The 51,873-nt window shown below is 35.3% G+C and carries 45 protein-coding genes and 1 pseudogene; 25 read left to right on the top strand and 21 right to left on the bottom strand.

Annotated elements, in window-relative coordinates:
• From HNR32_RS09250 to HNR32_RS09220, 7 genes and pseudogenes are all read left to right on the top strand, one after another.
• Nucleotides 1–327 (top strand): RNA-guided endonuclease TnpB family protein (locus HNR32_RS09250; RefSeq protein WP_183861935.1); only part of this gene is annotated, 327 nt, incomplete at its 5' end.
• 119 nt (nucleotides 328–446) lie between these two features.
• Nucleotides 447–770, top strand: a pseudogene (locus HNR32_RS09245) (DNA repair protein RecN); the annotation flags it as partial.
• A 23-nt stretch (nucleotides 771–793) separates the two neighbouring features.
• A complete protein-coding gene (locus HNR32_RS09240) occupies nucleotides 794–1,345 on the top strand; it encodes an NUDIX domain-containing protein (protein WP_183861931.1) in 552 nt (183 codons plus the stop codon).
• 23 nt (nucleotides 1,346–1,368) lie between these two features.
• Nucleotides 1,369–2,007, top strand: a complete 639-nt coding sequence (locus HNR32_RS09235) for a site-2 protease family protein (protein WP_183861929.1) — start codon at nucleotides 1,369–1,371, stop codon at nucleotides 2,005–2,007.
• A gap of 123 nt (nucleotides 2,008–2,130) precedes the next feature.
• Nucleotides 2,131–2,859, top strand: a complete 729-nt coding sequence (locus tag HNR32_RS09230) for a segregation and condensation protein A (protein WP_183861927.1) — start codon at nucleotides 2,131–2,133, stop codon at nucleotides 2,857–2,859.
• Nucleotides 2,860–3,366, top strand: a complete 507-nt coding sequence (gene scpB / locus HNR32_RS09225; RefSeq protein WP_183861925.1) for an SMC-Scp complex subunit ScpB — start codon at nucleotides 2,860–2,862, stop codon at nucleotides 3,364–3,366.
• A gap of 278 nt (nucleotides 3,367–3,644) precedes the next feature.
• The gene (locus tag HNR32_RS09220; protein WP_183861923.1) at nucleotides 3,645–5,672 is read left to right on the top strand and encodes a methyl-accepting chemotaxis protein; all 2,028 of its coding nucleotides are present in this window, start codon (nucleotides 3,645–3,647) and stop codon (nucleotides 5,670–5,672) included.
• A 124-nt stretch (nucleotides 5,673–5,796) separates the two neighbouring features.
• Here HNR32_RS09220 and HNR32_RS09215 read toward each other — a convergent pair whose 3' ends face one another.
• Nucleotides 5,797–6,186: a bacteriohemerythrin gene (locus HNR32_RS09215; RefSeq protein ID WP_183861921.1), complete on the bottom strand. Its 390-nt coding sequence runs from the start codon at nucleotides 6,184–6,186 to the stop codon at nucleotides 5,797–5,799.
• A gap of 133 nt (nucleotides 6,187–6,319) precedes the next feature.
• Here HNR32_RS09215 and HNR32_RS09210 point away from each other — a divergent pair, with 133 nt between their 5' ends.
• Nucleotides 6,320–7,036, top strand: coding sequence for a metallophosphoesterase family protein (locus HNR32_RS09210; RefSeq protein ID WP_183861919.1), 717 nt, complete (start codon nucleotides 6,320–6,322; stop codon nucleotides 7,034–7,036).
• Between the two features lie 60 nt (nucleotides 7,037–7,096).
• Here the strand turns inward: HNR32_RS09210 and HNR32_RS09205 are convergent, their stop codons facing one another.
• A complete protein-coding gene (locus HNR32_RS09205; RefSeq protein WP_183861917.1) occupies nucleotides 7,097–7,510 on the bottom strand; it encodes a peptide deformylase in 414 nt (137 codons plus the stop codon).
• A 188-nt stretch (nucleotides 7,511–7,698) separates the two neighbouring features.
• On the opposite strand from HNR32_RS09205, the gene HNR32_RS09200 reads away from it, so the two are divergent.
• From HNR32_RS09200 to HNR32_RS09180, 5 genes are all read left to right on the top strand, one after another.
• The gene (locus HNR32_RS09200; RefSeq protein WP_183861915.1) at nucleotides 7,699–8,037 is read left to right on the top strand and encodes a GrlR family regulatory protein; all 339 of its coding nucleotides are present in this window, start codon (nucleotides 7,699–7,701) and stop codon (nucleotides 8,035–8,037) included.
• A gap of 162 nt (nucleotides 8,038–8,199) precedes the next feature.
• On the top strand, nucleotides 8,200–9,075 hold the full coding sequence (locus tag HNR32_RS09195; RefSeq protein ID WP_183861913.1) for a LysR family transcriptional regulator: 876 nt from the start codon (nucleotides 8,200–8,202) through the stop codon (nucleotides 9,073–9,075).
• A gap of 124 nt (nucleotides 9,076–9,199) precedes the next feature.
• Nucleotides 9,200–10,201, top strand: coding sequence for an HlyD family secretion protein (locus tag HNR32_RS09190; RefSeq protein ID WP_183861911.1), 1,002 nt, complete (start codon nucleotides 9,200–9,202; stop codon nucleotides 10,199–10,201).
• An 8-nt stretch (nucleotides 10,202–10,209) separates the two neighbouring features.
• Complete coding sequence (locus tag HNR32_RS09185; RefSeq protein WP_183861909.1) at nucleotides 10,210–11,331, top strand: ABC transporter permease; 1,122 nt, start codon at nucleotides 10,210–10,212, stop codon at nucleotides 11,329–11,331.
• Complete coding sequence (locus HNR32_RS09180; RefSeq protein ID WP_183861907.1) at nucleotides 11,318–12,457, top strand: ABC transporter permease; 1,140 nt, start codon at nucleotides 11,318–11,320, stop codon at nucleotides 12,455–12,457. Before HNR32_RS09185 ends, HNR32_RS09180 begins: the two co-directional genes overlap by 14 nt.
• 43 nt (nucleotides 12,458–12,500) lie before the next feature.
• Here HNR32_RS09180 and HNR32_RS09175 read toward each other — a convergent pair whose 3' ends face one another.
• The 6 genes from HNR32_RS09175 to hisC form a co-directional block, all read right to left on the bottom strand.
• Nucleotides 12,501–13,421: an AEC family transporter gene (locus HNR32_RS09175; RefSeq protein ID WP_183861905.1), complete on the bottom strand. Its 921-nt coding sequence runs from the start codon at nucleotides 13,419–13,421 to the stop codon at nucleotides 12,501–12,503.
• Nucleotides 13,422–13,426: 5 nt separating this feature from the next.
• A complete protein-coding gene (locus tag HNR32_RS09170) occupies nucleotides 13,427–14,260 on the bottom strand; it encodes a dimethylarginine dimethylaminohydrolase family protein (protein WP_183861903.1) in 834 nt (277 codons plus the stop codon).
• 14 nt (nucleotides 14,261–14,274) lie between these two features.
• Nucleotides 14,275–15,915, bottom strand: a complete 1,641-nt coding sequence (locus tag HNR32_RS09165) for a M20/M25/M40 family metallo-hydrolase (protein WP_196611187.1) — start codon at nucleotides 15,913–15,915, stop codon at nucleotides 14,275–14,277.
• A gap of 10 nt (nucleotides 15,916–15,925) precedes the next feature.
• Nucleotides 15,926–17,281 carry a YjiH family protein gene (locus HNR32_RS09160; protein ID WP_183861901.1) on the bottom strand — a complete coding sequence of 452 codons (1,356 nt, stop codon included), beginning with the start codon at nucleotides 17,279–17,281 and terminating at the stop codon, nucleotides 15,926–15,928.
• Between the two features lie 79 nt (nucleotides 17,282–17,360).
• Nucleotides 17,361–18,323 carry a 2-hydroxyacid dehydrogenase gene (locus HNR32_RS09155; RefSeq protein WP_183861899.1) on the bottom strand — a complete coding sequence of 321 codons (963 nt, stop codon included), beginning with the start codon at nucleotides 18,321–18,323 and terminating at the stop codon, nucleotides 17,361–17,363.
• A 9-nt stretch (nucleotides 18,324–18,332) separates the two neighbouring features.
• Nucleotides 18,333–19,403 (bottom strand): histidinol-phosphate transaminase, encoded by a 1,071-nt coding sequence (gene hisC / locus HNR32_RS09150; RefSeq protein ID WP_183861897.1) that lies wholly within the window; start codon nucleotides 19,401–19,403, stop codon nucleotides 18,333–18,335.
• A gap of 241 nt (nucleotides 19,404–19,644) precedes the next feature.
• On the opposite strand from hisC, the gene HNR32_RS09145 reads away from it, so the two are divergent.
• The 6 genes from HNR32_RS09145 to HNR32_RS09120 all read left to right on the top strand — a co-directional run bounded on the left by HNR32_RS09145 (nucleotide 19,645) and on the right by HNR32_RS09120 (nucleotide 28,487).
• Nucleotides 19,645–20,136, top strand: coding sequence for a PucR family transcriptional regulator ligand-binding domain-containing protein (locus tag HNR32_RS09145; RefSeq protein WP_183861895.1), 492 nt, complete (start codon nucleotides 19,645–19,647; stop codon nucleotides 20,134–20,136).
• Nucleotides 20,105–20,371 carry a PucR family transcriptional regulator gene (locus HNR32_RS14475; RefSeq protein WP_375782635.1) on the top strand — a complete coding sequence of 89 codons (267 nt, stop codon included), beginning with the start codon at nucleotides 20,105–20,107 and terminating at the stop codon, nucleotides 20,369–20,371. Before HNR32_RS09145 ends, HNR32_RS14475 begins: the two co-directional genes overlap by 32 nt.
• 274 nt (nucleotides 20,372–20,645) lie before the next feature.
• The gene (locus HNR32_RS09135) at nucleotides 20,646–22,391 is read left to right on the top strand and encodes a B12-binding domain-containing radical SAM protein (protein WP_183861891.1); all 1,746 of its coding nucleotides are present in this window, start codon (nucleotides 20,646–20,648) and stop codon (nucleotides 22,389–22,391) included.
• Complete coding sequence (gene mnmL / locus HNR32_RS09130) at nucleotides 22,388–23,332, top strand: tRNA modification radical SAM protein MnmL/YtqA (protein ID WP_183861889.1); 945 nt, start codon at nucleotides 22,388–22,390, stop codon at nucleotides 23,330–23,332. Before HNR32_RS09135 ends, mnmL begins: the two co-directional genes overlap by 4 nt.
• Nucleotides 23,333–23,428: 96 nt before the next feature.
• The gene (gene nifJ, locus HNR32_RS09125) at nucleotides 23,429–26,953 is read left to right on the top strand and encodes a pyruvate:ferredoxin (flavodoxin) oxidoreductase (protein WP_183861887.1); all 3,525 of its coding nucleotides are present in this window, start codon (nucleotides 23,429–23,431) and stop codon (nucleotides 26,951–26,953) included.
• A gap of 190 nt (nucleotides 26,954–27,143) precedes the next feature.
• A complete protein-coding gene (locus HNR32_RS09120) occupies nucleotides 27,144–28,487 on the top strand; it encodes a sensor domain-containing protein (protein ID WP_183861885.1) in 1,344 nt (447 codons plus the stop codon).
• A gap of 196 nt (nucleotides 28,488–28,683) precedes the next feature.
• Here the strand turns inward: HNR32_RS09120 and HNR32_RS09115 are convergent, their stop codons facing one another.
• The 3 genes from HNR32_RS09115 to clpB form a co-directional block, all read right to left on the bottom strand.
• The gene (locus HNR32_RS09115; protein ID WP_183861877.1) at nucleotides 28,684–30,405 is read right to left on the bottom strand and encodes a methyl-accepting chemotaxis protein; all 1,722 of its coding nucleotides are present in this window, start codon (nucleotides 30,403–30,405) and stop codon (nucleotides 28,684–28,686) included.
• A gap of 182 nt (nucleotides 30,406–30,587) precedes the next feature.
• Nucleotides 30,588–30,800 carry a hypothetical protein gene (locus HNR32_RS09110; protein ID WP_183861875.1) on the bottom strand — a complete coding sequence of 71 codons (213 nt, stop codon included), beginning with the start codon at nucleotides 30,798–30,800 and terminating at the stop codon, nucleotides 30,588–30,590.
• 89 nt (nucleotides 30,801–30,889) lie between these two features.
• Nucleotides 30,890–33,463: an ATP-dependent chaperone ClpB gene (gene clpB, locus HNR32_RS09105; protein WP_183861873.1), complete on the bottom strand. Its 2,574-nt coding sequence runs from the start codon at nucleotides 33,461–33,463 to the stop codon at nucleotides 30,890–30,892.
• A gap of 165 nt (nucleotides 33,464–33,628) precedes the next feature.
• Here clpB and HNR32_RS09100 point away from each other — a divergent pair, with 165 nt between their 5' ends.
• Entirely contained in the window at nucleotides 33,629–34,123 is a 495-nt protein-coding gene (locus HNR32_RS09100) for a DNA-deoxyinosine glycosylase (RefSeq protein ID WP_183861871.1), read from the top strand.
• Here HNR32_RS09100 and HNR32_RS09095 read toward each other — a convergent pair.
• From HNR32_RS09095 to HNR32_RS09065, 7 genes are all read right to left on the bottom strand, one after another.
• Nucleotides 34,120–35,910 (bottom strand): ATP-binding protein, encoded by a 1,791-nt coding sequence (locus HNR32_RS09095; protein WP_183861869.1) that lies wholly within the window; start codon nucleotides 35,908–35,910, stop codon nucleotides 34,120–34,122. The genes HNR32_RS09100 and HNR32_RS09095 overlap by 4 nt on opposite strands.
• Before the next feature lie 134 nt (nucleotides 35,911–36,044).
• Nucleotides 36,045–36,707: a phosphate signaling complex protein PhoU gene (phoU, locus tag HNR32_RS09090; protein ID WP_183861867.1), complete on the bottom strand. Its 663-nt coding sequence runs from the start codon at nucleotides 36,705–36,707 to the stop codon at nucleotides 36,045–36,047.
• Between the two features lie 17 nt (nucleotides 36,708–36,724).
• Nucleotides 36,725–37,480 carry a phosphate ABC transporter ATP-binding protein PstB gene (gene pstB, locus HNR32_RS09085; RefSeq protein ID WP_183861865.1) on the bottom strand — a complete coding sequence of 252 codons (756 nt, stop codon included), beginning with the start codon at nucleotides 37,478–37,480 and terminating at the stop codon, nucleotides 36,725–36,727.
• Nucleotides 37,481–37,645: 165 nt separating this feature from the next.
• Nucleotides 37,646–38,770 (bottom strand): RNA-guided endonuclease InsQ/TnpB family protein, encoded by a 1,125-nt coding sequence (locus tag HNR32_RS09080; RefSeq protein ID WP_183861863.1) that lies wholly within the window; start codon nucleotides 38,768–38,770, stop codon nucleotides 37,646–37,648.
• 137 nt (nucleotides 38,771–38,907) lie between these two features.
• Nucleotides 38,908–40,983 carry a polyphosphate kinase 1 gene (ppk1, locus tag HNR32_RS09075; protein WP_183861861.1) on the bottom strand — a complete coding sequence of 692 codons (2,076 nt, stop codon included), beginning with the start codon at nucleotides 40,981–40,983 and terminating at the stop codon, nucleotides 38,908–38,910.
• Between the two features lie 6 nt (nucleotides 40,984–40,989).
• Nucleotides 40,990–41,925, bottom strand: a complete 936-nt coding sequence (locus HNR32_RS09070; protein WP_183861859.1) for a Ppx/GppA phosphatase family protein — start codon at nucleotides 41,923–41,925, stop codon at nucleotides 40,990–40,992.
• Between the two features lie 23 nt (nucleotides 41,926–41,948).
• The gene (locus tag HNR32_RS09065) at nucleotides 41,949–42,638 is read right to left on the bottom strand and encodes a response regulator transcription factor (protein WP_196611191.1); all 690 of its coding nucleotides are present in this window, start codon (nucleotides 42,636–42,638) and stop codon (nucleotides 41,949–41,951) included.
• A gap of 297 nt (nucleotides 42,639–42,935) precedes the next feature.
• On the opposite strand from HNR32_RS09065, the gene HNR32_RS09060 reads away from it, so the two are divergent.
• From HNR32_RS09060 to pstA, 3 genes are read left to right on the top strand one after another with little or no spacing between them, the layout of a single operon-like run.
• The gene (locus tag HNR32_RS09060) at nucleotides 42,936–43,805 is read left to right on the top strand and encodes a phosphate ABC transporter substrate-binding protein (protein ID WP_183861856.1); all 870 of its coding nucleotides are present in this window, start codon (nucleotides 42,936–42,938) and stop codon (nucleotides 43,803–43,805) included.
• Nucleotides 43,806–43,821: 16 nt separating this feature from the next.
• Nucleotides 43,822–44,706 (top strand): phosphate ABC transporter permease subunit PstC, encoded by an 885-nt coding sequence (gene pstC, locus HNR32_RS09055; protein WP_183861854.1) that lies wholly within the window; start codon nucleotides 43,822–43,824, stop codon nucleotides 44,704–44,706.
• A 1-nt stretch (nucleotide 44,707) separates the two neighbouring features.
• Nucleotides 44,708–45,568, top strand: a complete 861-nt coding sequence (pstA, locus tag HNR32_RS09050; protein WP_183861852.1) for a phosphate ABC transporter permease PstA — start codon at nucleotides 44,708–44,710, stop codon at nucleotides 45,566–45,568.
• 54 nt (nucleotides 45,569–45,622) lie between these two features.
• Here the strand turns inward: pstA and HNR32_RS09045 are convergent, their stop codons facing one another.
• The 3 genes from HNR32_RS09045 to HNR32_RS09035 form a co-directional block, all read right to left on the bottom strand.
• The gene (locus HNR32_RS09045) at nucleotides 45,623–46,789 is read right to left on the bottom strand and encodes an FprA family A-type flavoprotein (RefSeq protein WP_183861850.1); all 1,167 of its coding nucleotides are present in this window, start codon (nucleotides 46,787–46,789) and stop codon (nucleotides 45,623–45,625) included.
• 159 nt (nucleotides 46,790–46,948) lie between these two features.
• On the bottom strand, nucleotides 46,949–48,331 hold the full coding sequence (locus tag HNR32_RS09040; RefSeq protein ID WP_183861848.1) for an SGNH/GDSL hydrolase family protein: 1,383 nt from the start codon (nucleotides 48,329–48,331) through the stop codon (nucleotides 46,949–46,951).
• Between the two features lie 16 nt (nucleotides 48,332–48,347).
• A complete protein-coding gene (locus tag HNR32_RS09035) occupies nucleotides 48,348–49,172 on the bottom strand; it encodes a Cof-type HAD-IIB family hydrolase (protein WP_183861846.1) in 825 nt (274 codons plus the stop codon).
• Nucleotides 49,173–49,392: 220 nt separating this feature from the next.
• Here HNR32_RS09035 and HNR32_RS09030 point away from each other — a divergent pair, with 220 nt between their 5' ends.
• The gene (locus HNR32_RS09030) at nucleotides 49,393–50,718 is read left to right on the top strand and encodes an LCP family protein (protein WP_311636695.1); all 1,326 of its coding nucleotides are present in this window, start codon (nucleotides 49,393–49,395) and stop codon (nucleotides 50,716–50,718) included.
• Nucleotides 50,719–50,975: 257 nt separating this feature from the next.
• Nucleotides 50,976–51,692: an ATP-binding cassette domain-containing protein gene (locus HNR32_RS09025; protein ID WP_183861844.1), complete on the top strand. Its 717-nt coding sequence runs from the start codon at nucleotides 50,976–50,978 to the stop codon at nucleotides 51,690–51,692.
• Nucleotides 51,693–51,873: the final 181 nt, after the last annotated feature.

Below are 51,873 nucleotides of genomic sequence, written 5' to 3'. Positions count from 1 at the left end.
GATGTTATCTGCTTAGAAGATTTACAAGTAAATAACATGCTGAAAAACCACAAACTTGCCCGTAGCATTATAGATGCCAGCTGGTCAGAATTTACCCGTCAGCTAAAATATAAAGCTCAGTGGTATGGCAAAGAAATAATGCAAATAGATAAATTCTATCCATCAAGCCAGCTTTGTCATAATTGTGGTTATCAAAACAAAGAAATAAAAGACCTTACTATAAGACAATGGGAATGTCCTGAATGCAACTCACATCATGACAGAGACATAAATGCCGCTATAAACATTTGCAATGAAGGATTAAGAATTTTAAACACAGCAGTGTAATGACATATATAAGAACCGTAGGAACTACGGGGATAGCCTGTGGAGATAATGTAAGACGTGAATTTTGCGCAACTATCTGTGAAGCAGGAACTCCGCGACTTTAGTCGTGGGAGGTTCAGGAAATTGACACAGGTATTGGCGGCAAGACAGCTCAGATGGTAGCAGAACGAATAGCCAGAATAGGTCTTTTTAAACAGGTATTATGCATTACACATTTACCGCAGATAGCCTGCATGGCTGATACCCAATTTTATATTGATAAATATACAGAAGATGAACATACAGTCACTAGAATTAAAAAATTAGTTGCCGGTGAACAGCTTAATGAAATTGCAAGAATGGCCTCAGGCAGTGATATAAGTGCAGCGTCATTGGAAAATGCAATGGAAATGCTGAATAATGCTAAGATGAAAAAAGGCAAATTAAAAAGGGAATTAACGTAAAAAATTGTAAGGGAGAATTGATTATGTACGAAGATCTTATCGAAAAAAAAATACACTCGACAGATGTATTTGATGGAAATTTGCTGCATGTAAAAAAAGATACCGTGGAATTGCCAAATGGACATAAAACATACCGCGAATGGATAAAACACCCCGGAGCTTCAGCCGTTATCCCCTATACAGCTGAAGGTGACATTGTAATGGTGCGCCAATATCGTTATCCAATTGAACAGGTAACACTGGAGATACCTGCAGGAAAACTCGATTTTAAAGGGGAAGATCCATTGGATTGTGCTAAGCGTGAATTGAGTGAAGAGACTGGTTATGCAGCACAAAATTATACTAAACTAATGACAATAGCAACTACTGTGGGATTTTCTGATGAATATATCCATATTTATCTAGCAGAAGAACTTACGGTGGGAAATATGCATCCCGATGATGATGAATTCATTAATTTAGTAAAATTACCTTTGGCAAAAGCAGTTGACATGGTATATAATGGTGAAATAATAGATGCTAAATCTGTTTCGGCTATTTTGATGGTTGATAGAATAAAAAATAATAAAAGCTAAATGTTTAGCGATAGGAGGATTTTATGCTAGGTTTTGGTCCCGAGATGATTTTTGGAATTCCGGGTCTTATTATTGCTTTGACAATACATGAATATGCACATGCCCGAGTAGCTACATATTGTGGCGATTTTACGCCGCGCATGCAAGGAAGACTTACCCTTAATCCATTGACACATATTGACCCGTGGGGCTTAATTATGCTGTTTCTTTTTCGCTTTGGCTGGGCACGACCAGTAATGGTGAATCCGCGTAATTTTCGTAATATGCGTCGTGATGATATTTTGGTTTCTGTAGCAGGACCTGTATCGAATATTCTTATGGCACTTATTGCGGGAATATTAGGAGCGTTAATTTATAAGATGGGTTATATGGAAAGTTGGCTGTATCAAATTATATGGATGACGATAATCTATAATGTAAATTTTGCGATATTTAATATGATTCCAATTCCGCCGCTTGATGGTTCGCGCATACTTATAAATATTCTGCCATATGAGATGGCTAGGCAATATGCCCAGATTGAACGGTATAGTATGGCGATATTTATTGGTTTTATATTACTGGCAAATACCCATATATTAGGAAGTATTTTAACTTTTTTCACAATGCCGATAATAGGTTTGATAAGAATTATAATGATGATGATTATCGGTGTGGGCTAAGTATCATCTAATAAAATAGTTATAAAAATAGTAGAAAATGATTTTTCTACTATTTTTATATAGAATATTAAGGATGAAGGGGCAGGGAAAAATTTTTAATAAAATTTATTCCTGGATTTAATTATGTCAGAAGAATATAAAGTGCGCTTAAAGGCTTTTGAAGGGCCATTGGATTTATTGCTGCACTTAATTGAAAAAAATAAGATAGATATTTATGATATTCCGATAGCAGTTCTCACTGAACAGTATTTGGATTATTTAAAACAGTTTAGGGAGTTTAACATTGAAGTTGCCAGTGAGTTTTTAATAATGGCAGCGACCTTACTGCAGATAAAATCGCGCATTTTATTGCCGGCAGAGGAAAAAGCAGAAGATGATGAAATAGACTTAGAAGATCCACGCCAGGAACTTGTTGACAGACTTATAGAATATCGTCGTTTTAAAGAGGTCAGCAATATTTTAAATGAACTTGAGGAAAGTCAGGCTCATTTGTTTTATCGGGAATCAATATTGCCGCCAGTGCAGCATTTACCTCCGCAGGGACTTGATATCAAAGTTTTGTGGGAAGCTTTTCAAAATGTGTTGGAAGGACAGCTTTCACAAAAAGTAATTCAGAAAGTCAGCAAAGACAAGTTTAGTGTGCAGGATAAGATGCTGGTAATTCTATCTTTACTGCAAAATAGTGTGGATTATATGATTTTATTTTCTGAAGTATTTTCAAATATAAACAATCGTCCAGAGCTTATAGCTTCTTTTTTAGCACTGTTGGAATTGATAAAGCTAAATAGAATAGATATAAAACAAAACTATTCTTTTTCACCAATATATATATATTTGAGAAATGAGGAATAAATGTTTTACGAAAAACTAAAGGCACCATTAGAAGCGATGTTATTTGTAAATGGCAATCCGTTACCGATAAATCAAATTATTGAGATATTGGGCATCGACAAAGAGAATGTAGAAATGCTTGTCAATGAACTGCAGGATGATATGATTAAGGCCAATCGCGGACTAATGATAAAAAAAATAGCTGATTCCTACCAGATGTGTACTAAGCCGCAGGTGTCAGGGTATTTGGAAAGACTGACGGAAATAACTGATAAAAAATTATCCGCACCGGCATTGGAAACATTATCTATTATTGCTTTTAAGCAGCCTATAACCAAGCAGGAGATTGAAAATATTCGCGGTGTTCGTGCCGACAGCATCATCAATAAATTATTAGAGCGTAATTTAATACAAGAAGTTGGACGGAAAAAAGTAGTAGGACGACCAATTCTTTATGGCACTACTAATATTTTTTTACAGTGTTTTGGGTTAAGTGATTTAAGTGATTTGCCGGCACTGCCGTTGTAAAAAAAGTCAATGGATTTTGTCCCGACCTACCATTTATTAGAGAAAAGTCTAGCAAATGGTAGGTCGTTTTTTATATTATAAATAGTATGAACTAATAAAAAATAATATCATATATCATATATTAGTATAACTATTAATATTGACTTTACAATAAATAATATGTTAATGTAAGACATTGCTTAATAAATACAATTTATGTTAACTGCTATATTTATTAAGCAGGATATTTGTTTGGGAGACAATAATTAGGGATGATAAGTAAAGGAAGGAAGTTGTAAATGATTCAGCAGCAAAATATTAAGTTTAGGGTATTAAAAATATTGATCCCTATGTTTGTTGTTTTTTTAGCGGTATTATCAATTTCAGGATATTATTTTGCTAAAAGTTCATTGCAGGATAGTATTAATGAAGCGGCAGAGGCTATCTGCAATGATTATGCTAAAAGAACTGAAGGTGATATGCAGGGGTTGATACTTAAATTATCGGGAATCGCCGAGCATCCAATAATTTTAAGTGACAATCTTGATGATATTGGCCCATTTTTGCAAAAACAAATACAGGAAAAAAAGAGTTTTGATGTCATTTCTTATATATCTTTAAATGGACAAGGCATTATGAGCAGCGGCAAACGAGGCAATTATACTGATAGAGATTATTTTAAAAAATGCGTACAGACACAAAAAGCCGTTGTTTCTAACCCCCTTGTTTCTAAATCAACTGGTAAATTATCAGTAGTAGTAGCTGCGCCAGTAAGAAAAGACGGACAATTTAATGGCGTTATTGTAGGCACGGTAGCTTTAGATCGCTTAAGTGATATGATGAAAAAGCTGAAGTTTTTACAGACGGGTTATGGGCAGATAGCTGATAATGCCGGTGTTGTTATTGCCCATCCAACTAGTCCTAATTTGGTGGGGAAATTAAACCTCAGCAGCACAACAATAAGCCCAGATTTAAAATTAGCTGATAAAGAGCTTGATAAAAATTTAGTGGATTTATTTATGCAGGCGCGTGATAATCATCAAGTGGCAGGAAAATATACTTTTGCCGGTAAAAAACGTTTAGCAGTAATGGCTCCAATAAATCTGCCAGGGGGGCAGCGCTGGGTAATATCAGTAGTTGCACCAGAAAGTGAAGTATACCAAAAGGTAACTCATTTAGGCTGGATGATGTTAGGGATATCGATACTATGCTTAATTATTGCAATAGGTCTGATAACTGTTTTAGCTAAGAAATTTTCTGAACCATTGGTAAAATTAAGCCAGGAAAGTCTATATTTGGCTGATGGGGACTTACGCGAACGTTCTCTGGATATAAATTCTAAAGATGAGATAGGCGAGCTTGCTAATGGTTTTAAAACCATGCAGAAAAATCTGCGTGAGCTTGTAACTAAAGTCAGCGGCCAGTCGGAAAATTTAGCGGCATCAAGTGAACAATTAACGGCACAGGCACAGCAATCGGCGCAGGCTGTTAATCAGGTAGCCGATTCAATTACTAAAGTTGCTGAAGGAGCTAACAATCAGCTGAAAGCTGCTAATGATACATCTAATGTTATGCGTGAAGTTTCACGACAGATAGACTCTACAGCTGACGCCAGCAATAAGATAGCACAGCATTCCAGTCAGGCTTCACTAAAGGCTGAAGAAGGCAGCAAAGCTATTAGAAAAGCAGTAGAACAGATGCAGCAGATACAAACTACGGTAGGAAAATCAGCACAGGTTATTGATGATTTAGGCGAAAGCTCCAAGGCTATTGGTCAAATTATTGAAACGATTTCTGATATTGCTGGACAAACAAACCTATTGGCATTAAATGCGGCTATTGAAGCTGCTCGTGCCGGTGAAAATGGTAAAGGGTTTGCAGTTGTAGCAGAAGAAGTAAGAAAATTAGCTGAACAATCACAAGAAGCCACAGAAAAAATTACCGATCTAATAAATAAAATACAAAATGAAACACAAAGTGCCGTCACCGCTATGAATTCAGGCACACAGGAAGTAGAACTTGGCACGAAAGTTATTCAAAATGCTGGTGATTCATTTAATGAAATTGTAGAGTTGGTAGAAAATATTTCTCAGCAGGTAAAAACTAATTCGCAAGCTATCCAAAATATGGCGGGTAACAGTAAAAAAGCAGCAGCCAGTGTAGTAACAATTGATGAACTCAGCAAAAAAGCGGCTGATGAAACACAGATGGTATCAGCTTCTACACAGGAACAATCGGCAATAATGGAGGAAATAGCATCTTCCAGCCAAAATTTGGCCAATCTTGCTACGGAATTACAAGCAGCAATCGCCCAGTTTAAATTATAATAAATAAGAACTTACTTAAAAAACATCTATTAAATAAAAAGCACCAATTCGTTCAGCTGCTAATAACCGGCTTTATTATTGCCCGGTTATTAGCTTGAACGACGGTGCTTTTTTTATGCCTATATTATTTAAGATAGGTTTCATGCTTTTTATCAATATTGCAAATATGGGTGATGACCCAATTCCTTAAAATAGTCATTAATTGATTGGTATGTAATAAGTTTTGTTGGTGTAACTTTTTATATTCGACAATTTTTAAAGAAAATTGATCATGTGCTCTTTTATGTTCTTCATAAAATGGATATCTTTTTAAAGTCATTAGTTTTTCTTCGGCACTAAAATGCTTTAAGGCATATTTTGTCAATTCGCTAAGCAGTTCAGGTATCTTTTCATTTCCTTTACCACTTTTCCTGCTCATGTGCAGGTTATTGACAAGTTCTATTAATTGTTTATGTTCGTTATCAAATTGTTCGATACCAACGCTGAAATTATCATTCCATTCGATTAATGACAAATTAATCAACTCCTTTTTATTTCCCTAAATAATTTAAACAGTGATGATTTTATTATAAAAATAATATTTATATAGATGAAAAGTATTATTTATAAATACGCTTATTTGATGGTATAATGAATATATAATAGAGATGGAAGCTGGTGAGGCTATGATTTACATAACAGGAGATATTCATGGAAAGGCAAAAGAGCGTTTTGAAAATTATATGTTTACTAAAAACGATATTGTCTTAATATGTGGAGATTTTGGTTTGCCATGGCATAATCCTGTTTCTGTCAGTGATATGTATCAGCTGGATTGGCTGGAGAAACAGAAAGCTGTTTTTGCCTATATTGATGGAAATCATGAGAATTTTTCTGTTCTTAATAGTTTGCCAGTTACTCAGTGGAATAATGGTAGGGTTCATCAGATTAGGTCCAATATTATTCACCTTATGCGCGGTGAAATATTTACAATAAATAATTATAGCTTTTTTTGTTTTGGCGGGGCTAACTCTATCGATAAGATGTATCGAGCCAGGAATATCTCATGGTGGGAAGAGGAGATATATAATGAAGCTGAATATAATAATGCAATTGGCAATTTAAAAAGATATGAGTATAAAGTAGATGTAGTGCTTACTCATACGGCACCTAAACAATTATTTTTGGATAATCCATATTTTATAAAGTATGCTCCGGCAATTAATCCAGAATTAACAAAAGATAAAACGAGTGATATGCTTACTATTCTATATCCATTTATTTCTTATAAAAAATGGTATTTCGGGCATTTTCATATGGAGTTTTTAAATAAGCAAAAAAAATGTCATTGCCTATATAAAGAGGTTGAAATTTTTCATTTATAATATATTGATACTATAAAAAACCTCTGTAGAGAAAAGTACAGAGGTTTTTCTAATGGAATTTTAAATTAAAACCCCATTGCAATGGTCAATTTCATGTTGGATAATTTGGGCAGTAAGTCCAGTAAATGTCTGTTTGTGTTTTTTGAAATTACTATCAAGATATGATACTACTATCGATTGATAACGAGTAGTATTTTTGCTGCCGGTAAGTGAAAGACAATTTTCTTCAGCTTTATAGGGTTTACTGGCTTTTTCAATAATGGGATTTATTAAAGGTATTATAATTTTGTCATCGATATTAACAGCAATGATGCGCTTATTAATGCCAATCATATTGGCAGCCATACCAATACAGGTTTTGTTGTATGAATTTAAGGTGTCAATAAGGTCAACTACAATTGGTAAATCTGACTTTATTGCCGGCTGGGATTTTTTTTGGAGAAAATGAATATCTTTACATATTGGTTTAATCATAAGAATCTCCTATAAAATAATTTTATGCTTATTGTTTATGTTAGATAAAGTTTCGTTGTTAAAAGAGAGAACTCCTCTAAAAATGGAACTATTACTTAAAATATCATAGATTTGCCACACTTTGATTTTGTGATGATGATATTATAAATATGTGAAAAATATATTTAATTAATTTTTAGATAAAAGAGGTGGTACACATCGAAAAATCACTATGGGCGGTAGAATTTTTATCGAATGTCGGAAAACTGGGGACAGGAATTGTTACTATTGATGGCAATGCCATATTTGGCGGGAATTCATTATATTATTATATAGGCGAATATAAATTAGAAAACGAAAATACATCTTCAATAATAGCAGTGACTAAATATGCAGCTGGTGAATCAGTATTTGGTGCAATTGCTTCTTTTAATTTATTATTAAAAGGTGTTTTTAGTACTGATAATATGTCATTAGTTGGGGAAATGATAGAAAACCCCCAATTTACGGTAAATGTTAATTTAAAAAAATTGCGGGATTTAATTTAAAAAGGCCGCGGGGTTATTCCCTGGCGGCTAATTTTTTTACTGTTTTTATAGCGTTACCTAGTCATTATATACTATAATAAAAAAAGATAAGTTTTATTATCATAAATGATATTATATCTAGAAAAAGTAATATCAATAAGAATATGAATGCGAGGATTAATCTTGCTGGACTTAAAAAAATTACATTATTTTATTACTGTAGCTAATGAGGCAAGTGTAACAAATGCCGCTAAAAAACTTAATATGACACAGCCACCGCTAAGTCATCAAATAAAAGTTTTGGAAAAAGAGCTTGGCGTAGAACTTATGCATAAGGTGGGGAGAAATATTGAGCTTACAAGTGCAGGGGCTATACTGCATGAACAAGGAAAAGAAATTTTAGAATCAATAAATATACTTGAGAAAAAATTACAGGATGTTCATAATGGGACAGCGGGAATATTAAGTATTGGCTCGGCAACATCATGGGGAGCACCATTTTTATCAGAGCAGGTATCTATATTTAATGAACGTTATCCGCAGGTACAATTTCGCTTTTATGATGATATGCAGCATAGTATTCTTTCTTTATTAGAAAAAAGAGTAGTAGACTTAAGTATAGTGTTCCCTCCTTTTAATCATAAATTATATAATTATATAGCAATGCCTAAAGAACCGCTTATTGCAGTTATGCGCAAAAAATGGGATACAGCCCCATTGAAAAAGACAACTACATTTGAAGAACTGGCTGATAGACCATTGATTATCAATATGAAAGCAGAGGAACATCTTACAGCTTATTATAAAAATAGTGAAATTAAGCCCAATATTGTTTGTGTTCATGATGATGTACGTTCGATGTTATTATTAGCAAAAACAGGACTGGGAATAGCACTAATTCCCAAAGCGGCAAATTGGGTTAAATATGAAGAAAATGATATGGTTTATAAAATAGTTGATCGTCCTACATCTCAAATAAATCCGCATATTATATGGCTAAAGAAATATAAATTATCTAATGTTGCGGATAAATTTTTAAAACTAATAATGGCTGAATAAAAAAACGAGAATGATTGATACATAAATTGTATTATTTCATTCTCGTTTTTGTATTATACATGTTTATTCTTATTTGGTATGATATGAATTATGTTCTTTAATTAAGCGGGAGGCATTATTATACATGCAAGGATACAGAAATTATATTTTAGCGGCTATTGTTTTTTTGTTTTTAGCGGCTGTCGTGCTTTCTGCAGGCTGTGGTTCTAATAATAAAGATAAAGTTATTTGGGGACGTTCAGATGCAACGGAAGTGGATATTAATACTAAGGTAGCTGGAAGATTAGTAAAACTTTTAGTAAAGGAAGGCGATCAGGTCAAGAAAGGACAAGTATTAGCATACATTGATAAGCGTGATATTGAGGCGCAAATCAATGAAGCTAAAGCCAAAATTAAAGCATTACAGGCGCAAAAAAAACAGGCGTCATTAACTACATTATTGCAAGGACAAACGACGAGTTTAGCGGTACAGGCATCTAATGCACAATTAGAAAAAGCGGAGTCTGACTTAAAGCTTGCTAGAAGTAATTATAATAGATATAATTCATTATTGTCGTCAGGTGCAGTATCAGAGGCAACAGTAGATACTTATCGTAATACATTGGAAGCAGCAGAATCTGCTTATAATCAGGCTCAAGCTAATTTAGCCAGTACAAATGCTGATTTATTGCAGAAAAATGTTGACGAAGCGAGCGAAGACAATGTTGATAAACAAATAGAACAAGCTCAGGCATCATTGCAGCAGATAGAGGTTTCTTTAGATGAAACGACAATTCGTGCGCCATTTGATGGAGTAATAAGTGCTAAATATGTAGATGAAGGAACGATGCTGTCAACATCTACACCAATTGTTTGTGTACAAAATCCGTTAGATAACTGGGTCAATATTAAGGTACCAGAGACAAATTTGTCTAAATACCCAGTAGGAACAGAAGTTACTTTAGCAGCTCGTAATGGTGATTTGAAACTTAAAGGTAAAATTGTTGATGTCAGCAAAAAAGCAGAGTTTGCTACCTATCGTTCGACAAGTGAACGAGGCGGGCAGGATATTATCACCTTTAATGTAAAAATACAGATAAATTCGCCTAAAATCAGACCAGGTATGCAATTTCATATTGAGGATTAGAAATTAATATGAAAATACCAATTATTTTTATGCGAGAACTATCATATTTGTTTTTTCAAAATAAATTTGGCTGTGTACTATTGTATGCACCTATTTTTTATGCGCTGTTTTTTGGTTCAATGTTTTCAGCCCAAACATTAAAGCATATTCCCATAGTGATTTATGATCAGGACCAAACCGCCAGCAGCAGAATGCTCAGCCAGGAATTTTATGATTCGGAACGATTTAAGATTGTCGGTATGGTAAATACACAAGACGATATGAAGCGATATATTGATAATGATGAAGCGTATTTGGCAGTGGAAATTCCTAATGATTTCTCCAAGAATATAAAAAAACATAAGGAAAATCATGTATTATTGGAAATAAATGCGAAAAATATGATGTATTCCAATACCATACAGACATATGCTACAGAAATAATTTCTACATATAATTCGCAGATCAGGCTGCCGGGTGTATCTTCACCGATAAGCTTTACTATGCGTATGTTGTATAATCCTACAGCAGCTTATACACCTTTTTTAGCGCCGGGTTTAGTTGCACATAGTATACAGATTGCGATTTTGTTGACAGCGTGTCTGGCATTTGTACGGGAATATGATGCCAGAAGATTTTTGAAAAAATTTTCTATTACTGCTATTGTAATAGGTAAATTAGCTGTATATTGGCCATTGTCAATTTTATCGGGTCTCATTGGTATGGGGATTTGTGTGGAGTTTTTTAATATAGTGATGCGTGGCAGCATAATAGATTTACTGCTTATTTATAGTGCGTTTACTTTTGCTATTTGCAGTTTTGGCTTTTTGCTTTCGGCAGCAGCTAAGAATCACCAGCAGCCAATATCACCACTTGTCCTGATGTATATTATGCCATCATTTATATATTCAGGATACACCTGGCCGGCTATTGCCCAGACTATGCCTGTACGTATATATTCATATTTTTTGCCAATGACATATATTTCCAATGTTGCACGTGATATTTTACTTGTGGGCTATTCTGGCGATTTATATATAAATAGCACGATTCTTTATGGTGCAGGAATGATTATGCTGCTGGCAACTATGTTTATTTGTAAGCGGCGTATTAATCAGTCCATAGAGGAGAATGCAAATGTCAGTAATTAAGAAAATTGTTATTGCGGAATTTAAATGGATGCTGACTAAGGCACCAAGAATAGCTTATATTCCCTTTGTCATTCCATTGGCATATTTTTTAATATTTAATACGTTGTTTTTAAAACATTCAGTGGATAATATTCCTATTATTATATATGATGAAAGTCAGTCGCACATCAGTCGTGAAATAGCACACTGCTTCGAAGACTCGGAATACTTTAAAGTTATTGGTTATGCTAATTCACAAGAAGACATGCAGGAATATTTACGACAGCGAAAAGCAGATGCGGCTATTTATATTCCGATAGATTTAATGAAAAGAATAAATACCCACTTATCAAGTCCTGTTTTGTTTGAAGCTGATGGAACGAATATGCTTGTTGCTAGTACAGCCATAACCAATGCCCAGAATATAATAAGTGATATTTCACAAAATATCGGGGTTAATTTATTATTGGAAAAAAATTATATGCCGGAGCAGGCGAATAATATGGTTACGCCTGTTCAAAAGGAATTTAGAATATTATATAACCCTTATTTAAGTTATACAAATTACTTTGTATATGCACTTTTAATGATATCTTTTCATATGGCGCTGTTTTTTTGTGCATCAGGTTCAATGCTCATGGAATATAATTTGGGTAAATATAAGGAATATAGTGCTAAGCAGGTTATGCTTGGTAAATTAATTCCATTTTGGCTGCTGGGAATTGTATATTATATAATTTTAGCAGCAATTGCTATATTAGTACACGGGACGCCATTTTCCGGCAGTTTATTAGAACTGCTTGCAATGGGAATAGTATTTGTTTTTGCGGTGACATCACTGGGGGCTTTTTTGATTTCTTTTTTCAGGGTAATGTTTTATTTTTACCAGCTGGGGATCATTATTGTCGTTCCAATTTTTTTGTCGTCAGGGGCAACTTTTCCAGTAACGTATATGCCATTTATTAATAAGATTTTTTCAGCGCTTATGCCGCTGAGTTATATGGCACCAGCTATGCGCAGTATGATACTTTCAGGTCATTCGCCGCATTTTATAACTAATGTTTCATCTTTATTGATCTATGGAATGATTGCGTTGTTTTTGGCGATAAGAAGATTGAAAAAAGTGCGTCTGCAGCGTCAGTATTAAAAAAAGCCGGCTCATCAAGAGTCGGCTTCTTTCGTGTAAAGATTTATTTTATAAGCATGCTTAGTAAGGGGATAGTTACAAGAGCAGCTGCAGTTGTAAGTGATACAGATTTAGCAGCCAGTTCAATATTATTGTCAAATTCATTAGCCAGCATTACAATCATTGAGCCAACCGGCATACCAAAGGCGATTGTGGCGATGCCGATGAGTATTTTATCAAAATGAGTAAAATTGATTAATAAAACATAAATAATTAAAGGCAGAATTATGAGCCTTATTACCGACATTATATAAAGACGTTGCTCGCGGAAAATGTCAGTTATACGAACTTCACGCAGTGAAGCACCGATAATCAGCATGGAAATCGGTGTAGTGATATTGCCCATTGTATAGGTGGCATCGACAATAAGTTTTGGCAGCTGTAATTGGGCAAGATAAATGATTAGAGCAAAAATGGTAAGAATAAGCCCGGCATTACATAGACTATGACAGCTGAAATTGTTTTGTTCATCACCCTGATGCATAAGGTAGATGCCATAAGAATATACTAAAATATCAAAAGGCATATGTAAAATAGCCGTATAAAATACAGCATCATTGCCAAAAAGTGCCTGAACGATAGGAAAACCTAACAGTGAGGTATTAGAAAATATAAACATAAATTGATAGGCACCGCCTTCGCTTTTTTGTACATGAAGAATGGCAGTACAAATACGGGCTAAAAAAGGAAGAAAGGCGTAAATGATAGTTCCTACACCTAAAAAAAGTAGTACGATTGACATGTCAGCTGTTTTCATACGGCAGACGGAAGCAATTACCAGCAACGGGCAGGTAATGTTGACGGCTAATGAAGATAATTCTTTAACGCCAGTATGCGTGAGCAGTTGTTTCCAGCGTAATATATAGCCGAGCAGAACAAAAAGCAGCAGTTTTTGCATGGCATTAATTAATACCGCAAGTTCCATAATGATTAAATCCTTTCCAAGGGGAAGGACATACAATGTGGACCACCGCCAGCTTTAAGTATTTCGGTTATCGGCAGCTCAATAACTTTCATGCCGCGTTTGGTCAGTTCTTCATTTACATAGAGGTTTTGCTGCAAAGAGAGAACACGGTGGTCACCGATTGATTGTAAATTACAGCCGTGCTCAAATATGGCTGATTCCTCTACCGGAATAATATCAATTTCCATTTTTTTGAGGCGGTCTAAAAATTCCTGAGGCATGCCATCTTTATAGGCAACAGCTAAATGATCATCGACAAGGTTAAAACACATGTCAAGATGAAGGTATTCAGGTTTTCCCGGTACGGGAATGACTTCATAACCATAAGGGGTAAGACCTTGCTGTATTTCTTCATAGCCTTTTTCATTAGTACGGGCAAACATGCCAAGGGCAATGGTATGTTCATTTAAAAACATAAAATCACCGCCTTCAAAAAGTCCTTCTCTACATTCGACGATGACAGGAATACCTAATTCCTCCATTTTAGCTTTATAATCAACATGTTCTTTATCGCGCAGATGTTCACGGAAACGTCCAAGAATAAAACCTTCTTGGACACAGCCGCCAAAATCACGGGCGAAAACAGAGTTGGGACGTACTTTATCAGCTGGAAGAAATTCTGTATCAACACCATTTTCTAAATAAGCTTCTACCAATAAGTTATGCTCGTGCATCATTTTATTGATATCAAGCTGTAAATCCCATTTTTTGGCAATTTCATTTATCGGGGCGGCTTGAAGATATTCAGGACGGGATAATAAGACTTTTTTTAAGGTACTGGTACCATTTTTTACAAACATAATGAACACTCCTATTATAAAAATTCATAGATTGTTTTTAAGATTAATTCGGGCAGTACAGAAAAAGAATATGGCTTATAGACACGTTCGGACCATTTGTGGGCATCTTTGCCATAACAGCCAAAATTTAATGCCGGAATATTCAAACTTTTTATTGAAGTAAGCGGCAGGGGATATAATTCACTCATTGCCGGCATATTTTCCTGCAGGCAACGCAGCGATTCATCGTCATCATTGATTTTTAAATAACTGCCGTCGGACAGACTGGGGAAAAATTGTTTGATTTGATAGTTTTCGTTATGAGATTGACCAAATTCAATTACAATTTTTGTTATTCTGTCAATAAGTGTTTTTTCGGTAGGTAATTCCTGACGCAATGTATTATAAGGACAATATGGTGCGGCAAAAAAGATTATAGCTAATGGTTCATGTTCATCCAAAAGATTAACGAGCTGTCGCACGAGGGCAAGACTGATTTCCCGTTTGTCTTCGCCTTGGGTATTTCGTTTTTGGGCATCAGCAAGAATCGCATCAGATAATTGTTTATTGGATTTTGCTTCGGCTTTTTTAAGTAATTCAGTAAAGGTCAGTACTTGTGGTATATGCATGGCTGGAATATCTTTTTGACTGCTGAGCTGAGCATAAGCCTGGCTCCCAGCAGCAATTTTAGCGGCAGTGTTTTGCATCGCTCTTTTTGTTTTTTGTTTCAATTTATCAAGAATAGCTGTTGTTGGTTTGGCATGAACAAAGTAGTTAAAATAAACAAAGGCTTCCTGGGCAGTTTGGACATTATAATGGTTTTTTAAATCTTTTAATTTCAGTACGGATGGCGGCAGAGTATATTCTCCATTATAATTATCACAAAAATCAGTGTTATAATTTATTTGTGTTACGAGCTGGGCAGCAGCTACAGAGGCATCAAAACCTTCAAAACACTGACCAACATGCGTTTCACAGCCTTTAATATAGATGCAGGGCAGCAATTTGCCGACAGCTCCCATATAAACATATTTATTAGTATCTCCTTCATATAATGGGCAGATATAATCATTGTTAATGGCAAAAAGATAATCAAAATTATGTTCTTTTTGCAGCTGTTTAAGTATTTTGATACCTTCGATAATGCCGGTATGCTGGTTTTCTTCTACAGGATTTATGGAAAGCAGTATATTGCCGGAAAATGTATCAAGGCGTGTGCTGAGATATTCCATTAAACCGATAAAAACGGCTACACCGCTTTTCATATCGCAGGCACCACGGCCAACCAGCCAGTCACCACTGCGAATTTCCTCATATATATTAGCAGGGAGCTCGATTTTTAATAATTCTTTAGCTAATCGCTCGCAATTCGTAGCGTAAGGCTCCAGTCGGCCGTAATCTTCAGTGCCGACAGTATCCATATGACCATGCCACAATATGGTTTTATTACTTGGGGACTTTAATCCGTGCAGATAGGCAAAAATATTGCTGCGCTGTAAAGCGTCATGGGCAAGAGGTTGGCGGATTACCTGGTCAGCGTGATCGGTAAAATAAGGTATTTGGAGCAGCCGGCCTTCTAAGTAATCGGCTGCGTCTTTTTCTCCTGATGTGGAATTAACACTTTTTACGGCAACAAAATCTTTGGTTATTTGTTCAATATTCTCAGCTATTTCCATGATTTTCTCCTTAGAGTAATTTGGCAACGAGAGCCAATAATGGTAATGCGATAATAGTACGTTCTAAAAATATAATAAATAATTTCTTTAAATTTAAGCCGACATTACTTTTGACAATTATACTGCCGACTTCTGTTAAATAGACAATTTGTACCAATGATAAACCGGCAATGATAAAACGGGTTTTTTCCGGAGTAGCAGCATTAGTGATTAGGGCAGGAATGAACATATCAATAAAGCCAACAAGTGCTGCCGGAGCAATATTAAAGGCATCAGAGATACCTAGTAAATTCATATAAGCTCCCATCGGATAAGATATCCAGTGAAAGATAGGCGTTTCGTTGACTAACAGGCTGCCGATTGTTCCCCAGGCAATAACAATAGGAATGAGATCCATTAGAATACCAATTGTCATCTTTATGCCATCGTACATGGCTTTTTTCAAGCTGAATTGGTCAGCACGCTGCAGTGCTTCCAGCATTGCCCAACGAAATAGCGAGGAATCTTTCGGTACTTCTTCATTGATTTTTTTCTCACCACGGTAGCTGTCGGGCAAATTTCCCAAAGGATATAGGCGGGCACCAATTACTGCCAGTAGTAAGCCGATAATAGTTACGGAGCTATACAGAAGTAAAAAATGTGCGGTAATATTTAATGTTTGTGCAACTACCATACAAAATGGAATGGATACAAGTGAAAAATTAGTCATGATAGTTGCGGCTTCGCGTTTACTGTAAAAGCCGCTGTTATATTGTCCGGCGGTAATCAGGACTGCCGTATTAGAAGAGGCCAGCCATGAGGCTATTAAATCAACAGAGGCACGACCGGGTACACGAAATAAAGGTCTGATTAATGGTTTTAAAAGAATACCGGTAAATTCCATAATACCGCAGTCGGTTAAAAACGGCAGAATAAAACTTAGGACAACAGCAATAGCAATAAGGGTTTGTGATAAAGAAATCATACCGGCACCTGTGGAATCTGACTGCAAAATGACAGGTCCCATTTTAAATACAACACAAATAGTTATGATAAGGGCAATGATGCGGGTGAGAAGATAAGTTTTGGAAACGACGATGAGTTCATAAAGCCATTTATATTTTTTTAATATTTTTGGTTTGTTAAATAAAGCAATTACAGCACTTAGGGCGGAAATGGCGACAATAGCTGTAAGTAGCCCAGGAATATTTTGCTGTAAGAATTTATCCAGCATATCGGTTAATAAGCTTAATCCGGTAGTAAAGCCTTCCTGCGTTCCGTTTAACGGGCATAAAAACATAAAAATACCAAAGCCGGAACAGCATAAAAATTTGCTTACAGCCGTAAAATTATTTTTTTTCTCGGTTAAATCTAGTGTTTTTTCCATAAAATACCTCTTTTTCGTAAAATATAAAATGCTTTTGGTTAGCTAGTAACTCTCCCCAAAAGCATCATTGCTTAATTTGTCAGATTATATAATTTTTTTGTTCATCCGTAAAAAAAGAAATAATATTTTCACAGGATCTTCGTGATAAATCTTGTAAAGATTCTTGGGAATAAAACGCAGCATGCGGCGTAATAATAACATTATTCATTTTTGTTAGTGGATTATTTATTAAGTCTGGGGTTTCTGAAGCCAAAACGTCAAGACCGGCACCGGCAATCTTCTTTGATTGCAGTGCACTTATTAGCGCGGACTCATCTACCGTACTGCCACGGCCGGTATTTAAAAATAATGGACAGTAATTCATTTTATTAAATATCTGAGCAGAAAAATAATTATGATTATCTATATTTGGCTGCATATGATTGGATATGATATCAGCTTGAGCCAAAGCTGTATCAGCATTAGCACATTCAACATGCTGTAATGCGGCTTGTTCTTCGGTAAGGTGCTGCGAAACTACAAGTGTTTTTATACCAAAGGCAGCAGCTCTTTTAGCGACAGCCTGGCTGATTTTCCCCCAGCCGAAAAGTGCCATCGTTTTTCCATAGAGACGGTAAATATCCGTCTGGGTCTGGAATTGCCAAATATGCTCAGTTGATATCTGCTGGTCATAGGTCTTAAGATGACGGGCAAGTGAGAGCATTAAAGCCATAGTATGCTCGGCAACTTCATTAGTACAGTAATCAGGAACATTCATTATATGTACGTTATGCTTCTTTGCGGCAGCAAGGTCTATTGTATCATAACCGGCGGCATTGACGGAAATAAATTTAAGCTTACTGGCAGCAAAAACATCATTGTTTACAGGAATAAAGGCGGTACGCAGTACATCAATGTTGTGTAAATCATTGATTAACTGCTGCTGGTTGTAATAAGGCCGGCATATTATGTTGGCAGCGGGTAAATGTTTTTTTAAATATTCTTTTTCATAGGTAAAATCTTGCTGCATTTCGCTAGGATAATCACAAAACAAAATATTCATAGTATCACCTTAGGCAGCAATTTTTAGCAGGATTTTTTTGGTTGCGGCAATAACGGCGGCCATTTCTTCTTTCGTTCCAATAGTGATACGCAGGAAATTTTTTATGCGTTCAGGGGAATTATAATGGCGGGCTAATATTCCCAAATTACGCAGCTGGGCATTATATTCAGCGGCACTCAGCCAAGGATGAGAAACAAAAATAAAATTAGTATGTGAGCTTAAAACATAAAAATCTAATTTTCTTAGAGCTTCTGTGGTATAGTCGCGGGTTTCTATAATTGCGTCAATTGAAGATTTCAGATAATCTTTGTCGTATATAGCGGCTGTACCAACAGCCATATTGATATCACTGAGATTAAATGGATTGAGTACGCCACGCATATTTTCTAAATCTTTTATTAAGGTTTTATGTCCAAGACAGTAGCCAATATGCGCTCCGGCTAAATTGCGTGATTTAGACATTGTATGGATAACCAATAGATTATCGTATTTATTAATTAATGGGATACAGCTTTCATTGCCATAGTCAATATATGCTTCGTCAATTACGACAAGACGGTCGGGCTTGGCGGCAACAATTTTTTCTATTTGACTTACTGGCAAAACATAGCCGGTTGGTGCATTGGGATTGGCTAATATTATGTGGCGGTCTGACTTTATATAAGCATTGATATCAACATGAAAATCCTGCTTTAAGGGGATTTCCTGTTGGTCTATGGCAAAAGCATCAGCCAAGGTTTTATAAAAGCCATAAGTTATATCAGGATAACAAATACGGGATCGTTCAAAAAAAGTTAGAAAAATATAACCAAGTAATTCATCGGAGCCGTTGCCGGTTATAATTTGGTCAGTTTTCAAATTATAATTTTGGGCAATTGCTTTTTTTAGCTCCATTGAAGATGGATCTGTATAACGGCCTAAATTATTCATGCGGGAGCTGGCTAAAACTTCCAAGACCTTTGGTGATGGCGGACAGGCTGTTTCATTGGCATTGAGCTTAATAAAATGGGAATCTTTGGGTTGTTCTCCCGGAATATATGGCGCCATATTAACATAGCGTTCACTGATAAATCTGCTCATGATAAATCTCCTTTTTGCAATAAAAAGAGCCGTCCAATAATTTACTTTATAAAAGTAAGCTATTGAGCGACTTTGCTCGTATTTATTTAATTTCTTGTATCGGTCTTGATGTGTCTAGTATAATAGATGAATATGAACAATACTATTTACATTTGACCAAAAATAAACCATTATTTTTTAATAAAGTAAAAATCGGATATGATTATAATAGAGATATATTTTATTATCAGGAGCTGATATAGTGCTGTATTTGAACGAACTGCTAGAGCTGCCAATATTTAACCATTTTTGTATCATAGCTGGTCAAAAAGGTTTGCACAGAGAGATACGCAATGTTGATATTTTAGAGTATGAATGGTACAACAAGAATTTTAATGTATTTAATAAAGATGATTTTGTACTGACATCATTATTTTTTGCTAAAGATGAGCCACAGATTATATATGAAAGTTTTAAAAAATTGATTAAAAGAGAAGTGTCGGCAATTGCCATAAAAACAGTATTTTATACGGAACTGCCGCCGGAAGTAATCAAGCTTGCTGATACATATGATATTCCGCTGTTTTTATTTGCCGATGCTTATATGGAAGATATTATTATTAATTTTAATGATTTATTAAAGACGAAACAGCAATTTTTATTTTTGGAAGAAAAAATTACCGAGCTTATTGCCCCCAAAAAAGATTTGTATAATATCGAAAATGCCGCACGGGAGATTAATAATTCATTTTAAATATACTTCTAATCTGCAGGAAACCTTGTTATGCTATGTGCGCTGTAATGGCGAGATATCAAAAACAGCCGCGGAACTTTTTCAGCATCCCAATACTATCCGGTATCGTTTACAAAAGGCCAAAAAAATTTTACGGCCATTTTTAGGAAATGAAAATTTTTATGAGCAGCTGTTCATATTAATAACGCTGTATCTATTACAAGGAAAAATTAATAGATATAATTTTCAGCAGTAACTGTTAATAAAAAAACACCCGCAGATGCGGGTGCTGATAGTTTATTATATAAGTACACAAATAAAAAAGAATAAGATAGAAAATCCCTATACTTATTCTTTATTACTATGCAATTTTCTTATTCGATATTATCATAAATATACCGGATAAGAAAATAAATATTGGGGATAACTCATTTATTATTATAAACAATACTTAAAAATATTTCAAGAAAAAAATATATAATTTCGAAAGAAAGAATATTTATTTTATAAAAAAACATAGGAGAGATTAAGTGAAATTACTTCTTACAGCTATAAATGCTAAATATATTCATTCATCATTAGCAATACGTTATTTGCAAAAATATTGTCAGGATTTATCCTATAATATTGAACTGGCCGAGTATACAATAAATAACCATTTACTGGATATTGCTGACCAGATTTTTGATAAAAAGCCGGATATTATTGGCTTCGACTGTTATATATGGAATATTGAGCTAATAAAACAATTAATACCGCTTCTGCATAAGATGCTGCCAAATGCTAAAATAATATGCGGAGGACCGGAGATATCATATTCTACTGCCGAATTTATGCAGGACTTCCCTATGGTTGATTATGTAATACGAGGTGAAGGCGAGCAGGTATTATATGATTTATTATTGGCTTTGGCTCAGGGAAAGCCTACAACTGATATTGCAGGACTGGCACAATATGATGCTAAAAGACAATTGCAGGAAAATCAGGCGGTGGTTTTGGAAAATATGGATGATATATCATTTCCTTATACTGATGAAGATATAAAAAATCTTGATAACCATATTATTTATTATGAAAGCTCGCGTGGCTGCCCATTTTCTTGTAAATACTGCTTGTCCTGTGCTACAAAAGGCGTTCGCTATCGCAGTCTTGATAAAGTATTAGCGGAACTGGCATTTTTTGTAAAACATAATGTCAAGCAGGTAAAATTTGTTGATAGAACCTTTAATGCCAATAAAAAGCATTTTATCCCTATTTTAAAATTTCTGGCAGAGCAAAAGTGCTGTACTAATTTTCATTTTGAAGCCAGTGTTGATTTATTGGATGACGAAGCCCTGGTAATTTTAAGAACAATGCCGGTGGGAAGAGTGCAGTTGGAAATAGGCATACAGTCGACTAATGATAAAACGCTAAAACAGATAAACCGCCATAATAATTGGGATAAAATTGTTTCTAATATAAATGCGATTGCTTCATTTAATAATATTCATATTCATACAGATTTGATAATTGGTCTGCCCAATGAAGATATGCAGTCACTGGAAAAATCATTTAATGAGGTTTATGTTTTATATCCGAATATGCTGCAGGTTGGCTTCTTAAAATTGTTAAAAGGGGCGGCAATGAAAGAGCTTGTTGAACCGCATAAATACCAGTTTATGGATACGGCGCCCTATGAAGTTTTGTCCAATGCCTATATGACTGTTGAGGAAATACGCAAATTACGCATATTTGTAGATGTATTTGAGCTTTATTATAATTCAGGACGTTTTGTGAATTCATTAAAGTATATTATAAAAAATTATGAGAATAATGCTTTTGCTTTTTTTAGAAGTTTTGCTGATTATTGGCATAAAAATGAATTGCATACCTTATCACATTCGCCCAAGGCTTTATATAAATATTTAGCAGATTTTATTGTGGAAAATAAAATTGCTATAAAAGATGTACTTGAAGATTTGTTGCGCTATGATGCTTTATCTGTGGAACATGGCCGGTTTAAGGCAGAGTTCCTTGACTGGTCAGAAAAAAAATATCATAAAAATATCGAAACATTTTGGAAAAATACCGAAATGGTGCGAAAATACATTCCTGATTACGAATTTATTAATTGGCGTACAGTAAAAAATAACTATCATATTGAGTATTTTGCCAATGATGTTTTGCATTTTTCGCCAACGACTGCTATAATCAGTAAACCTGTAATAATATTATTTATTTATACGGATGATATAGCTGCAAAAATATTGATGGATCCAGGTGATTTAAGATTATGACATATTATGCTTTTTCTGATTATTTAAAAGAACGTTATGGCGAGAAGGTTTATAAACTGCCTATTGCATTGCCTGTTACCTGTCCTAATCGCGATGGGACATGCGGCAATAATGGCTGCACCTTTTGTGGTGCTATTGGTACTGGCTATGAGAATTTACCAGCTTCGATGTCGGTGACAGAACAAATCAATAAAAATAAAGCTCATATCATACCAAAATACAAGGCTAAAAAATTTATTCCTTATCTGCAGAATTTTAGTAATACATATCTGCCAATTGAGAAATTGGAACAATATGTACATGAGGCAGCAGCTGCTGAAGATGTTGTTGCCATTTATATTGCAACAAGGCCTGACTGTATAAGTGAGTACTATTTATCTCGTTTATACAGTATCAAAGAAGAATATAATATTGATATTTGCATTGAGCTGGGGTTGCAGACGGTAAACTATAAATCGCTGCAGAAGATAAATCGTGGTCATACTTTGGCTGAATTTATTGATGCCGTTTTAAAGATAAAGCAATATGATATGCAGGTATGTGCCCATATTATTTTAAATCTGCCCTGGGATGATATGGCTGATGTTATTGAAAATGCCAAGATGATGTCGGCACTGAAAATTGATCAGGTAAAACTGCATGCTTTATATATTGTGAAAGGCACCAAAATGGCACAGCAGTATTTAAATAATGAAATTAAGCTCATTTCATTAGAAGAATATAAAGAAAGAGTAATAACATTTTTGGAATATTTGTCACCAGAAATTGTGCTGCAGCGCCTGATTGGTCGGGCACCGGCAGAAAATACGTTGTTTTCCAACTGGCATACCGGCTGGTGGAAAATTCGTGACGAGATAACAACTTATATGCAGGATAATAATATAACGCAGGGAATACGCTGTGACTACTTGAATGGTAAGGCTTTGAAAAAATTTAAATGATATAATTGATAATAATTTTAAAAAGGTGTATTATAATTATATGTTATTCTTATTCGCAGTGTATCATAAAATTATAAGTACAAGGGAGAGAATACGATGAGTAAAAAAATGAAGACCATGGATGGAAATACAGCTGCAGCTTATGTGTCATATGCATTTACAGATGTTGCTGCTATTTATCCTATTACACCATCTTCCCCAATGGCGGAAGTCGTTGACGAAATGGCTGCAAAAGGTACTAAAAACCTTTTTGGACAGAAAGTTAACGTTGTTGAGATGCAATCTGAAGCAGGTGCAGCAGGTACCGTTCATGGTTCTTTGCAGGCTGGTGCATTAACCACCACATATACAGCATCACAAGGGCTATTGTTGATGATTCCTAATATGTATAAAATTTCCGGTGAACTTTTACCAGGTGTTTTTCATGTTAGTGCCCGTGCTTTAGCGACATCTTCATTAAATATTTTTGGAGATCATCAAGATGTTATGGCCGTTCGCCAAACTGGCTGCGCAATGCTGGCTGAAAGCAGTGTACAGCAGGTTATGGATTTAAGTGCTGTAGCTCATCTCGTTGCAATAAAAGGGAAGATTCCTTTCGTCAATTTCTTTGATGGTTTTAGAACATCACATGAAATTCAAAAGATTGAAGTTATAGATTATAATGATTTGGGAAAAATGCTTGACTGGAAAGCAGTAAATGAATTCCGTCACAATGCACTAAATCCAGATCATCCTGTTACCCGCGGTACTAACCAGAACCCTGATATCTATTTCCAGGAAAGAGAAGCAGTAAATACTTATTATGATGCTATTCCTGATATGGTAGAAGAATGTATGCAGGATATTACAAAAATAACTGGTCGCGAATATCATTTATTCAATTATTATGGTGCAGCTGATGCCGACCGTGTAATTATTGCTATGGGATCTATTTGTGATACAGCAGCCCAGGCTGTGGATTATTTAAATGCCCAGGGTGAAAAAACCGGTATTTTAACCGTTCATTTATATCGTCCATTCTCCATCAAACATTTATTACAGGCACTTCCTAAGTCTGTTAAGAAAATTGCTGTACTTGACCGCACTAAAGAACCTGGTGCTCAGGGCGAACCTTTATATATGGATGTAAAAACGGCACTATATGACAGGGATATAAATCCTGTTATTGTTGGTGGTCGTTATGGTCTTGGTGGTAAAGATGTAACACCTGACCATGTTCTTGCTGTTTATGAAGAACTTAAAAAAGCTGCTCCGAAGAATAGCTTTACACTTAGCATCGAAGATGATGTTACCCATACATCACTTGCTAAATATCCAAAAGATCTTGACTTTACACCAGAAGGAACTACAACCTGTAAATTCTGGGGCTTAGGCTCAGATGGTACAGTCGGGGCTAATAAGAGCGCTGTAAAAATCATCGGTGATAAGACTGATATGTATGCTCAGGCCTATTTTGCTTATGATTCCAAAAAATCCGGTGGTATTACCATGTCCCATTTACGTTTTGGTAAATTGCCGATAACCTCACCATATCTTATTAATAAAGCTAATTTTATTTCCTGTTCACAGGAATCTTATGTGCATAAATATGATTTATTGGCAGGCCTTAAATCAGGCGGTACTTTCCTGCTCAACACTCATTGGACAGAAGCTGATCTTGCCAATGAACTGCCGGCATATATGAAACGATACTTAGCTAAAAATAATATTAATTTCTATGTTGTTAATGCTGTTAAGATTGCGCAGGAACTTGGTCTTGGCGGACGTTTCAATATGGTTATGCAGTCAGCTTTCTTTAAACTTACCAATATTATTCCAATTGATGAAGCTGTTAAATACTTAAAAGATGCGATTGTTTCATCTTATGGCAAAAAAGGCCAGAATATCGTTGACATGAATAATGGTGCAGTAGATAAAGGTATTGAAGCTGTTGTAAAAATCAATGTACCAGCTGATTGGGCAAATGCTGTTGATGAAGTCAAAGAAGAAAAGCAAGTACCAGCATTTGTCAAAGATATTTTAGTTCCTATGAATCGTCAAGAAGGCGATAAACTGCCTGTAAGTGCATTTAATAAAGGCATGGAAGATGGTACATTCCCAGTGGGAACAGCAGCATATGAAAAACGCGGTATAGCTATTAATGTACCGGAATGGCTGCCAGACAACTGTATCCAATGTAATCAGTGTGCGTTTGTTTGTCCGCATGCTGTAATTCGTCCGGTTCTTGTTAGTGAAGAAGAAAAAAATAATGCTCCTGAAGGAATGCAATTTAAACCTGCTCTTGGAGCTAAAGATATGTACTTTAGTATTGTTGTTTCACCTTACGACTGCAGTGGCTGCGGTAACTGTGCCCAGATTTGTCCTGCCCCTAAAGCTAAGGCTTTGGAAATGAAACCATTTGATACTCAGGCACCTAAACAGCCAATATTTGATTATGCTATGGATGCTGAAAAAGTTGCACCTAAGCAAAATCCAATGAAGAAAACAACCTTAAAGGGCAGCCAGTTTGAAAAACCATTATTGGAATTCTCTGGTGCTTGTGCTGGTTGCGGTGAAACACCTTATGTAAAACTTATCACCCAGCTTTACGGTGACCGTATGTTGGTAGCTAATGCTACCGGTTGTTCCTCAATTTGGGGCGCTGCTGCTCCTTCTATGCCTTATACAACCAATCATAAAGGACATGGTCCTGCTTGGGCTAACTCCTTGTTTGAAGATAATGCTGAATATGGTTTAGGCATGCATCTTGGCAGTAAGGCTGTACGCAGTACTTTAGCGGATAATATGAAAACAGCTATGGCTAATGGTGTAAGTGCTGAATTAAAAGCTGCTATGGAAGAATGGGTCGAAAAAATCGATGATGGTGAAGGTACACGTGATCGTGCTGATGCCCTTATTGCTGTTTTAGAAACAGAAAAAGGCAGTAATGAACTGCTTAACCAGATTTATGACCAGAAAGATTTCTTTGTCAAACGCTCCCAATGGATATTTGGCGGTGATGGCTGGGCATATGATATCGGTTATGGCGGACTTGACCATGTTTTAGCTTCCGGTGAAGATGTAAATGTTTTAGTAATGGATACTGAAGTTTATTCTAATACTGGCGGACAGTCTTCTAAAGCAACTCCAGCTGCGGCTATTGCTCAATTTGCTGCTACTGGTAAAAAGACCAAGAAAAAAGATCTTGGCATGATGGCAATGTCTTATGGTTATGTTTATGTAGCCCAGATTAATATGGGAGCAGATAAAAACCAAACCCTAAAAGCTATCGTTGAAGCTGAAAGCTATAAGGGACCATCTGTCATTATTGCTTATGCACCATGTATTAATCATGGTATTAAAATTGGTATGGGCAAAAGCCAGATTGAAGCAAAACGTGCTACTGAAGCAGGTTACTGGGCTAACTTCCGGTATAACCCAGAACTTCGCAATACAGAAAAAAATCCATTCAGCTTAGATTCCAAAGAACCTACAGCTGATTTTAAAGAATTCCTCATGGGTGAAGTTCGTTACAATTCCTTGAAACGCAGCTATCCTGATACAGCTGATGCATTATTTGAAAAAACCGAGCAGGATGCTAAGGAACGTCTTGAAGGTTATAAAAAGCTAGCTGGTAAATAAACTTTGCTTTATATAAAAGTTCCCATCTTTAAAATTTTAAAGATGGGAACTTTTTTTACTGCAAATGGCAGTTCTTTTTTAGGGAAAAAGCAGGGAATAAAATATTAAAATATAATAATATTATTATATAGTTGCTTATATTATTATTTTTAGATGCAGGTTAATATATTTTAAAAGGAGTTATACATAGATGAATAAATTAAATGCTTTTCAAAATAATTATGAGTGGCTGAAAGTAGTAATAGATTCGTCCAATGAAGCCATTATTGTGCTTAGTTTAAATGGAACGATAGTTAATTGGAATAATGGTGCAGTGAAAATATTTGGTTATGCTAAAGAGGAAATAATAGGTGAACGATTAGATATACTGGTTCCAAATGAATGGCGTGCGGAATTGAAAGTAAATTTTAACAAGATAAAAAACGGCGAAAAAATTGCTCACTATGAAAGTATACGATTGCATAAAAACAAAAAATATTTAAATATATCAGCATCACTGGCACCAATAATAAATGATGAAGACGTTTTAGGTGTTATAGCTATAGTTAGTGATATTACATATATAAAAAATATAGAAAATAGGATATTACAGCAAAATGAAAAATTAAAAGAATCTAATACAAAATTAAGAGAAATAAATTTACGATTAAAATTGATTGAAAAAATATTTGAGAATGCTACTGAGGGCATGATAATAACAGATTACAAAGGAAATATAAAAGCAACTAATCCAGCATTCATAAAAATGACAGGATATAGCAAAGACGAATTATTGGATAAAAATACCAGACTATTACGATCAGACAAACACGATGAAAACTTTTATAAAAATATCTGGGATTCATTATTAAAAAAATATAAATGGTCAGGGGAAATGTGGAATAAGGATAAAATGGGGAGATTAGCTCTATCCTGGGTGACGATAAATGCTGTGCCCAATGAAATAACCCAGAAAATTATGTATGTGGTAGTGTATACAGATTTATCAGAACGGGTTAAATATGAAAAAGAACTTTATAATCAGGCTGTGCATGATTCATTAACAGGACTGCCTAATAGACTTTTTTTTCAAAAACAACTAGCTAAAATGATAAATTTAGCTAAAAAAGAAAAAAATATATTGGCAGTATGCTTTCTGGATCTTGATGGATTTAAACAGGTGAATGATACTCTGGGTCATGATATCGGAGATTTGCTGTTAAAGATGGTAGCTAAACGGCTAAAAAATATCACTAGCAGGAGAGATTTTGTGGCCAGATTAGGCGGTGATGAGTTTACTATAATAATTTACGATTTTCAGGAAGAAAAAAATATTATTAAAATTGCTAAAAGAATTATTACGAATATTGGCAAACCTTATAAAATAGAGAATAATATAGTTGAAATAACAGTAAGTATTGGTGTAAGCATTTATCCATATAATGCGGTAACAGTAAAAGAATTGATGAAACAGGCTGATATAGCCATGTATAATGCTAAAAATTCAGGTAAAAATAAATATATATTATATAATAATGCTGATGAAAAAATATGAGAATTTTAGCGGGGAAATTTTATAGAAAATAAAATAAAAAAAAATCCTGCACCACAGAATAGATGCAGGAGAAAGTAAGATAATAATTAGTTCGTGATTATTATAGTTCTTATCAAGCTGAATTGCAATAGATAATTTAAATAAAGAGCATTTTTATTTTATGCTGCAGTATGTTAGTGAAAATACTGCCATTGTTTTATAGTTTAAAAGTGTTAATAGCTTGCTGCAACTCATCAGCCATTTGTGCCAAATGCTGGCTGGATGAAGCTATTTCCTCGATAGAAGCCGATTGTTCTTCGGTAGCAGCCGAGATGGTCTGAGTTTCTTCAGTAGCTTTTTTGCTTTCATCATCAATATCGCGTACAGCACTAACAATGCTTACTGTATGACCACTTACTTCCTGTATGGAAGCGGCAATTTCCCGAATCTGGTTGCTCATATCCTTTATCATATGAATAATTTGTTCGAAAGTTGAGCCGGTATCAGAAATAACAGCAGCACCCGTATTTACTTCATTTTTACTGTCATTCATAAAATTAACAGCATTAGTTGTTTTTCCTTGAATTTGCGTTATTAAAGTATTGATTTGCTTGGCGGCATCTTGTGATTGTTCAGCAAGCTTGCCCACTTCACCAGCAACAACTGCAAAACCTTTGCCAGCTTCGCCAGCACGAGCTGCTTCAATGGCAGCATTTAATGCTAATAAGTTAGTTTGACCTGAGATATCGGAGATGACATCAACAATTTGGCTGATTTGCTGTGATTTTTCTTCTAAATCATTTATAACAGCCGCAGTGTCATTGGTTTTATTTTCAATAATCTTCATCTGATCTACAGCTTTTTTTACAGCATCTTCACCATCATTGGCCATGCTGGTAGTTTTTTCAGCAGAACCAGCTACAGTCTGTGTGTTATTGGCAACTGTATTCATAGCAGATGCTATGCGCTGAACAAGTGTGTCGGCATTGGATGTGAGGCTAGCCTGTTTTTCGGCGCTGGTTGCAACATGAGTCACAGAGCCGGCAACCTGGTTGGAAGCTTGCGCTGATTGTTCAGCACTTGCTGATAACTGCTCGGAAGAGGCCGCTAATTGTTCTGCCAGCGTGGCAACCTTATGTAAAAGATTAACAATGCTTTTTTGCATAGCATCAACAGTACGGGAAACTTCACCGAATTCGCTGTTGTCCTGCATACTGTGTTCAGGTACTGGTTGCGAAAAATCACCTGATGCCAAAATATTTAAGAAATCAACGACCTGTTTCATGCGGGTTGAAATTTGTTTAATAATTAACCAGCCTAGTGAAAAACCAAGAAGAAGTCCAACGAGAATAATACCGATAAATAGTTTATTGGCAAAAGCAAAATCAACATTATTTTGCTGATTCATGGTATCGGCTGATTTATTAATATCCTTAGACAGTGAGGATAATTCACTCATGAATTTTTGGGAAATGCTTTTACCTTCAGCATGGAATAAAGTGTAGGCTTCCTGATTTTTATTTTGTGTAGCAAGAGCTAGTACGCGCTGTCGTACGGAACGATATTGGGCTAAATCCTTTTTTATTTCCTGCAATTGACTGCGGACACTATCGCTTAGAGGTAATTGTTCATACTTGGTTAAATTGCTGTCAAATTTTTTGGCATTGACATTTATATCATTTAGCAATTCCTGATTTTCATTTTCATCGGTAGTGACCATCAAGGCATGCATATCTGATTCAATGCGATGTGCAGCGGACATGTTTTCATTAATTAATTCAACAGAAATTAAATTTTCGGCATACATCTTGTGTAGGTTAGTGTTGGTTTTGTTAAGAAAGTAGTACCCAATTACGCCAACAGCAAATAATGCTGCCATCAATACAGTAAACATTACAAGCAATTTTTGCTTGACCTTCAGATTTTCAATAAAATTCAAAATACCCCATCCTTTGTTATAAATATTCCTAAAAATTTATATGTAAAAAGTTGTCATATAAGATCATATTATAGCACTTTTATATAGAAACTTAAATGTCATAAAAAATAAAAAAGAACAAGCAAAATATATAAATTTGCCTGTTCCTTTAGTAAAATTCAAGCCAATATGAATTTTATTGATTACAGCTTGGAAAAATTTTTTAATTTATCGAGCTGTCGTAATTTTTCTTTGGCGGGAATTCTTGTGGTACCCAAGTTGATTTTTTCACCATCACTTGTCACAAGTATATACATTCCGCCAGCACGAATTATATTTTCTTTGCCATTATCGCTCCAAATAGTTGGTGTTGCAGCAGCATTAGAGAAATATTCCATAGAGACCATCTCCTTCATAAATAGACAATTCGCCAAATAGCGTACAATCCCTGCAAATAAATAAAAAACAGCGTCACTTTTAAAAAGGATAAAAGTGACGCTGTTTTTTATAGTGTTGAGAAGGATAGTTCGCCATCAATAAGATTTATATTGGCAGTTTGCCCTTCGGTGATAGTACCTTTGATTATTTCTTTACTTAATTCGGTTTCAATAGTATTGGTTAATAGGCGGCGTAAGGGGCGTGCGCCAAAATGCGGATCAAATCCTTCTTCGGCAAGCTTATCTAATACTTCTTCAGAATAATGCAAAGAAATTTTTACTTGTTTTTGCAGGCGTTTATTTAAACTTTCTAATAGTATAGCAGCAATTTTTTTGACTTGCTGTTTGGCTAAGCCTTTAAATACTATAATATCATCAATACGATTTAAAAATTCAGGGCGGAAATAATTCTTTAACAACTCCATGACTTCTGTTTGCGCTGTGGTAAAATCAGTAGCTTCTAAAATATTATGTGAACCAAGATTGGAAGTCATGATGATAACAGTGTTTTTGAAATTAACTACGCGTCCCTTACCATCGGTAAGACGACCGTCATCGAGAATTTGCAGCAAAATATTAAAAATATCAGTATGGGCTTTTTCGATTTCATCCAACAAGATTACACTGTAAGGACGACGACGTACAGCTTCAGTTAACTGCCCACCTTCATCATAGCCTACATAACCGGGAGGAGCACCAATTAAACGTGATACAGAATGTTTTTCCATGTATTCAGACATATCAATGCGGATCATTGATTTTTCATCATCGAATAATGATTCAGCTAAGGTTTTGGCAAGCTCGGTTTTGCCTACACCAGTTGGGCCAAGGAAAATAAAGGAGCCAATCGGGCGATTAGGATCCTTTATGCCGGCACGTGCTCTTAAAATAGCTTCACTGACACTTTTTACAGCCTCGTCCTGTCCGATTACACGTTTATGCAGTTCGTCTTCAAGATGGATAAGTTTTTCTCGTTCACCAGTCATCATTTTAGCAACAGGGATACCAGTCCAGCGACTCACAACTTTAGCGATATCCTCTTCAGCAACTTCTTCTTTTAGTAGCTGACTGTCCTGATTTTCTGACATGGATTTTTCCTGGGCAGAAAGTTCTTTTTCTAGTTCCGGCAATTTCCCATAGCGAAGTTCGGAAGCTTTAGCTAAATTGCCATCACGTTCGGCCTGTACCATTTCAGTTTTTACGTTGTCGATTTCCTGCTTAATGCCACGGGTGCGGGTGATTAATTGCTTTTCATGTTCCCATTGTGTTTTTAAGGAAGCTTCTTCAGTTTCCGCTGTTTTTATTTCTTCAGAGATTTTTTCTAAACGAGTCTTTGAGGCTTCGTCAGATTCTTTCGTTAGAGCCTGTTGTTCAATTTTTAACTGCAGGATTTTGCGGCGTATTTCATCAAGAGGGGCTGGCATGGATTCAATTTCAGTACGTAGCTTGGCGGCCGCTTCATCGACTAAATCAATGGCTTTATCGGGCAAAAATCTGTCAGAGATATATCTGTCAGATAAGATAGCAGCTGATATTAAAGCGTTATCACGAATTCTAACACCATGATGGACTTCATAGCGTTCTTTGATACCACGTAAAATTGAAATGGTATCTTCAACATTTGGTTCGCCTACCATTACTGGCTGGAAACGACGTTCAAGAGCAGTATCTTTTTCGATATATTTACGGTATTCATTTAATGTGGTAGCACCAATACAGCGTAATTCACCGCGAGCCAGCATTGGTTTTAAGATATTACCGGCATCCATAGCTCCTTCGGCAGCACCGGCACCAACAACAGTATGAACTTCATCAATGAATAATAGGATTTGACCATCAGATTTAGAAATTTCGTTTAAAACAGCTTTTAATCTTTCTTCGAATTCACCACGGAATTTAGCACCAGCAACCAGTGCACCCAAATCGAGTGAATATAAGGTCTTATTTTTTAGTGATTCAGGTACATCCCCGGCAATAATACGGCGAGCCAGTCCTTCGACAATGGCTGTTTTACCGACACCAGGTTCACCGATAAGTACAGGATTGTTTTTAGTACGGCGGGATAGAATTTCAATAGTACGTCGTATTTCATCATCACGGCCGATTACGGGGTCAAGTTTGCCGCGGCGAGCTGCAGCGGTAAGGTCACGACCATATTTTTGTAAGGCTTTATATTCGCCTTCAGGATTATCCGAATTCACATTTTGTTTGCGGTTATTTTTTATGATGGATTTGATTTTAGAAGTGCTAAGATTAAATTCTTTACAAGCCTTTTTGACTTCATCATCAGCATCGTCAATTATTGCTAACATAAGATGTTCAGTGCTGATGTAATCATCTTTCATCGAATCAGCAATTTGCCGTGCACGGCCTAAAACACGAGCCATTTCTACACTCATAGAAAGACGATCCTGACCTTTTACAGCCGGAATTTTGTTGAGTAATTGTTCCAGACGAACTTTCAGCATTGGTAAATCCGTTTGGCATTCATCAAAAATTGTTGTTAATAAACCCTCGGGTTCTTTAACTAGTGCCAGTAAAAGATGTGTAGAGGTGATTTCCTGATGATAATGCATAGCGGCATTTTGCTGGGCACTTTGCAGTGCTGTTAAAACTTTTTGCGTATATTTTTCTTCTGCCATAATATGTCCTCCTGACAATAAGATAATTGATATAATATTTACTAACTAATATTATTATAATATAAAAAGTCAAAAAGTCAAATGTATTTTTTGACTTTTTGACTTTTTCTTTAAAATTTTGTTGTATAATATATTTTAATAATAAAATTAGGAGAGATATAACTTATGTCTTATTGTATAGGTTTTGAACCATCAGTTGATAATAACTCAAAAATTTTAATATTAGGGTCAATGCCGGGTATTAGCTCATTGCAGCAACAGCAATATTATGCCCATCCACAAAATCGTTTTTGGCGGTTATGGGCTTATTTGCTGCAAAGGGATACAGTTCCCCATATATATTCAGAAAAACTGCAGATGCTGCTTGATAATAATATAGCTCTATGGGACAGTATTGCTGCCTGCAATAGAGAAGGCAGCCTTGATAATGCTATAGAAAACGAGCAGTCTAATGATTTTAAGGCATTTTTCAAAAAATATCCTAAGATTTACAAAATATGTTTTAATGGCGGTAAATCGTATAATTGTTTCAAAAAATACAATAAAGACTTACTGCAAAGCAAAAAATATAAATTTTATCAGTTGCCATCGACCAGTCCTGCTAATGCCCGATTTAGTTTTGTGGATTTATGTGAAGCTTGGAAAAATGTTTTAGATTAATCGTTGTCAGGTAGAGGGAAAATTAAAGTAAAGGTAGTACCTTGGTCTAAGTGGCTGCTGACTAAAATTTTTCCGTCAAATAATTCTACCAGAAATTTTACTAAAGACAGGCCGACACCTGAGCCACCGATATCCTGCCGCAGGCGTGATTTGTCACTACGGTAGAATCTGTCAAAGATAAATGGCAGGTCATTTTTGGCAATACCGATGCCAGTATCCTGCAAGGTAAAAATAACATTGTTCTTATCAATGGTAAATGCTAGTGAGATTGTGCCTTTTTCTGGGGTGTATTTTATAGCGTTTTCAATTAAGTTTATAAAAATTTGCTGAAACAAATCAGAATTTGCCTTTATAGTAATTTTTTTATCAGGGAAATCAGTTGAAAATTGTTGCTGCTTTTTTTGCAGTAGAGGCAGTATTGTTTCTGTAATTTTACTAAGTGATTCTGCACAATCAATATTTTTTAGTGATAACTGTTTGCGATAGTCAGCATTGTTGAGTTTGGCTAATTGCAGTAAGTTTTTTACCAGATGCTGCATGCGGCAGCTTTCATCATAAATTATATTTAAAAAATGGCGGGTAGTATCAACATCTTTAAGATCTGTATCTAATAGTGTTTCACTAAAGCCTTTAATGGATGTAAGCGGTGTTGAGAGTTCATGGGCAGCATTTCCTACAAATATATTTTGTCGGTCATTAATTTCCTGCAATAAAGAGATGTCATGAAATACGCAAACGACAGATTGGTCATTTTCAATGGTAAATGGCGCAAAATAGACAATAAAAGTTTTTTCGGTAAAATGTTGTTTATCTGTGCTTAATTTCATGCGCAGCGTTATTTTTTTGCTGTTATTTTCCTGTGCGCATTGCTGGGCGGTATCACTGATAATGGTACTGCCAATACAATTTATGCTATAGGAATGTAAAATATCAGAAGGGATGTTGAAGACTTTTTTTGCTTGTTTATTTATTTGGGTTATAATACCGCGATTATCCAGCAGAATAACGGCATTGTCCATATTATCAAGAATTAAGGACAGTGTATGAGCTTTAGTCTGCGATTCATTTATTTTGCGCAATAAACGGCTGGTTAATCTATTAATAATGGCAGCAAAGAATGCTAATTCATCGGAGGTATTAACATGCATACGGGTACTTAAATCGCCATTAATAATTTTTTGGGCATCAACAGTCATTTGTTTTATTGGATTAGTGAAACGACGTGTTAAAAAAACGCTTACAATAATAGCAATAATGGTGACAATTAAAAATGCCAATAAAATATTATTGCGCATTTTATCATAGGAGGCTTCAAGTGGGGCGATACTTAAGGCTGTACGGCTGACTCCCAATAAAGTACCATGGTTGTAGACAGGGACAGCTACATACAGAAGGTTTATGCCTAAGGTTTTGCTAAAACGTATTGAGGAGCCAAGGCCGGAGGTTAAGGCTGATACTATTTCTGGACGTTCTGAATGGTTGTCCATGTCATAGATGTCATGTGAAGAGTCGTAAATAACCTTGCCCTTGGTATTTATAAGTGTTATGCGCAGGCCTGTATCAGAGCTTATAGAATGTAGTAAAGATAAATCCGGGGACGATTGAGTAAAGTAATCGTGTGAAAAGTCGGCAATGGTCTTAGCCTGATTTTGCAGCGAACTGGTTTTATCATTTATATTTATTTGATAAAAATAATCGACCATATAAATACTGCATATTAGTAATGGTAGTATTATCAATAGTAATGAGTAGAGTGTAAGACGTCGGCTGATGCTTGATTTTAGCATTATAGTGATGTCCTTTCTTAAAGATAAAGCCTATTTAAGTGTTATTATATAAAAACTGGCTGCTGCACGTCAATTGAAAACATGCAGCAGCCTTTTTATGTTTAGGGGAAAATCGATTTTACAATTATGTGTATTTAATCGGACAGTCTATTAGTTTTACGAATGCGCTCAGCAGTTTCCAGATAAATTACCCATTCAGCAATATTGGTAGCATGGTCACCAATGCGCTCTAAGTACCTTGAAATAAAACTCAATTCTGAAATACCTTTATTTTCATTAAAAGCGGCTATCTGTGTCAAGGTCTTAGCAAAAAGAGAATCGGCAGTATCATCTTCGATACAAACTTTTTCCGCCATATTAACATCAGCATTTTTATAGGCTGTTGTTGACATATTTATCATATTAACAGCACAATCAGATAGTTTTTTTATTGATGTTTCATCAAAATCAAAAGCTTTTTTTGAATTGCAGGTTATTTTGGCAATATCAAAAGCATGATCACCAATGCGTTCAAGATCTGTGGAAATTTTAAATGCGGTGGTAATGACACGTAAATCATGTGCGATAGGCTGCTGCTTAGCAATTAATAAGATACATGAATCCTCAATATCAATTAATAAATCGTCAATTATATCATCGTTTTTCATAACTTCAGCAGCAAGATTTTTGTCAAAATTCAATAGTGCTTCAATAGCATTTTTGCAGGCTGTTTCAGCGGCAATTCCCATTTCAACAACTTTTTCTTGTATTTTAGCTAATTCTTCAATATAGGCCTTTCTAGTGATTTGCTGTTCCATAAATAAAAATTCCTTTCTTAGCCGAATCTTCCGGATATATAGTCTTCGGTTTCTTTGTTGGACGGATTGGTGAATATAACATCAGTAATGTCGTGTTCAATTAATTTTCCATTAAGGAAAAATGCGGTGTAGTCAGATACACGGGCAGCCTGCTGCATATTATGGGTAACCATTACGATTGTATATTTTTCCTTTAGCACAGTTACAAGTTCTTCAATTTTCATGGTAGAAATAGGATCTAAGGCTGAACAGGGTTCATCCATTAATATTACTTCTGGTTCTACAGCTAAGACCCGGGCAATACAAAGACGCTGCTGCTGACCGCCGGACATACCCATTGCTGAATCGTTTAAGCGATCCTTTACTTCATCCCATAGTGCGGCATTACGCAGACTTTTTTCAACGATCTCATCTAATTGTTTTTTATTGCTGATGCCATGGATACGTGGACCATAGGCAATATTTTCATAAATAGACATTGGAAAAGGATTAGGCCGCTGAAAAACCATTCCCACGCGTTTACGTAAATGAACTATATCTGTATCAGGAGCATAAATATCGCTGCCATCTAAAAATATATCACCATCAATATGAACGTTTTCTACTAAATCGTTCATGCGATTTAAGGTTTTTAAAAATGTTGATTTACCACACCCGGATGGGCCGATTAAAGCAACGACTTTATTAGTAGGGACATCTAATGAAATATTATATAAAGCCTGTTTATTGCCATAATGTAGATTTAAATTTTTTGTCTGCATTTTATATTGCATTGCATTTCCGTTGCCAAAACTCTACAAAAATATAGTAAAGCTTGTTTAATTCCCTATTCAACATGCTCCATTTTGTCATAAAGACTACTTTGGTTTATATAGCATTCCAAGGGCTTAACTTCGGATACAACGAATCCTACATCTCAATCTTAATCTTTAAAGTGACTAAGCTGAATATCTGCTTAAATTAATTGCTGCATTTAAATCTCTATCTATTACAGCTCCACATTTTTCACAAATATAAGTTCTTTCTGATAGTGATAATTTATCTTTTTTGTTACCACAGCAACTACATAGTTTTGATGATGGATACCATTTATCAGCTTCAACTAATTCAATACCATAATATTCACATTTATATTGTAAATATGTTTTGAATCTATGCAATCCTTGTTGTGATATAGCTTTAGATAAATGTTTGTTTTTCATCATTCCTTTAATGTTTAAAGTCTCTATAACTATTTTAGATGGTTTGGTTTTCACTATCGCATTAGTTACTTGATGTAAATGGTTGTTCCGAATGTTAGATAATCTTCTATATAGAAATTTTATCTGTTTTTCAAGTTTTATTATATTTTTCGTCTTCGAGAATTGGTAACGGTTTTCACCCACCTTTTTCTTTGATTTTTCATATTTACGACTAATTTGCTTTTGTTGTCGTTTCAATCTTTTTTCTAGTTTTTTTACTGTTTTAGTTTTATTGATATTATTGAATTTAGTACCATCTGAACATATGGCCAAATCTTTAATACCAACATCGATTCCAATAGTTTGATTTGTTAATTTTATAGTTGCTTTTGCTTTTTCAATACCAACTGCTAAATACCAATATTTACCATCAAAACTAATTCTAGGATTAGTATATTTAGTATCAGGTATTTGCTCGTTAGTTTTTATCCAGCCAATTTTTTCAATCAATACTTTTTTAGTTCTAACTTTTAATTTAGATGTATCATTGTAGAATGAAGGTTTAGATTTCTTTCTACTTTTGAATTTAGGGAATGTAACCAATCCTTTAAAAAAACTTTTATAAGCATTACAAGCATCTTTAACAGCTTGTTTTGCTACGTTATTGGATACATCATTTAGCCAAGACAGTTCATCTTTTTTTAGTAAAGTTATCTCTTTTCTTAAATCATTATCCTTGATAAATTTACCGCCGTTTTTATAATTTTCTTGTTGTTTAGCAAGAGTCCAATTATAAATAAATCTAGCAGTTCCAACTGATTGCCATAATTTAGTTTCTTGTTCTTGAGTTGGGAACAATCTAACCTTCTTCGTTAGAATCATTTTCCATTAACTCCTTGAGCATCTTTTTAGCTTTGTTTGCTCTTTTGCCTCCTGATATATTATATTGCCAATATATCATATATTTAAAACTCAATTGTTAGTTAAATGTTAAATTTTTGTAAATAAATAAGAAAAAATTATTCAGCGGATAAATATTTTTTCAAAAAGCTTTCCTGGCTGTTAAAAGCAGGCAGTTTGGCTGATAGCTTTTCGTAATTACCATCAGGGGATAATAATCGGCCTTTAATAGTATCCTGCCACAGTAATAATAATTCATTATAGATATTTTCTTTAATATCTTTATCGAAAATAGGGCAGGCTAATTCCACACGATGCTCGGTATTTCTCGTCATCCAATCGGCAGAGGAAATATATACTTTAGCATTTTCGACATTGCCAAAACAAAATATGCGGGAGTGTTCTAAAAATCTACCCACAATACTTATTACCTGAATGTTTTCTGTTATTCCTTTTATGCCTGGTTTAAGACAGCAAATCCCCCTGATTATCATTTTGATATTTACGCCGGCTTGTGACGCATTGGCTAAAGCATCAATAAGTTCTCTATCGGTAAGGGCGTTCATTTTAAGCAGAATATGGGCGGGATGTCCGGCCAAGGCCTGTTGCTTTTCATTGTTTATTAGATTGATGAGATTGTTTTTTAGCCGTGTTGGCGCCGCCAGCATATAATTATAATTTCCATGCAGATTATCTGTACCCATATTTTGGAAAAATTGTACAGCATCAAAACCTATATTATCAGCAGAAGTAAATAAAGATAAATCGGTGTAAAGAGAAGCGGTCTGCTCATTGTAATTACCCGTGCCTATTTGGGTGAAATATTCAATTTTATTATTATGGCGACGCATTATAAGGCAGATTTTAGCATGGATCTTATACCCTTCCATGCCGTAAATTACCTTACAGCCGGAATCCTGCAACATTTCAGCCCAATTTATATTGTTGGCTTCATCAAAACGGGCCCGCAGTTCCATTAATACAGTGACATCTTTGCCCATTTCCGCAGCCATTGAAAGTAGTTGGATTAATTTGGCTTTGCGTTCACCAATGCGATAGATTGTCATTTTTATGGCAAATACTGATTCATCATAGACAGCTTCTTTAATAAAATTTAAAAATAGATCAAAGCTTTGATAAGGATAGTGTAATAATAAATCCTTATTTCTTAGATAGTTGAACATTTTCATGTTATCTGGAACATCGCAATTAAGTGAAGGCTGGAAGGTTGGATATAATAACGATTCTTTTTGTTCATCATTTAGACGATCGTTTAAATTAAATATATAAGAGGTGTTGATAGGTTTAGGCGTTTTGAATATTTGTTCCTTTTTTATGTTTAAATGCGTCATTAAAAAAGTGGTTAAAAAACTAGATGAATCATCGGCTATTTCCAGGCGTACAGGTGCTAAACGAGCTCGTTTGCGCAGGCTTTTACGCATATGCTGTAAATAATCTTCACCTAATTCGAAATCTTCATCGTCGAGACTTATATCGGCATTGCGGGTTACGCAGATGAGGGTTTTTTTATCAATGGAATAGGCAGAAAATATTTTTTCAGTATAATGCAGTAAAATATCTTCTATTAAGATATATTTAATTTTCTTGTTTTTTATTTTTCGGCCCGGCAGATATAAGAGTTTAGGTAATGTTTGGGGAATAGGAATAATGCCAAGCATAAAAGACTTTTTTTCTTTTAGGCTGGCTGCAATATATAAAAGTTTATTTTTTAAATGGGGGAAAGGATGACGAATATTAATTATTAATGGTGATAATAAAGGCAGAATTTGTGTTTTATAGTAGTCACTGACAAATTTTTGCTCAGTTTTATTTAATTTATTGATAGTTTTGCGATGAATATTGGCTTTATAGCAGGCTGCTTCAAGCTTAGCAGTGATGATATCACGTTTCTTGTATAATTTTTTAGTAGCAGCAAATATTTTCTCCAATTGCTGTGATGGCGTAAGAAAACTTTTATTATCAAATTTTAATGTATTTTCTAACGATAAATCGTAGAGACTGCCTACCCTGATCATAAAAAATTCATCGAGATTACTGTCAAAAATAGCCAAAAATTTTAATCGTTCATAAAGTGGAACTGTTTCGTCCATAGCTTCGTCTAATACGCGTTCATTAAACTTGAGCCAGGAAAGCTCACGGTTTTGTGTATAGGTAGGGTTAATCTTTTTTATCATAAGATATTACACCTCAATATCGTCTAGTTTATTTAGTATGAATTTTGTTAAATAGCCTTCACGTACGCCGGCATTGCTGACAAATATATTTTGGGCATTGTATTGCTTAATTAATGTTTTTAAGATTATCATACCTGGTAAAATAGTTCGGATACGCTCTGGTACAACATCTAAAAGCGTATCAAGGGTAGTACGGCTGATGGCATTTTTCTTTTTATCACTGAGATATTTTTTGATTATATTTGATATGTATTTAGTTTGGATGCATTGGTTTTGTGAACTGAGATTGAAAGTGTTGTTGTATAGTTTTTGGCTGGAGCGGATAGTCCCGCCAACACCGCAGATATCAGTATAGGAATCATTAAAGGAAGCAGTATCTTCCTTATTAAGCAGATGTAAAACAGCATTGGCAATTTTTTTCTGCTCGTTTTTATTAGGGAAAAAATGCTGTACATATTTTTTATAGGCACTTAAAGAGCCAATGGGCAGACTGATTGCTGACTGTATAATCATGTTTTCATATGAAACTAATTCGGTACTGGCACCACCAATATCAATGAGTAGTCCGCTGGCTAAATTAACTGTTTTAGCAGCTCCAATAAAATCTAGTTTAGCCTCGGTTTGGCCGCTGATAACATGTATTTTAAGTGAGGTTCGTTCTTCAATTTCCCGAACGGCAGCGGCACTATTGGTGACATTTCTTAAGGCCGCAGTAGCAAAAGGATAAATATCAGCAATACCGAGATCCTGGGCAATTTTTTTCAATTCGATTAGAATAGCACAAGCTTTGTTTATACCGCTGAGACTCATCATGTTTCCATCGACATATGATGCTAAGCCAGCCATTTCTTTTTTATTTAAAAGAATGTTATAATTGTCGTCGTTTATTTTATAAATTACCAGTCTTATTGTATTCGACCCTATATCAATTATTGCATGCATAATATGACCCTCTTTATTGAAAGTTAAATTTGTTTAGTGAAGCGATAACCAATACCACGTACGGTTTTAATACCATCACTGATAGCAGGGGCAGATTGCAGTTTGGCGCGCAGGTGACGAATGTGAACATCAACGGTGCGTGTATCACCATAGTATTCATAGCCCCACACTTTTTCTAATAATTCATCACGGGAAAAAGCTTTTCCTTCATTAGTAACAAATAACTTTAATAAATCATATTCTTTGGGTGTCAGCATAAGCTGTTCATCCTTAAGAAAAGCTGTATAGGCATTGAAATTTATACGTAAAACACCAAGGGTCAGTTCTCCCTCAGAATGTTCATTGGTATTGCTGCGGCGCAAAACAGCTTTGATGCGGGCTATTAGTTCACGCATACCAAATGGCTTGGTAGTGTAATCATCAGCACCCAGCTCTAAGCCTAGTACTTTATCAATTTCTTCATCTTTAGCGGTTATCATAATAATAGGAATTTTAGAAGTGAGTTTATTTTGCTTAAGGCGGCGGCATACTTCAAAGCCGTCTATTTCAGGCAGCATGATATCTAATAATATTAAAGAGATATCCTCAGACTGAGCTGTTTTAACGGCAGATAATCCATCCGCAGCAGTTGCTATATCAAAGCCATTCTTTTTTAGATTAAAAGCGAGCAGCTCACGGATTGGTGCTTCATCATCAACAATTAAAATTTTCATATACACTCTCCATTGCAATATTAATTTTAGATTAATCTCAATAATACTGTTTTCTATAATAGTTGATAAAATCCTATATGTAAATCGAACAAAGCATTATTAACAAAATGTTAACAAATACGTAACAAGTTTGAAGATGATATACGGTAGAATAAACATAAAGCAAAAGATGGTCTGAAAAATACAGTCGTTTATGTAGTTAAAGAAGTTATTATATTTTTAGTAACGATTGTTTTTCAGCAAAATTTGCTGAATAAAAGACACATCTATAAAATTTAATTTCGGAGGTTTTCAAAAATGCTATTTAGCGGAAAGAAAAAATTATTAGCTGTTTTAGGAACAATGGTGGTAAGTACAATGCTGTTTGCTGGCTGCGGTGGAAATGACAAAGCTGCTTCAACTGATAAAGCAGCGACAGACCTAAAAGGTAAGGTTTCAGCTTCGGGCTCTACAGCGCTATTGCCATTACTTAAACCAGCTCAGGAAGCATTTGAAAAAGAACATAAAGATGTTACTGTGAATATTGCTGGCGGGGGATCTTTTACCGGGATGAATCAGGTAGGGGAAGGTGCTGTTGACATCGGTAACTCCGATGTATTCTTACCAAACGAATATAAAGATAAAGGATTAGTTGATCATAAAGTAGTTGTAGAACCGTTTGTATTTATAACTAATAAAGATAATAAAGTAAGTAATTTAAGCACAGAGCAGATCGTAGGAATTCTCACAGGCAAAATTACTAACTGGAAAGAAGTGGGCGGCGAAGATAAAGCTATCACTCTTATCCACCGTGCTAAATCATCTGGTTCCCGTGCAACGATTGCTGATGTTGTATTAAAAGGGCAACAGTTTACTGATAATGCATCTATTCAAGACTCCAATGGGGCTGTATTAAAAGGTGTAGCTACCACGCCTGGAGCTATTGGTTATGTTGATGCACCATATGCTGATAAATCAGTTAAAGTTTTAGATATGGATGGCGTTAAATATTCTGCCCAAGCTATTATTGATGGTAAATACCATGTTTACGGCTACGGACATATGTATACTAAAGGTGAACCTAAAGGTGCTGTAAAAGCATTTATTGATTATGTTATGAGTGACGCTTTCCAAAATGAATATGTAGAAAAATTAGGATTTATTCCAGTAAGCAAAATGAAAAAATAAGTAAAAGGAAACAAATATGGAAAAAGATTTTATTCATCAACGAAAAATAATATATGACCGTTATGTGCGATATTTATTTATTGCCTGTGCTGCATTGATGACCATAATAATTTTTTCCATTATATTTTTTGTCGGAAAACAAGGGCTGATGACATTTACTGATGTCAGCCCTATTGAATTTTTTTTCACCGATAAGTGGAATCCTTTGGCTCATAAATACGGAGCATTGAGCTTTATAGCCGGTTCAGTAGTTGTTACGATAACAGCCATTATTATAGGAACTCCGCTTGGCCTTCTCGGAGCGGTCTTTATGTCGAAAATAGCACCGAAAAGGCTTAGAAATATAATGCGTCCGGCGGTTGACTTATATGTGGCGATTCCCTCTGTGGTTTATGGCTATATTGGCCTCACTGTTCTTGTACCAATAATTAGAAGTGTTTTTTATGTTAATATGGGCTATGGTGTATTAGTTACCTCGATAATATTAGCGGTGATGATACTGCCAACTATTATAAGCATCAGTGAAGATGCTTTAAATGGTGTGCCTAAACCGCTGGAGGAAGCTTCATTGGCTTTAGGTGCTACTTATTGGCAGACAATATATAAAGTGATTGTTCCTTCAGCGGCACCGGGAATATTAACAGCCATAGTACTGGCAATGGCCAGGGCTATTGGGGAAACTATGGCGGTGCAGATGGTTATTGGTAATACACCATTGATGCCTAAAGGATTATTTACGCCAACTTCAACATTAACAAGTAATATTGTTATTGAAATGGGCAATACCCCATTTGGTTCAGCCTGGGGGAACTCATTATTTTTAATGGCGTTAGTTTTATTAATAATATCGTTGCTGATGATTTTGGCAATTCGGCGTATAGGAAGCAGGAGGTATTCATAAAATGAATGCAAAAGTTGCAAATAAAATAGCCATGGGAATAATTTGGCTGGCCGGCTTCTTTATATTAGCTTTACTAATTGCCTTTTTAGGATATATCCTTTACAAGGGTTTGCCGCAGCTATCAGAACATTTTATTTTTGGTAAATCGAGTGATATCAGTGCGGGGGGCGGTGTTGGTGCACAGCTATTTAACTCGTTTTATCTGCTGTTTTTGTCATTGATAATTTCAGTGCCAATAGCAGTTGGCGCAGGCATATATTTGGCGGAATATGCTAAAAATAATTGGCTGACTAAAATGATTCGTCTCAGTACGGAAAGCTTGGCTACTGTGCCGTCAATAGTTTTGGGTTTATTCGGTATGATCATTTTTGTTAATATGATGGGGCTGGGTTTTACTATTTTAAGTGGTACTTTTACTTTAGTATTACTGAATCTGCCACTATTAGTACGTGTTACAGAAGAATCCATTAAGCTGGTACCACAGTCTTATCGGGAAGCAAGTCTGGCTATGGGTGCTACTAAATTTCAAACGATTTATAAAGTTGTTCTGCCATCGGCGATGGCTGGAATTGTTACGGGAATTATTTTAACGGCAGGACGGGCACTGGGGGAAACTGCAATTTTGATCTTTACTGCAGGTACGACAGTATCGCGTCATATGGGAGATACCGATGTAATGGCCGCTGGTGAAACACTCGCTGTTCATCTGTGGTATTTGCTGTCGGTAGGACTTGTGCCTGATAGAGAACTTATCGCTAACGGTATAGGTGCTTTATTAATAATAGTAATATTAGTATTTAATTTGGTACTTACTATCCCGCTTAGAATTATTCAAAAACGGATGGGAATAATAAGCAAATAAAATTAATAAAAAAAAGTTCCTGCGAAAACGCAGGAGCTTTTTTGTAGTAGAGTCTTATTTGTTTAAGATAGTTTCACTTATTTGTAGTAGTTCATCTTTCGTTGGTATATTTTTTATACGCATGTTATCAAGCCAAATAGTAAAGCCACAGTTTTTTAATTCTTCTTCGACCTGAGCAATGCTTTGACCACCCCAGCCATATGAGCCAAAGGCAAAGGCTAGACGATTTTTATCTTTAGGCGATAGGCCTTTTAAGTAACAGAGGAAAGATGCAACGGTAGGCATCATATTATTGTTTAAGGTAGGTGAGCCAACAGCAATATATTTTCTGGTAAGAAATTCCGTAACTAAATCAGAGATATGATTTTCTTTTAAATCATATAATTGTGCCGGAATCCCTTTTTGGGCAAAACCTTCTACAATAAATTTGGCCATTTTTTCTGTGGAATGCCACATGCTGTCGTAGACAACAATCGCTTCGTCCTCTACATCATTGGTGCACCATTTTGTGTAGTTAGCAAAAATCTCTTTAACATATTTGCGCCAGATAATGCCATGACCTGTAGCAATTATTTTTATATCAAGATTAGCAGTTGCTTTCAAAGCAGTTTCCGCCTGACGTCCATATAACATTAAAATATTGGCGTAATATTTTTTGGCTTCGTACATTAAGGTGGAATAGTCAACCTCATCATCAAAGCGCAGCGAAGATGCTAAATGCTGTCCAAAACCATCATTAGAAAATAGGATTTGTTCTTCTGGGCAATATGTAAACATACTGTCAGGCCAGTGCAGCATTGGCACAGGTAAAAACTGCAAGGTACGTTTGCCAATATTTAGACTGTCACCGGCTTTTACACCTTTATAATTTAAATCACCATAGAATTTAGGGATATTTTTTAAACCGTTAGGCATACAGGTGTAAATTTCAGCATGGGGACATTTTTCCATAACAGCAGGAATGGAGCCAGAATGATCCTGTTCAAGATGATTGCAGATAATGTAATCTATTTTGGCTGGATCGATAATAGAGCTGATTCTGTCCAATAATTCATCTTTAAAGCTTTCCTTAGCAGTATCTATAAGTGTGATTTTTTCATCAATTATCAGATAAGCATTATAAGAAGATCCTCTGCCGGTGCGATAACCATGAAAATTGCGTAAATTCCAATCAATTACGCCTACCCAATAAATATCTTTTTTTATTTCAATTGCTTTCATAATATACCCTGCCCTTCATTTATAATAAATAATCTAATAATATTATAGCATTAATAATAAATAGAAACAATTAACTAAAGGATAAGAAAAAAATTTGAGTATGTGGGGAAAGATATGTACTATACTTAAAAAAATTATTTAAATATAGTGCTTATATGTTTATAAATCGTATACATCAGGTAATGAAAAAAATTTCTTAATTTGCGCCTCCGATAAAGAAAAAGATGCATGAGGACTTGCTTGCTCAATTATTGCCGGCCAGGCATTATTTATTCGTTGACCGATAACGGCCTTGGCATTATCATCAAGATGCAGCCCGTCCAAAGCATCACTAGTTGGTAGTACTGCTGGTGGTGCTGGAAAGTCAGCTGCAATATCGATATGTGTCTGCGTTCTAATATAAGCGTTAACCTTATTGAATTCATCAGCCCAGCCGGGAGCGGTACTTTCATCAAAGATTTTTTTTATGTTATCAGGATTTATTGATGGCAAAGTAAGTAAAACTGGCTCAATATCGTTATCATAACATTTTTGCTGTAATATTTTTAAGCCGAGAATAACTTTTTCAGCAGATATACCAGCACGCAGGCTGTTGCTGGCTCCCATTATCAGCAGATATTTAGGCTTGAACGGCAAAACATCTGCATCGAAACGTTTAACCATCATATTTATGGTATCACCGCTTTGCGATAAATTAATTGAAGGAAAGTTTAAATAATGGGCATAACTGAATTCAAAATCTTCTGGGCCAAATGATAAATGGCCGCCACCATGGCTGATGCTGTCACCGAATATACCCACCTGATAATGAGTGGATGGTTCGTTGACGATTTTTTCTGCTGGTGAAAATACACCAATAGGCTGGTTGTTTTCATCAAGCGCTCGTACCCGCCAGTAAAAAGTACCGATACGTGGCTCAGGGTCATAATATTCACAGGAAAAATCCATAGTTTTGGCAAAAATGCGGTATTTTGATGGTTCAGTTCCCTGGGGATTTTCTGGTGGAGCTGATAATATCTCCAGTTCAAACTTGGCAGCATCGGGATTAGGAATCCATTCGTAAACGGGGTATAAAAGGATAGAACCATTACCAGTGTTATAATGGCTGATGGGAATTGGCCCATTTACAACTGGCAGGGAAGTATCATAATATATTTTTTCTAATGCTGAAAAAGGAGTTATCGGATTATGATTTATATCCATGGCCCGGACACGCCAATAAAGATTACCTGAAGAAGAATTTGTAATATTTTTTAGAGTTAATCTATAAGCATTGACAAATACCTTGTCAGTGAAAAATACATGGTTTATTGAAGGTTCAGCGGTGCTAAGATTATTTATAGGCTTATCAAAGACTTCTACTTCATAATAAATGGCTTTAGTATTTTTTTTCCAGGTAAGCAGTGGTTCAGCTGAAGCGGGTTTATCGCTGGTATAAGATGAAGCTGTTTGCGGTGCAGGAGAGTCGTAATTATAACTATAAGCGTCATTAGAGGTTATAAGCAAAAGGCAGAATATAAAAATAAGAAAAAAGTATTTCACAATATTCCTCACACAATTATCTGTTAAGAGCATACTTTTCGATGGCAGCGGCAACACCATTTTCATTATTGCTCGATGTCTGGTACTTAGCAACAAGTTTGACTTCGTCTATGGCATTAGCCATAGCAATGGAATAGCCAGCGTATTTCAGCATGGTAATATCATTGCTGCCGTCGCCAATAGTCATAACTTCTTCGGCATGAATATGCATCATTTTTGCCATTTTTGCAACAGCTGTCCCCTTATTTGCGGTAGGACTATTAAATTCCAGATTGGCTTCAGTGGCACCGGTCATACAGGCAGGCAGATTTTTGCATTTGGCTCTTATGCTGGCAAAGTCTTCAGCGTTATTATAAAAAATATTCATTTTTTCTACAGGTTTTTTCCAATCTGAACGGAACAATGCTTTTAAATTTTCTAAAGGAGTACGTGTATCTTCCACTAATTTAATAAATTTTTCCGGCACATATTTATGTACATGTTCATAGCAGGATTTTGAAGTGTATATTTGATTATCAGTATATACTTCAAGCATAACAGGATATTCACGCACAATGCGGTAAATAGTATTAGCAGCAGAAAAAGAAAGAGGATCAGATAAAATGGTATCGTCGGTTTCTTTATCATAAATTTTACAGCCATTACCGCTGATGAAATAACGAATTTCCGGTAAAGCGTCAATAATTGGTGCAAGTTCAGTATTAGCACGTCCAGTACAGACAGTTACAATAATTCCTTTTGCGAGGGCTTCTTTTATTATTGCATGATTTTTTGGTGAAACAACGTTGTTATCATTTAATGTTGTACCATCCATGTCGAGCGCAATTAATTTTATAGCCATTTACTTGTCCTTTCTAATACAAATATAATATACAATTCACATTTTACAATAAAATATATTTATTAGCAATCTAGGGAAAATAACAGATAAAATTGAAAATGTACAGCTTTTTTGCTATACTAATTTGGGTCTATATAGATTTTAGCAGCTTATAAACAAAATTTGTTATGAAAAAATCAGAAGTTAAATTTTAGTAAAAATATACATTGGAGATAGTAAAGTGGCAGAAAAACAAGTTCGCTATAAAAGAAGCTACCGCCGTATCATTATTATGGGCATGATTTTCTTCGCATTTGCCGTAACCGCATTTGCCTATAGATATTCACATGGAATACCAGTAGCGGCAAAGCAGGCAACGACCAATAATATTAATGATGACAAAAAGACAATAATGGTAATGGGAGTAGATAGTCGTAAAGACGACATAGGACGCAGTGATACGTTAATGCTGTTTGTGGCGGATAAAAAAAATAATAATTTATCAGTTTTATCTGTACCGCGTGACACTAGAGTAAGTATAAAGGACCATAAATATGACAAGATAAATCATGCTTATGCCTATGGCGGTCACGAACTTACACAGAATACTATTGAAAAATTAACAGGAGTACCAGTAAATTATTATATATTAATAAATATTGATTCCTTTAGAAAAATAATAGATGCTATTGGCGGCGTCGATATAAATGTGGAAAAACGAATGTATTATAATGATCCTTGGGACGATAATGGAGGACTCCATATTGATTTGTATCCGGGGATGCAGCATTTAGACGGGAAGAAAGCGATAGAATATGTGCGATATCGTGATAGCGAAGGAGATATCGGCAGGATAACCCGTCAGCAGCATTTTATAAGTGCTGTACTGGATAAATTGATATCACCATATGTTCTGCCAAAACTGCCAGCATTAATAAAAGAGTTAAGTGGCTGTATTGAAACTAATATGTCAATAACAGATATGCTGACATATGCTAAAATGGTACCGGAAATAAAAAATAAGAAAATTACAGCATCAATGTTGCCAGGAACACCAATATATATTAATGATATTAGTTATTGGCTGCCAGATATAAAAAAATTGCGTTTGCAGATTGACACATTATTGGGACTTGAAGAAACTAGTGCCAGACAGGCTGATACAGAAAAATTGGTAGATGAATATAAGAAATCATTGCCTGCTGGTATAAAATATCTTGATACTAAAGATGAAACTGTTTATGAAAGTAATAAATCAGAGCAAAATAAGCAGGATGAGAAAACCAGTGAAAAAATAAAACCAGTCAAGCCGGAAGATGTTACAGTAATGATTATAAATTCAAGTGGCATAAATGGTGCTGGTGCCAAAACCGCCGATATTTTAAAACGCAGAGGATTTAAAATATCAACAGTAGAAACCGGTGGAACATCGGCGAAACAACATACACAGATAATGGCTAATGATGCCAGCGTAAGTTTGTTTTATGGCATGCCGTTTAAATGTACTATAATGACAGGCAGTTCGACAAATCAAGCTGTAGTAAACATTGGCAGAGATTATGAATAATAGTATTAAATAAATATTATGGGGTTGTCGCACGTTGATAAATAAGTGCGTCAACTTTATTTTGGTGATTTTAAAGCCGTCCCTTGAGGGAAGGTGGCACCGCAAAGCGGTGACGGAAGGGTTATATAATAATTAACCCCTCAGTCAGCTAAAGCTGCCAGCTCCCCTCAAGGGGAGCCTTTGGGGATGAAGCATTAATATATCATGCATGCAACATTCCCTTTTATTTAAATACAGATAAAAACAGGATGGGGAAAATGGGTTTATTACATGTTCAGGATTTAGCAAAATCATTTGGCATAAGGCAATTATTTGAAAATGTAAGTTTTTCAATAGATAAAGGCGATAAAATAGGATTGATTGGCGCTAATGGGGCCGGCAAAACGACACTGCTTAACTGCATAATGGGAACACAGGAATATGATGCCGGCAATGTAAAATTAGATACGGCTGACAGAATTGGCTATGTAGAGCAGCAGGCGGAATTTACAGAAGCAACCTTATATGATGAAATGCTTACGGCATTTGCTGATATTTTACGGCTGGCTGAGCAAAAGAAAAATTTAGAAAATAAAATCGAACAAGCTGCTAATGATGAGCAATTAAATGATTTTATGGGCGAATATACAAAGATTGCTGATGAATTTGAACGCTTAGGCGGCTATGATTATGAAAAGGATATAAAAAAAATAAGTTTCGGCTTGGGATTTTCTGAAGAAGATTTAAAAAAATCACCGCAGGATTTTTCTGGTGGACAAAAGACACGTATTTGTCTGGCTAAGGCACTTTTGCGTGAACCAGATTATTTGTTTTTGGATGAACCGACAAATCATCTTGATATTGAGATGATTGAATGGCTGGAAGAATATCTGAGAAATTATAAAGGCGGCATATTAATGATTTCTCATGACCGCTTTTTTCTCGATAAGGTGACGAACTCAATTATTGAACTAATAAATAAAAAAATTGATTAAATGGGAGCCGCACACTCGTGACTTAAGTCGTGAGTTAGGCGACCAAACTAGTTAGTATGTATAGAAATATGCATATAGAGATTGGCAAAGACCAATCCAATACTGCTTGAAATGCTGGAAACTCCTAAAGACAGTATAACCACAACGCAAAGATGAAATAAGCTTAAACGTGACGGCGACG

It is taken from the genome of Pectinatus brassicae, from assembly GCF_014201835.1.
Taxonomy (GTDB): domain Bacteria; phylum Bacillota; class Negativicutes; order Selenomonadales; family Selenomonadaceae; genus Pectinatus; species Pectinatus brassicae.
This window is presented reverse-complemented; position numbering and strand designations above follow the sequence as displayed.

Excerpts from the sequence above, each read along its gene's own strand:
- HNR32_RS09180 (WP_183861907.1), top strand. The coding sequence starts at position 11,318 with ATGTCAGTAATTAAGAAAATTGTTATTGCGGAATTTAAATGGATGCTG.
- HNR32_RS09025 (WP_183861844.1), top strand. The coding sequence starts at position 50,976 with ATGGGTTTATTACATGTTCAGGATTTAGCAAAATCATTTGGCATAAGG.
- HNR32_RS09165 (WP_196611187.1), bottom strand. The coding sequence starts at position 15,915 with ATGGAAATAGCTGAGAATATTGAACAAATAACCAAAGATTTTGTTGCC.
- scpB (WP_183861925.1), top strand. The coding sequence starts at position 2,860 with ATGTTTTACGAAAAACTAAAGGCACCATTAGAAGCGATGTTATTTGTA.
- pstA (WP_183861852.1), top strand. The coding sequence starts at position 44,708 with ATGAATGCAAAAGTTGCAAATAAAATAGCCATGGGAATAATTTGGCTG.
- HNR32_RS09095 (WP_183861869.1), bottom strand. The coding sequence starts at position 35,910 with ATGCTAAAATCAAGCATCAGCCGACGTCTTACACTCTACTCATTACTA.
- HNR32_RS09205 (WP_183861917.1), bottom strand. The coding sequence starts at position 7,510 with ATGATTAAACCAATATGTAAAGATATTCATTTTCTCCAAAAAAAATCC.
- HNR32_RS09190 (WP_183861911.1), top strand. The coding sequence starts at position 9,200 with ATGCAAGGATACAGAAATTATATTTTAGCGGCTATTGTTTTTTTGTTT.
- clpB (WP_183861873.1), bottom strand. The coding sequence starts at position 33,463 with ATGGCAGAAGAAAAATATACGCAAAAAGTTTTAACAGCACTGCAAAGT.
- HNR32_RS09155 (WP_183861899.1), bottom strand. The coding sequence starts at position 18,323 with ATGAATATTTTGTTTTGTGATTATCCTAGCGAAATGCAGCAAGATTTT.
- HNR32_RS09230 (WP_183861927.1), top strand. The coding sequence starts at position 2,131 with ATGTCAGAAGAATATAAAGTGCGCTTAAAGGCTTTTGAAGGGCCATTG.
- ppk1 (WP_183861861.1), bottom strand. The coding sequence starts at position 40,983 with ATGATAAAAAAGATTAACCCTACCTATACACAAAACCGTGAGCTTTCC.
- HNR32_RS09035 (WP_183861846.1), bottom strand. The coding sequence starts at position 49,172 with ATGGCTATAAAATTAATTGCGCTCGACATGGATGGTACAACATTAAAT.
- HNR32_RS09100 (WP_183861871.1), top strand. The coding sequence starts at position 33,629 with ATGTCTTATTGTATAGGTTTTGAACCATCAGTTGATAATAACTCAAAA.
- HNR32_RS09080 (WP_183861863.1), bottom strand. The coding sequence starts at position 38,770 with ATGATTCTAACGAAGAAGGTTAGATTGTTCCCAACTCAAGAACAAGAA.
- HNR32_RS09175 (WP_183861905.1), bottom strand. The coding sequence starts at position 13,421 with ATGGAACTTGCGGTATTAATTAATGCCATGCAAAAACTGCTGCTTTTT.
- HNR32_RS09235 (WP_183861929.1), top strand. The coding sequence starts at position 1,369 with ATGCTAGGTTTTGGTCCCGAGATGATTTTTGGAATTCCGGGTCTTATT.
- HNR32_RS09210 (WP_183861919.1), top strand. The coding sequence starts at position 6,320 with ATGGAAGCTGGTGAGGCTATGATTTACATAACAGGAGATATTCATGGA.
- phoU (WP_183861867.1), bottom strand. The coding sequence starts at position 36,707 with ATGGAACAGCAAATCACTAGAAAGGCCTATATTGAAGAATTAGCTAAA.
- mnmL (WP_183861889.1), top strand. The coding sequence starts at position 22,388 with ATGACATATTATGCTTTTTCTGATTATTTAAAAGAACGTTATGGCGAG.
- pstC (WP_183861854.1), top strand. The coding sequence starts at position 43,822 with ATGGAAAAAGATTTTATTCATCAACGAAAAATAATATATGACCGTTAT.
- HNR32_RS09110 (WP_183861875.1), bottom strand. The coding sequence starts at position 30,800 with ATGAAGGAGATGGTCTCTATGGAATATTTCTCTAATGCTGCTGCAACA.
- HNR32_RS09060 (WP_183861856.1), top strand. The coding sequence starts at position 42,936 with ATGCTATTTAGCGGAAAGAAAAAATTATTAGCTGTTTTAGGAACAATG.
- HNR32_RS09170 (WP_183861903.1), bottom strand. The coding sequence starts at position 14,260 with ATGTTTGTAAAAAATGGTACCAGTACCTTAAAAAAAGTCTTATTATCC.
- HNR32_RS09045 (WP_183861850.1), bottom strand. The coding sequence starts at position 46,789 with ATGAAAGCAATTGAAATAAAAAAAGATATTTATTGGGTAGGCGTAATT.
- HNR32_RS14475 (WP_375782635.1), top strand. The coding sequence starts at position 20,105 with ATGCCGCACGGGAGATTAATAATTCATTTTAAATATACTTCTAATCTG.
- HNR32_RS09120 (WP_183861885.1), top strand. The coding sequence starts at position 27,144 with ATGAATAAATTAAATGCTTTTCAAAATAATTATGAGTGGCTGAAAGTA.
- nifJ (WP_183861887.1), top strand. The coding sequence starts at position 23,429 with ATGAGTAAAAAAATGAAGACCATGGATGGAAATACAGCTGCAGCTTAT.
- HNR32_RS09070 (WP_183861859.1), bottom strand. The coding sequence starts at position 41,925 with ATGCATGCAATAATTGATATAGGGTCGAATACAATAAGACTGGTAATT.
- pstB (WP_183861865.1), bottom strand. The coding sequence starts at position 37,480 with ATGCAATATAAAATGCAGACAAAAAATTTAAATCTACATTATGGCAAT.
- HNR32_RS09220 (WP_183861923.1), top strand. The coding sequence starts at position 3,645 with ATGATTCAGCAGCAAAATATTAAGTTTAGGGTATTAAAAATATTGATC.
- HNR32_RS09185 (WP_183861909.1), top strand. The coding sequence starts at position 10,210 with ATGAAAATACCAATTATTTTTATGCGAGAACTATCATATTTGTTTTTT.
- HNR32_RS09065 (WP_196611191.1), bottom strand. The coding sequence starts at position 42,638 with ATGAAAATTTTAATTGTTGATGATGAAGCACCAATCCGTGAGCTGCTC.
- HNR32_RS09240 (WP_183861931.1), top strand. The coding sequence starts at position 794 with ATGTACGAAGATCTTATCGAAAAAAAAATACACTCGACAGATGTATTT.
- HNR32_RS09160 (WP_183861901.1), bottom strand. The coding sequence starts at position 17,281 with ATGGAAAAAACACTAGATTTAACCGAGAAAAAAAATAATTTTACGGCT.
- hisC (WP_183861897.1), bottom strand. The coding sequence starts at position 19,403 with ATGAGCAGATTTATCAGTGAACGCTATGTTAATATGGCGCCATATATT.